General features: G+C 41.3%; 59 protein-coding genes (1 of these 59 only partly in view). 38 read left to right on the forward strand and 21 right to left on the reverse strand.

Going from position 1 to position 57,671, the window contains the following annotated elements:
* Together glnA and LC036_RS04875 are read left to right on the forward strand one after the other, a co-directional pair.
* Positions 1–318, forward strand: the 3' portion of a protein-coding gene (gene glnA / locus LC036_RS04870; protein ID WP_226578994.1) for a type I glutamate--ammonia ligase. It extends 1,014 nt beyond the left edge of the window; 318 of the gene's 1,332 nt are visible here — the last part of the coding sequence; its start codon lies beyond the left edge, outside the window; it ends in the stop codon at positions 316–318.
* Between the two features lie 558 nt (positions 319–876).
* Complete coding sequence (locus LC036_RS04875) at positions 877–1,101, forward strand: hypothetical protein (RefSeq protein WP_226578997.1); 225 nt, start codon at positions 877–879, stop codon at positions 1,099–1,101.
* A gap of 103 nt (positions 1,102–1,204) precedes the next feature.
* On the opposite strand, the gene lexA is transcribed toward LC036_RS04875, so the two are convergent.
* Complete coding sequence (gene lexA, locus LC036_RS04880; RefSeq protein WP_226578999.1) at positions 1,205–1,828, reverse strand: transcriptional repressor LexA; 624 nt, start codon at positions 1,826–1,828, stop codon at positions 1,205–1,207.
* Positions 1,829–2,136: 308 nt separating this feature from the next.
* Between lexA and LC036_RS04885 the strand changes: the two genes are divergently transcribed.
* The 7 genes from LC036_RS04885 (at position 2,137) to LC036_RS04915 (ending at position 8,035) form a co-directional block, all read left to right on the forward strand.
* Entirely contained in the window at positions 2,137–2,787 is a 651-nt protein-coding gene (locus tag LC036_RS04885; protein WP_226579002.1) for a recombinase family protein, read from the forward strand.
* A gap of 110 nt (positions 2,788–2,897) precedes the next feature.
* On the forward strand, positions 2,898–3,131 hold the full coding sequence (locus LC036_RS04890; RefSeq protein ID WP_226579005.1) for a DUF896 domain-containing protein: 234 nt from the start codon (positions 2,898–2,900) through the stop codon (positions 3,129–3,131).
* A gap of 189 nt (positions 3,132–3,320) precedes the next feature.
* Entirely contained in the window at positions 3,321–5,324 is a 2,004-nt protein-coding gene (gene tkt, locus LC036_RS04895) for a transketolase (protein WP_226579008.1), read from the forward strand.
* 565 nt (positions 5,325–5,889) lie between these two features.
* The gene (locus LC036_RS04900) at positions 5,890–6,114 is read left to right on the forward strand and encodes a YneF family protein (RefSeq protein ID WP_413229833.1); all 225 of its coding nucleotides are present in this window, start codon (positions 5,890–5,892) and stop codon (positions 6,112–6,114) included.
* 137 nt (positions 6,115–6,251) lie between these two features.
* Complete coding sequence (locus LC036_RS04905) at positions 6,252–6,956, forward strand: cytochrome c biogenesis CcdA family protein (protein WP_226579012.1); 705 nt, start codon at positions 6,252–6,254, stop codon at positions 6,954–6,956.
* A 67-nt stretch (positions 6,957–7,023) separates the two neighbouring features.
* Positions 7,024–7,452 carry a Na(+)/H(+) antiporter subunit B gene (locus tag LC036_RS04910; protein ID WP_226579015.1) on the forward strand — a complete coding sequence of 143 codons (429 nt, stop codon included), beginning with the start codon at positions 7,024–7,026 and terminating at the stop codon, positions 7,450–7,452.
* A gap of 100 nt (positions 7,453–7,552) precedes the next feature.
* Positions 7,553–8,035, forward strand: a complete 483-nt coding sequence (locus LC036_RS04915; protein ID WP_226579018.1) for a CcdC family protein — start codon at positions 7,553–7,555, stop codon at positions 8,033–8,035.
* An 11-nt stretch (positions 8,036–8,046) separates the two neighbouring features.
* Here the strand turns inward: LC036_RS04915 and LC036_RS04920 are convergent, their stop codons facing one another.
* Positions 8,047–8,475, reverse strand: a complete 429-nt coding sequence (locus LC036_RS04920) for a DUF2621 family protein (RefSeq protein WP_226580001.1) — start codon at positions 8,473–8,475, stop codon at positions 8,047–8,049.
* Between the two features lie 278 nt (positions 8,476–8,753).
* Between LC036_RS04920 and acnA the strand changes: the two genes are divergently transcribed.
* The 7 genes from acnA (at position 8,754) to LC036_RS04955 (ending at position 16,122) form a co-directional block, all read left to right on the forward strand.
* Positions 8,754–11,459 carry an aconitate hydratase AcnA gene (gene acnA, locus LC036_RS04925; RefSeq protein WP_226579020.1) on the forward strand — a complete coding sequence of 902 codons (2,706 nt, stop codon included), beginning with the start codon at positions 8,754–8,756 and terminating at the stop codon, positions 11,457–11,459.
* Positions 11,460–11,862: 403 nt separating this feature from the next.
* On the forward strand, positions 11,863–12,453 hold the full coding sequence (locus LC036_RS04930) for a TlpA family protein disulfide reductase (protein ID WP_226579023.1): 591 nt from the start codon (positions 11,863–11,865) through the stop codon (positions 12,451–12,453).
* Positions 12,454–12,504: 51 nt separating this feature from the next.
* Positions 12,505–12,648, forward strand: coding sequence for an FbpB family small basic protein (locus LC036_RS04935; RefSeq protein ID WP_226579026.1), 144 nt, complete (start codon positions 12,505–12,507; stop codon positions 12,646–12,648).
* Between the two features lie 110 nt (positions 12,649–12,758).
* A complete protein-coding gene (gene tlp / locus LC036_RS04940; RefSeq protein WP_413229834.1) occupies positions 12,759–13,013 on the forward strand; it encodes a small acid-soluble spore protein Tlp in 255 nt (84 codons plus the stop codon).
* Positions 13,014–13,126: 113 nt separating this feature from the next.
* Positions 13,127–15,385: an AAA family ATPase gene (locus tag LC036_RS04945; RefSeq protein ID WP_413229835.1), complete on the forward strand. Its 2,259-nt coding sequence runs from the start codon at positions 13,127–13,129 to the stop codon at positions 15,383–15,385.
* 3 nt (positions 15,386–15,388) lie between these two features.
* Positions 15,389–15,814 (forward strand): acyl-CoA thioesterase, encoded by a 426-nt coding sequence (locus LC036_RS04950; protein WP_226579032.1) that lies wholly within the window; start codon positions 15,389–15,391, stop codon positions 15,812–15,814.
* Positions 15,814–16,122 (forward strand): hypothetical protein, encoded by a 309-nt coding sequence (locus LC036_RS04955; protein ID WP_226579035.1) that lies wholly within the window; start codon positions 15,814–15,816, stop codon positions 16,120–16,122. The genes LC036_RS04950 and LC036_RS04955 overlap by 1 nt, the downstream gene beginning before the upstream one ends.
* A 17-nt stretch (positions 16,123–16,139) precedes the next feature.
* Here the strand turns inward: LC036_RS04955 and LC036_RS04960 are convergent, their stop codons facing one another.
* The 4 genes from LC036_RS04960 to plsY form a co-directional block, all read right to left on the reverse strand.
* Complete coding sequence (locus LC036_RS04960) at positions 16,140–16,430, reverse strand: HesB/YadR/YfhF family protein (RefSeq protein ID WP_226579038.1); 291 nt, start codon at positions 16,428–16,430, stop codon at positions 16,140–16,142.
* Between the two features lie 88 nt (positions 16,431–16,518).
* On the reverse strand, positions 16,519–16,755 hold the full coding sequence (gene yidD / locus LC036_RS04965; protein ID WP_226579041.1) for a membrane protein insertion efficiency factor YidD: 237 nt from the start codon (positions 16,753–16,755) through the stop codon (positions 16,519–16,521).
* Position 16,756: 1 nt separating this feature from the next.
* Complete coding sequence (gene folE2, locus LC036_RS04970; RefSeq protein WP_226579044.1) at positions 16,757–17,695, reverse strand: GTP cyclohydrolase FolE2; 939 nt, start codon at positions 17,693–17,695, stop codon at positions 16,757–16,759.
* Between the two features lie 174 nt (positions 17,696–17,869).
* Positions 17,870–18,451: a glycerol-3-phosphate 1-O-acyltransferase PlsY gene (gene plsY, locus LC036_RS04975; protein WP_226580007.1), complete on the reverse strand. Its 582-nt coding sequence runs from the start codon at positions 18,449–18,451 to the stop codon at positions 17,870–17,872.
* A gap of 375 nt (positions 18,452–18,826) precedes the next feature.
* Here plsY and LC036_RS04980 point away from each other — a divergent pair, with 375 nt between their 5' ends.
* The 14 genes from LC036_RS04980 to LC036_RS05045 all read left to right on the forward strand — a co-directional run bounded on the left by LC036_RS04980 (position 18,827) and on the right by LC036_RS05045 (position 36,049).
* A complete protein-coding gene (locus LC036_RS04980) occupies positions 18,827–19,885 on the forward strand; it encodes an ABC transporter ATP-binding protein (protein WP_226579046.1) in 1,059 nt (352 codons plus the stop codon).
* A complete protein-coding gene (locus LC036_RS04985; RefSeq protein ID WP_226580010.1) occupies positions 19,885–21,411 on the forward strand; it encodes an ABC transporter permease/substrate-binding protein in 1,527 nt (508 codons plus the stop codon). Before LC036_RS04980 ends, LC036_RS04985 begins: the two co-directional genes overlap by 1 nt.
* 10 nt (positions 21,412–21,421) lie before the next feature.
* Positions 21,422–21,832, forward strand: coding sequence for a CoA-binding protein (locus LC036_RS04990; RefSeq protein ID WP_226579048.1), 411 nt, complete (start codon positions 21,422–21,424; stop codon positions 21,830–21,832).
* Between the two features lie 360 nt (positions 21,833–22,192).
* Positions 22,193–24,148, forward strand: a complete 1,956-nt coding sequence (gene parE / locus LC036_RS04995) for a DNA topoisomerase IV subunit B (protein WP_226579051.1) — start codon at positions 22,193–22,195, stop codon at positions 24,146–24,148.
* 15 nt (positions 24,149–24,163) lie between these two features.
* Positions 24,164–26,623 (forward strand): DNA topoisomerase IV subunit A, encoded by a 2,460-nt coding sequence (gene parC / locus LC036_RS05000; RefSeq protein ID WP_226579053.1) that lies wholly within the window; start codon positions 24,164–24,166, stop codon positions 26,621–26,623.
* Positions 26,624–26,813: 190 nt separating this feature from the next.
* Positions 26,814–27,536, forward strand: coding sequence for a hypothetical protein (locus tag LC036_RS05005; protein WP_226579057.1), 723 nt, complete (start codon positions 26,814–26,816; stop codon positions 27,534–27,536).
* Between the two features lie 154 nt (positions 27,537–27,690).
* Positions 27,691–28,323 carry a TetR/AcrR family transcriptional regulator gene (locus LC036_RS05010; protein ID WP_226579058.1) on the forward strand — a complete coding sequence of 211 codons (633 nt, stop codon included), beginning with the start codon at positions 27,691–27,693 and terminating at the stop codon, positions 28,321–28,323.
* A 69-nt stretch (positions 28,324–28,392) separates the two neighbouring features.
* A complete protein-coding gene (locus tag LC036_RS05015) occupies positions 28,393–29,535 on the forward strand; it encodes an acyl-CoA dehydrogenase (protein ID WP_226579061.1) in 1,143 nt (380 codons plus the stop codon).
* A 20-nt stretch (positions 29,536–29,555) separates the two neighbouring features.
* A complete protein-coding gene (locus LC036_RS05020; RefSeq protein WP_226579064.1) occupies positions 29,556–31,199 on the forward strand; it encodes an AMP-binding protein in 1,644 nt (547 codons plus the stop codon).
* A gap of 13 nt (positions 31,200–31,212) precedes the next feature.
* Positions 31,213–32,568 (forward strand): acetyl/propionyl/methylcrotonyl-CoA carboxylase subunit alpha, encoded by a 1,356-nt coding sequence (locus tag LC036_RS05025; RefSeq protein WP_226579067.1) that lies wholly within the window; start codon positions 31,213–31,215, stop codon positions 32,566–32,568.
* Between the two features lie 13 nt (positions 32,569–32,581).
* On the forward strand, positions 32,582–32,794 hold the full coding sequence (locus LC036_RS05030) for an acetyl-CoA carboxylase biotin carboxyl carrier protein subunit (RefSeq protein WP_226579070.1): 213 nt from the start codon (positions 32,582–32,584) through the stop codon (positions 32,792–32,794).
* A gap of 15 nt (positions 32,795–32,809) precedes the next feature.
* Positions 32,810–33,718 (forward strand): hydroxymethylglutaryl-CoA lyase, encoded by a 909-nt coding sequence (locus LC036_RS05035; protein WP_226579072.1) that lies wholly within the window; start codon positions 32,810–32,812, stop codon positions 33,716–33,718.
* Positions 33,719–33,721: 3 nt separating this feature from the next.
* Positions 33,722–34,504 carry an enoyl-CoA hydratase gene (locus LC036_RS05040; protein WP_226579074.1) on the forward strand — a complete coding sequence of 261 codons (783 nt, stop codon included), beginning with the start codon at positions 33,722–33,724 and terminating at the stop codon, positions 34,502–34,504.
* Between the two features lie 15 nt (positions 34,505–34,519).
* A complete protein-coding gene (locus LC036_RS05045; RefSeq protein ID WP_226580012.1) occupies positions 34,520–36,049 on the forward strand; it encodes an acyl-CoA carboxylase subunit beta in 1,530 nt (509 codons plus the stop codon).
* 44 nt (positions 36,050–36,093) lie between these two features.
* On the opposite strand, the gene LC036_RS05050 is transcribed toward LC036_RS05045, so the two are convergent.
* A complete protein-coding gene (locus LC036_RS05050; protein WP_226579076.1) occupies positions 36,094–38,055 on the reverse strand; it encodes an AMP-binding protein in 1,962 nt (653 codons plus the stop codon).
* A 197-nt stretch (positions 38,056–38,252) separates the two neighbouring features.
* Here LC036_RS05050 and LC036_RS05055 point away from each other — a divergent pair, with 197 nt between their 5' ends.
* From LC036_RS05055 to LC036_RS05075, 5 genes are all read left to right on the forward strand, one after another.
* On the forward strand, positions 38,253–39,737 hold the full coding sequence (locus LC036_RS05055) for a flotillin family protein (RefSeq protein ID WP_226579078.1): 1,485 nt from the start codon (positions 38,253–38,255) through the stop codon (positions 39,735–39,737).
* 315 nt (positions 39,738–40,052) lie between these two features.
* Positions 40,053–41,201, forward strand: a complete 1,149-nt coding sequence (locus tag LC036_RS05060; protein ID WP_226579080.1) for an NAD-dependent epimerase/dehydratase family protein — start codon at positions 40,053–40,055, stop codon at positions 41,199–41,201.
* A gap of 13 nt (positions 41,202–41,214) precedes the next feature.
* Positions 41,215–42,378 (forward strand): glycosyltransferase family 4 protein, encoded by a 1,164-nt coding sequence (locus LC036_RS05065; RefSeq protein WP_226579082.1) that lies wholly within the window; start codon positions 41,215–41,217, stop codon positions 42,376–42,378.
* Between the two features lie 336 nt (positions 42,379–42,714).
* Positions 42,715–42,978, forward strand: coding sequence for a hypothetical protein (locus LC036_RS05070; protein WP_226579084.1), 264 nt, complete (start codon positions 42,715–42,717; stop codon positions 42,976–42,978).
* A 770-nt stretch (positions 42,979–43,748) separates the two neighbouring features.
* The gene (locus tag LC036_RS05075; RefSeq protein ID WP_226579087.1) at positions 43,749–44,291 is read left to right on the forward strand and encodes a hypothetical protein; all 543 of its coding nucleotides are present in this window, start codon (positions 43,749–43,751) and stop codon (positions 44,289–44,291) included.
* Between the two features lie 15 nt (positions 44,292–44,306).
* Here the strand turns inward: LC036_RS05075 and LC036_RS05080 are convergent, their stop codons facing one another.
* Positions 44,307–45,239, reverse strand: a complete 933-nt coding sequence (locus LC036_RS05080) for an exonuclease domain-containing protein (RefSeq protein WP_226579090.1) — start codon at positions 45,237–45,239, stop codon at positions 44,307–44,309.
* 87 nt (positions 45,240–45,326) lie between these two features.
* On the opposite strand from LC036_RS05080, the gene LC036_RS05085 reads away from it, so the two are divergent.
* Together LC036_RS05085 and LC036_RS05090 are read left to right on the forward strand one after the other, a co-directional pair.
* A complete protein-coding gene (locus LC036_RS05085; protein ID WP_226579093.1) occupies positions 45,327–45,476 on the forward strand; it encodes a hypothetical protein in 150 nt (49 codons plus the stop codon).
* 202 nt (positions 45,477–45,678) lie between these two features.
* Positions 45,679–46,011: a DUF3889 domain-containing protein gene (locus LC036_RS05090; protein WP_226579096.1), complete on the forward strand. Its 333-nt coding sequence runs from the start codon at positions 45,679–45,681 to the stop codon at positions 46,009–46,011.
* Positions 46,012–46,045: 34 nt separating this feature from the next.
* On the opposite strand, the gene LC036_RS05095 is transcribed toward LC036_RS05090, so the two are convergent.
* Together LC036_RS05095 and msrB are read right to left on the reverse strand one after the other, a co-directional pair.
* The gene (locus LC036_RS05095; RefSeq protein WP_226579099.1) at positions 46,046–46,603 is read right to left on the reverse strand and encodes a nitroreductase; all 558 of its coding nucleotides are present in this window, start codon (positions 46,601–46,603) and stop codon (positions 46,046–46,048) included.
* A gap of 179 nt (positions 46,604–46,782) precedes the next feature.
* Complete coding sequence (msrB, locus tag LC036_RS05100; RefSeq protein WP_319004439.1) at positions 46,783–47,358, reverse strand: peptide-methionine (R)-S-oxide reductase MsrB; 576 nt, start codon at positions 47,356–47,358, stop codon at positions 46,783–46,785.
* 166 nt (positions 47,359–47,524) lie between these two features.
* Between msrB and LC036_RS18545 the strand changes: the two genes are divergently transcribed.
* A complete protein-coding gene (locus LC036_RS18545) occupies positions 47,525–47,983 on the forward strand; it encodes a YusW family protein (RefSeq protein ID WP_226579102.1) in 459 nt (152 codons plus the stop codon).
* A gap of 84 nt (positions 47,984–48,067) precedes the next feature.
* Here LC036_RS18545 and LC036_RS05110 read toward each other — a convergent pair whose 3' ends face one another.
* From LC036_RS05110 to LC036_RS05160, 11 genes are all read right to left on the reverse strand, one after another.
* A complete protein-coding gene (locus LC036_RS05110) occupies positions 48,068–48,916 on the reverse strand; it encodes a S1 RNA-binding domain-containing protein (protein ID WP_226579105.1) in 849 nt (282 codons plus the stop codon).
* A gap of 136 nt (positions 48,917–49,052) precedes the next feature.
* Positions 49,053–49,139, reverse strand: coding sequence for a YjcZ family sporulation protein (locus tag LC036_RS05115; protein WP_036820520.1), 87 nt, complete (start codon positions 49,137–49,139; stop codon positions 49,053–49,055).
* 89 nt (positions 49,140–49,228) lie between these two features.
* Positions 49,229–50,230: an LLM class flavin-dependent oxidoreductase gene (locus LC036_RS05120; protein ID WP_226579108.1), complete on the reverse strand. Its 1,002-nt coding sequence runs from the start codon at positions 50,228–50,230 to the stop codon at positions 49,229–49,231.
* A 12-nt stretch (positions 50,231–50,242) separates the two neighbouring features.
* Entirely contained in the window at positions 50,243–50,623 is a 381-nt protein-coding gene (locus tag LC036_RS05125; protein ID WP_226579112.1) for a PadR family transcriptional regulator, read from the reverse strand.
* A gap of 149 nt (positions 50,624–50,772) precedes the next feature.
* Positions 50,773–51,765, reverse strand: coding sequence for a zinc-binding dehydrogenase (locus LC036_RS05130; RefSeq protein WP_226579115.1), 993 nt, complete (start codon positions 51,763–51,765; stop codon positions 50,773–50,775).
* Positions 51,766–51,900: 135 nt separating this feature from the next.
* Positions 51,901–52,743 (reverse strand): LysM peptidoglycan-binding and 3D domain-containing protein, encoded by an 843-nt coding sequence (locus LC036_RS05135; protein ID WP_226579118.1) that lies wholly within the window; start codon positions 52,741–52,743, stop codon positions 51,901–51,903.
* A 340-nt stretch (positions 52,744–53,083) separates the two neighbouring features.
* Positions 53,084–54,700, reverse strand: coding sequence for an ABC-F family ATP-binding cassette domain-containing protein (locus LC036_RS05140; protein ID WP_226579121.1), 1,617 nt, complete (start codon positions 54,698–54,700; stop codon positions 53,084–53,086).
* Positions 54,701–54,783: 83 nt separating this feature from the next.
* Positions 54,784–56,121, reverse strand: a complete 1,338-nt coding sequence (locus LC036_RS05145; RefSeq protein WP_226579124.1) for a DUF2252 domain-containing protein — start codon at positions 56,119–56,121, stop codon at positions 54,784–54,786.
* Positions 56,122–56,184: 63 nt separating this feature from the next.
* Positions 56,185–56,397, reverse strand: coding sequence for a cold-shock protein (locus LC036_RS05150; RefSeq protein ID WP_226579127.1), 213 nt, complete (start codon positions 56,395–56,397; stop codon positions 56,185–56,187).
* A gap of 76 nt (positions 56,398–56,473) precedes the next feature.
* Positions 56,474–56,674: a cold-shock protein gene (locus LC036_RS05155; RefSeq protein ID WP_008640023.1), complete on the reverse strand. Its 201-nt coding sequence runs from the start codon at positions 56,672–56,674 to the stop codon at positions 56,474–56,476.
* 251 nt (positions 56,675–56,925) lie between these two features.
* Positions 56,926–57,429 carry a superoxide dismutase family protein gene (locus LC036_RS05160; RefSeq protein ID WP_226579130.1) on the reverse strand — a complete coding sequence of 168 codons (504 nt, stop codon included), beginning with the start codon at positions 57,427–57,429 and terminating at the stop codon, positions 56,926–56,928.
* Positions 57,430–57,671: the final 242 nt, after the last annotated feature.

Raw genomic sequence — 57,671 nt, forward strand, 5'->3', positions numbered from 1 at the left:
TCCGCTAATCCATATATGGCAATGGCTGTCCTTTTGGCGGCAGGCCTTGATGGAGTCGAAAATAAATTGGAAGCTCCAGCTCCAGTTGACCGTAATATCTATGTTATGGATAAAAAAGAACGGGAAGCTCATGGAGTTAAGGATCTTCCGGCTACTTTATATGATGCGCTGGAAGAACTTCAGAAAGATCAAATCATGGTCGAAGCCTTAGGTGAGCACCTTTATGAACACTTCCTTGAAGCGAAGGAAATTGAGTGGGATATGTTCCGTACTCAAGTTCACCCTTGGGAGCGCGAACAGTATTTACAAACGTATTAATACTAAAACCCTGTCACAAAGCTGTGGCAGGGTTTTTTTATGTCTAAAGAAATGACTTTATTAAATATTTTAGGTTTGTTCAAGAAAAGGACAGGCCGGTGATGTATCAATGTTTTCGAGGGAGTCTCGTAGATTACAGGTCCATCTTTTCCACATTAGGGGAAACGGAAACAAATGATATGTGAAATTCAAGAGCAGCCGGTTATTCCTCTCCGCGCATAAGAAGCGGGTCTGGTCGCAAGCTTGTAGCCAAGTGGACTTTTACGTGAGAAAGAGGTCGCTGAGCGGAAAGAACAAAGTAAGTGAGAAGGTTCGACACTTCGCCCGTGGAAAGCGGGTCGTTGTCCAGTCACCCCTTTGTTCAATAAACGTAACGGCCTCACGCAAATGAACATGGCTCAGCATCTAGTCATCCATAAAATCCACAATAAACTTTAACAGGGGCAAAGAAGTAAGAAGGTTCCAGTTCTTAAATGCAAGACTTTCCTGTATACAAAAGGGGTAGAAGAGCATATAATACTCTTTAAGAACATACGTTCGTAATCGGGAGGGGATAAGATGGAAGCTTTCTTTAAAAGAGCATCAGAGAATCAAAAGCCTGTGGAATTGATTTACTTGTCAAAAGAGAAAGAGTGGTCTCAACGAGCCGTAAAGATTTTGCAGAATGCAGAAGGATTTATCTTAGCTTATTGTTTAGAAAGGCGTCAGGTTCGCAAATTTCTTAAGCAGAACATTTATTCTGCCTTATATCTCAAGAGCAGGAAAAGAAGAATAGGTGCGTGAGTCCTTCGGAAATTTCTGCGGGAAGCAGATTGCTTTCTATTAAAAAGACACAAAAAGAGAGGTTCGCCTCCCTTTTTGTGTCTTTTTAAGTGGTATTTATTATTTAGTGCACGGTGCGGTATAATCCTACAACTTTTCCGAGTATGGAAACATCATTTAATATAATCGGTTCCATCGTGGCGTTTTCCGGTTGTAAGCGAATGTGGTTTCTTTCTTTAAAGAAGCGTTTTACTGTAGCTTCTTCTTCTTCTGTCATTGCAACAACAATATCCCCGTTTTGAGCTGTCTGCTGTTGTCTGACAATGACCATATCCCCATCTAGAATACCTGCTTCGATCATACTTTCTCCTTGTACGATAAGAACGAACGTATTGTCTTCTGAACCAGCCAGCGTGTCAGGAAGCGGAACATACTCTTCAATGTTTTCAACAGCAGTAATCGGGGAACCGGCCGTAACTTTACCGATTACCGGAGCATAAGAGGCTTCTGTTCTTGGAATGCTGTGGTCTTCTTCCAGTTCAATAACTTCGATGGCTCTTGGCTTTGTCGGGTCCCGGCGGATATATCCTTTTTTCTCGAGTCGGGATAGATGGCCGTGAACGGTCGAACTGGAGGCAAGACCAACGGATTGGCCAATCTCTCGAACGGAAGGGGGGTAGCCTTTTAATAGAACTTGTTCTTTTATGAAATCTAATATTTCCTGTTGCCGCTTTGAAAGTTTACTCATAGATTAGCACCTCGTACATAGGATTATAGTAACCACATTGTACCATGCTTATATTAGAAATACAAACAAGCGTTCGAAAAAAGGGCGTTGACAAGAACGTACATTCGTATATAATGGGAATTAACAAACGCGAACACAGGTTCTTAGGAACGTTCGTTCTTATTGGAGGGATATCAATGTTTAATAAACTATCAAAGCTCGATTATACCTATTTGATTCTGTTTATTGTTAGTTTTGCTATTCTCTATTATTCTATGGTAACGAGTGGATAAAATAAAAAGGAATAGTAGAAAAGAGGACAGGACATCATGAGAGTTATCCTATATTGTCGCGTTAGTACGGAGAAAGAAGCTCAGGTCACGTCATTAAAAAGGCAGAAGACAGAACTATCGGCCATGGCAGAAAATCATGGGATGGAAGTTGTGGAATGTATTGAAGAGCAGGCAAGTGGTTATGAAATAGAACGGACAGGAATTTTTAAAGTGCTTGATTACTTTTCAGCTAATAAGGCTGAAGCACTTCTCATACAGGACGAAACGAGACTTGGACGTGGAAATACTAAGATCGCCTTGTTTCATCAACTGAACCGTATGGGAATAAAAGTTTTTTCTCTTTCGCATGAAGGGGAACTGCAATTATCTGAATCGGATTCCATGGTCCTTCAGATTGTAGGGATTGTGGAGGAGTATCAAAGGAAAATCCATAATATGAAGATACGGCGGGGAATGAGAAAAGCAGTCGAACAGGGATTTGATCCTTCAAGTAATCTTTCCAACCAGCATATGGCTCCTGGGCGTGAGAGAATCGATTTCCCAATAGAAGAGGTGGTCCGCCTGAGAGGCAATGACCTTACCTTTAAAGACATAGCTGCTACTTTAAAGGGGCTGGGTTATGATGTCTCTAAGGCCACCGTCCATCGTCGCTACAAGGAATACGTTTCACTTGAAAAAGAAGAGTAGGCACGTTACTATATACATATATGACAAGAGTCCTTTGACTTCTTGTCTTTTTCACGTCTAGGACTCTCTACTTTTTTGATCCAGACTATATATAAAGGAGAAGGATCTATATGCTATCGAAAGAAAAAATCACGCGCATTAATGAATTAGCTAATAAATCGAAACAGCAGGAACTAACGGACGCAGAAAAGAAAGAACAAAAAAATCTTCGTCAGGAATATTTGAAGAATGCACGCCAGTCGTTTAAAAACCAGTTGAAAGGCGTAACAGTTATGGATCCAGCTGGAAATGACGTTACACCTAGAAAATTAAGACAAATGCAAAAAAATGAAAAAAAGAACTAATTTTTTAATTGAAAATACCTATTCCGCACTTCAGCATTTGAGTGCGGATTTTTTGTTTAAATCTTCAACAACAGGGGAAATTAGGTGGGAGGCAAACGATAAAAGTTTGCACACTACTTGTTTCATAACCAATTTCATTATAGGATAAGACATGGTACATATACCTGAACAGAAAGGGGAACATTGGACATGGCAAACAGCCTTGAACAAACATCAATCAATACAATTAGAACTCTAACTATCGACGCAGTAGAAAAAGCAAACTCAGGTCACCCGGGAATGCCTATGGGGGCAGCACCTATGGCTTACAAGTTATGGACGGATTTTATGGACCACAATCCGAAAAATTCAAATTGGTTCGACCGCGACCGTTTCGTACTATCTGCGGGGCATGGATCAATGCTTCTATACAGCCTCCTGCATTTATCTGGATATAATGTAGAAATGGATGATTTGAAATCTTTCCGTCAGTGGGATTCTAAAACTCCAGGTCACCCTGAGTTTGGACACACAGACGGGGTAGAAGCCACTACTGGTCCTCTTGGACAGGGGATTGCAATGGCTACAGGAATGGCGATGGCAGAAGCTCATTTGGCCGGTAAATATAACCGTGAGGGTTATAATGTTATCGATCACTACACGTTCAGCATTTGTGGTGATGGAGACTTAATGGAAGGCGTTTCCCAGGAGTCTGCTTCTTTAGCCGGGCACTTAGGACTTGGAAAGTTAATCGTGCTTTATGATTCCAACGATATTTCATTGGATGGCGATCTTGATCGCTCCTTCAGTGAAAGCGTAGAGAAGCGCTATGAAGCTTATGGCTGGGAAGTCATCCGTGTGGAAGATGGCACGGATACAGACGAAATCGGAAAAGCGATTGAAAAAGCAAAAGCTAACACTGATCAGCCGACAATGATTGAAGTGAAAACCGTTATCGGTTATGGTTCTCCAAACAAATCCGGAAAATCCGCTTCTCACGGTGCTCCATTAGGAGAAGAGGAAGGAACCGCTGCAAAGCAGTTCTACGGTTGGGAGCATGAACCATTCCACGTTCCTGAAGAGGTTTACCAGGACTTCAAAGAAAAGGTGCAACAGAACGGTCAGGATAAAGAACAGTCCTGGAATGATCTTATGGTCCAGTATAAAGAAGCTTACCCTGAACTTGCAGAAGAACTTGAAGCAGCCATTCGCGGCGACCTTCCGGAAGGCTGGGAAAAAGAACTACCTACTTATACCGTAGGAGAAGACAGCCCAGCTACACGTGCAGCGTCTGGAGATGCGATCAATGCAATCTCCAAAGCAGTACCTTCCCTGTTCGGTGGAAGTGCCGACCTTGCTGGTTCTAATAAGACAGCAGTGAAAGGCGAAGAAGACTTCTCCCGCGAAAATTATGCAGGACGCAATATTTGGTTTGGTGTTCGTGAATTTGCTATGGCAGCAGCATTAAATGGTATGGGGCTTCACGGTGGTTTGAAAGTATATGCAGGCACATTCTTCGTATTCAGTGATTACCTTCGCCCGGCAGTACGTCTTTCTGCCCTTATGAACCTGCCGGTGAATTATGTCTTTACACATGATTCGGTAGCTGTAGGAGAAGACGGTCCGACACACGAACCTGTAGAACAACTGGCTTCCCTGCGTGCTATGCCGAATCTTTCTGTTCTTCGTCCGGCGGATGGGAACGAAACCAATGCAGCATGGAGACTTGCTTTAGAGTCAGAAACTACACCGACAGCATTGGTGTTGACTCGTCAGGGTCTTCCTACCCTTGAGGGAACAAAAGAACATGCCTATGAAGGTATGAAGCGCGGAGCTTATGTTCTGCGTGACTCTGAAAAAGAAGTTCCAGATGCGATTCTTCTTGCTTCCGGATCTGAAGTCCAGCTGATTGTACAGGCACAGGCTGAGCTTAAGAAAAAAGGATACGATGTCCGCGTCGTAAGTGTTCCTTCTTTCGATCGTTTCAATGCACAAACAGAGGATTATAAACAGCAGGTGCTACCTTCTGACGTTCGTAAGCGTGTGGCTGTTGAGATGGGATCTTCATTCGGATGGGAGCGTTACGTTGGTCTTGATGGCTCCATTATCGGAATAGATACCTTTGGTGCTTCTGCTCCAGGAGATACAGTCATTGAGAATTATGGCTTTACTGTTCAGAATGTCGTTAAACATGCTGAAAATCTTATGAGATAACAGGTAAAAGCTGTCTCTTCTTGAGACAGCTTTTCAATTCTGAAAAGCCTTAATTGAATGGGTGAAGAGTAGATAAAATATAGAGATCTTCTCTTATCACCTGATATAAACCTCCCCTTATTTTTTCACGAATAAAGGTGAGAATTGTTACGCGGTTTCCATAAAAGTGGCTGCAAAGTAAAATGTCACTTTTTTATAAGAAGCTGATGGATAAGACAGAACCTTTTGAAGCATACGCGGCCATGTTGAGTAGCCGAACATAGGACAGGAGGAGCGTGTCAAAAGTTACCCTCCTTTTTTTCAAAAAGTCAGCGTCCTATGATATAATAGAGAATAAGAAACATTGTTGTCTCTTCAGTACGTGAGTCTATATAAAGCTGTACCTTTGATATATAGTCTACTCAAAAAGTTTTCAAAACCGTTTTATATTAATAGAACGAATAGAAACATTTCCGCTGGGTCACTACAGCAGAGAGCCGTTTATCATCGTGAAACGCCTATTGTATTCTCACGAACGTTTTACTATACTGTTATGGGAGACAACACGAAGGAGGAAGACGAAGACATGACATTGGGGATCGTTTGGGTTATCATCATAGCTCTATTGACTCTTGTCGGTGGTGTAGCGCTAGGCTTTTTCATCGCAAGAAAGTATATGATGAACTATTTGAAAAAGAACCCGCCTATTAATGAACAAATGTTACGCACACTGATGATGCAGATGGGGCAGAAGCCGTCTCAGAAGAAGATCAATCAGATGATGCGTTCAATGAACAATCAAATGAAATAATGAAACTAAGCCTTCTTTCCAATAGGGAAGAGGGCTTTATCTATGTGAAGTTCAACAGATGTTCACAAGGAGTTAATCGTTTTTTTAAGAACCCTTTGGTACAATAGAAGTCGACAATCAAATGGGAGGGTTGAACGATGATGGATGTAAATGTGTTCCTTGCCTTTGGTGCAGGGTTTTTATCTTTCATTTCTCCATGTGTCTTTCCTTTATATCCAGCATTCCTCTCCTACATCACAGGAATGAGTGTGAATGAGTTAAAAGAAGACAATGGAATGTTGAAAAGGACGAGTTTAATACATACCATTTTATTTCTATTAGGATTTACCACAATTTTTTTGATTTTAGGGTTTTCAGGCTCGTTTTTTTCACAGTTTTTAATTCAAAACGAAACGATTATCCGCCGGTTGGGCGCCATTCTGATCTTATTTTTTGGATTCGTCATAATCGGGGTGTTCAATTTTGAATTCCTTATGAAAGATCGGAAAATTACCTTTAAAAACAGGCCTGCAGGCTACATAGGCACATTTATTATAGGTCTTACATTTTCACTTGGATGGACGCCTTGTACTGGGCCGATTTTAGCTGCTGTATTATCTCTTGCAGCGGATTCTCCAGAGCTTTTTCTAGTGATGATGATTTCTTATTCTTTAGGCTTCTCGGTTCCTTTTCTGGCTTTATCCTTCTTTGTTGGGAAATTAAACTGGATTAAACGGCACAGTGCGGGAATCGTAAAGACAGGCGGATACATTATGATCCTTGTCGGCGTGTCGCTGTATTTTAATTGGATGTATAAGCTTACATCCTTCTTAGCTGGTTTATTTGAATTTCAAGGGTTTTAAAACATGGATTTTGCGGATTGTTTATATTATGATTAAGACGTTGATTCTTATATAAAGGAGTATTTGTATGACCCGGACCAATGACATCATTTTACGAACCACCACCACACTGATCGCTTTTATCCTATTAGGGTTTTCCATTTACTTATTTTTTGCCGGCCATAATTCCCCCGGTGGAGGATTTATTGGAGGTCTTATGACATCTGCAGCCATCATACTTATGTATATGGCGTATGGCAGCCAGGCAATGGAGAAAATTCTTCCGATAAATTTTCGTTATGTAATTCCAGCGGGGCTTTTAATTGCTGCTTTAACAGGAGTAGGGGGACTATTCTTTGGAGAAGCGTTTTTAACACAGGCTTTTGGTTACTTCCAGCTTCCGGTTTTAGGAAAAACAGAGCTTGCTACTGCACTTTTGTTTGACCTTGGCGTATATTTAGCTGTTGTAGGTGTGACCATGACGATCATATTGACGATTGCAGATGATCGCAGCTAGGAATTTAATATGAACACTTGTTGGTGAAACTTGTGTCTTAAATGCGGTCGAACGTGTGTTAAACTAGTCCTAAAAGGACAAGAAGAAAGAGTGAATCACTATGTTTTGGTTGATTGTAAGTACAATTGCGGCCGCCTTTATGGCTACGGGCATGATTTTTGTTCGATTACGTGCCTCCAGGCAGCCTGCTAGTGTGAAGAAGATCATTCTGCCTCCTTTGTTTATGAGTACAGGGGCTTTAATGTTTGTTTTTCCCATATTTAGAGTTCAATGGAGTCAAGTTTTAGAAGCTGTACTGATAGGGGTTCTCTTTTCCATTTTTCTCATACGTACATCGAAATTAGAAGTGCGTGGTGGGGATATATACTTAAAACCATCGAAATCATTTATTGTTATTCTGTTCGGTTTATTGCTCGTGAGAATTATTTTTAAGTTAATCATTGGACAGCATGTACCGTTTGGGGAGACAAGCGGCATGTTTTTCCTGCTTGCCTTTGGAATGATTGTTACGTGGCGGCTTGCGATGCTGAAACAGTACTTAGCCCTGGAAAAACAAATCGAAGCAAAAAAGGACCTGGCATAAGCCGGGTCCTTTTAATTTTCAAGCAATGGTTGATAGGGGGACATATCAATCTTTTTCTCCTCAAGCTTCTTAATTAGGAATTTATGATCCCGCTTGGGAGTAGCGCGGATATATCCTTCAATAAGAATGTCCTGGGTGATTTTCTTCTTCTTTTTTGTGAGAGCAATTTCTCCAATACGGCCGGCAATTTTCTGCCTGGCTACATCCCGGAAGATTTCAGGTACAGGAGAAATCAATTCTTCCAATAATTCTTTTTGTTCAAGCGTCCACATATGGCGCGTCTGGTCAACATAATACTCTTCCCAGTCAATGATTGATTTTCCATCTTCTTTCGGCAGACGTTTCAGGAATTTTCGGAACATGAAAAAACCACCAATGGCCATTAAACCAACCATAATCACAATCCAACCGACGATAAAAAGAGCGAATCCGCCTGTCATACGATCACCTGTTTCATTTTCTAATCTTGATATTTTAATTATAAAAGGTTGCCATTGTAAATACAAGTGAATCTATTACGGTGCTTTTTGTATAAAATTAGCTGAATTCAGAAAAATTTGTACGCATTCATTTTACTTATAAATCGTTTTCATTTACAATAAAGATTGCAGATTTGTGATCTTGTTAATAAATAAGGGAACAAATGTACAATTTGGGGAATGGAGAAGCCGATTGATTGGCATCTTCATTGAATTATTGATGAGGGGGTAAAAGGAATATGGCTAGCAATGCATTTAATGCTCGCAAACAATTTGACCTAAATGGCCAAACGTACAACTATTATGATCTGAAAGCCTTAGAAGATGCGGGACATGGTAAGATTTCGCGTCTGCCTTTCTCCATCCGTATTCTACTAGAATCTCTATTACGTCAACACGACGGTCGTGTGATTAACGATGATCATGTAGAGAGCCTAGCAAACTGGGGAACTGAAAAATCCAAAGGGGAAGACGTTCCATTCAAACCTTCCCGTGTTATTTTGCAAGATTTCACCGGCGTTCCAGCTGTTGTTGATTTAGCTTCCTTGAGAAAAGCAATGGTGGACATGGGTGGAAGCCCGGACAAAATCAACCCAGAAGTACCTGTTGATCTTGTTATCGATCACTCAGTGCAGGTAGACAAATATGGTACTCCAGATTCGCTTAACGTGAATATGGAATTAGAATTTGAGCGTAATGAAGAGCGTTATGAATTCTTACACTGGGCACAAAAAGCATTCGATAATTATCGTGCGGTTCCACCTGCAACAGGTATTGTGCACCAAGTAAACCTTGAATACATCGCAAACGTCGTTCATGCAAAAGAAAATGAGAACGGCTCTTATGATACTTATCCAGATACACTTGTCGGTACCGACTCACATACGACGATGATCAACGGCCTTGGTGTACTTGGCTGGGGTGTAGGCGGAATTGAAGCAGAAGCAGGTATGCTTGGACAGCCTTCTTATTTCCCTGCTCCTGAAGTTATCGGTGTTAAACTGAACGGAAGTTTCCCACAGGGAACGACTGCTACAGACCTTGCATTGAAAGTTACACAAAAACTTCGTGAACAAAATGTTGTAGGGAAATTCGTTGAATTTTTCGGCCCTGGTCTTCAGGAAATGCCGCTGGCTGATCGTGCTACGATCTCCAACATGGCTCCTGAATACGGCGCAACATGCGGTTTCTTCCCAGTGGATGGTGAATCTCTTGAATATCTTCGTCTTACTGGCCGTAGTGAAGATCAGATTAAGCTGGTTGAAGAATACTGCAAGAAGAACAGTCTGTGGTATGATCCATCCTTCGAGGATCCTGAATTTACATCTCTAGTTGAAATCGATCTCGGAGAGCTTGAGCCAAACTTGTCCGGACCAAAACGTCCTCAAGATTTGATTCCACTTTCTCAAATGAAGGATTCTTTTGAAAAAGCGATCACTGGACCAGCTGGGAACCACGGATTTGGTTTAGATCGTTCTGAATTCGATAAAGAAGCGGAAGTGCAGTTCGAAAATGGAGATAAATCTGTCATGAAGACAGGAGCTCTTGCAATTGCTGCGATTACATCTTGTACAAATACATCAAATCCTCACGTTATGTTAGGTGCGGGACTTGTTGCTAAGAAGGCGGTAGAGAAAGGCCTTCAAGTACCTGATTATGTGAAAACTTCCCTTGCGCCAGGATCAAAAGTTGTAACTCGCTATCTTGAAGATTCCGGCTTAATGCAATTCTTGAATCAGCTTGGCTTTAACCTTGTAGGTTATGGATGTACGACATGTATCGGTAACTCGGGACCGCTTCTTCCTGAAATTGAAAAAGCAATTGCAGACAGTGACCTGACGGTTTCTTCTGTATTGTCTGGTAACCGAAACTTTGAAGGTCGGATCCATCCACTTGTGAAAGCCAACTATTTGGCTTCACCGCCTCTTGTTGTGGCTTATGCCCTTGCTGGAACTGTAGATGTCGATCTTAAGAATGATGCTATTGGGAAAGATAAAGATGGTAATGATGTGTTCTTTGATGATATCTGGCCGTCTAAAGAGGAAATTAAGTCTGAAATTTCCCGTGTTGTTACGCCTGAAATCTTCCGTAAAGAATATGAGAATGTTTTCAACAGCAACGAGAAGTGGAATGAAATCAACACAACAGATGAGCCGTTGTATGATTGGAATGATCAATCCACTTATATTCAGAATCCGCCATTCTTCGAAGGTCTCTCAACGGAGCCTGAAAAAGTTAAACCTCTTGAAGGTATGCGAGTTGTGGGTAAATTTGGGGATTCAGTTACAACAGACCACATTTCTCCAGCTGGAGCAATTCCTAAAGATATGCCGGCAGGAGAATACCTGCAGGAGAACGGGGTAAGCCCTCGTAACTTTAACTCTTACGGTTCACGTCGTGGTAACCACGAAGTAATGATGCGCGGTACGTTCGCAAATATTCGTATCCGCAATGAGTTAGCTCCGGGCACAGAAGGTGGATTCACTACTTACTGGCCGACAGAAGAGGTCATGCCTATCTATACAGCAGCTATGAAGTATCAGCAGGATGAAACACCTCTGATGGTCATTGCAGGGAACGACTACGGTATGGGAAGCTCCCGTGACTGGGCGGCTAAAGGTACAGACTTACTTGGTATTAAGACGGTTATTGCAGAGAGCTTTGAACGTATTCACCGTTCAAACCTTGTTATGATGGGTGTCCTGCCATTGCAGTTCAAACCGGAAGATTCCATTGAGTCTCTTGGACTAACCGGCCGTGAAACATTTGATGTAGAAGTCGGGGAAAATGTAAAACCTCGCGATCATGTCAAAGTTACAGCAACGGATGCTGAAGGAAACAAAAAAGAATTTGATGTCATCGCTCGTTTCGACAGTGATGTCGAAGTAGACTACTACCGCCACGGTGGTATTCTGCAAATGGTATTGCGTAACAAACTTAATTAATATTAAGCAGCCAAATGCCAATCTGAAAGTAAAGAAGCAAAAGCCGCAGAGGAAAACTCTGCGGCTTTTCTTTGTGTTTCCATAAATACTAAGTAGCAACTCAAAATGAATCATGTTATCCTACAATAGGTGCACCTAAGAACAAATGTTCGAAAAGTCTAAATTGAACAGCATTATTTTTATCATTTCCACATAAAACTTAGTAGCAACTCCGAATTAAATAAAAAAACATAATCACTAAATAAAAAGAAGGTCCATAAAGAAAAACCGGATTATCATAAGATTTCCATGATGTTAAAGAAGCTCTATTTTAGATAGAAGCAATCTTGTGCTTTACAGGCATAAATACTTTTTTTATTCTTATATATAGGAATAGCAATGAACAATGGACGGGGGACGCAAAATGAAGAAATGGCTGGCCTTTCTTTTTCTGGGAGCGCTTTTGGTTTTCAGCCTGACCTCTGCGTGGAGCGATAAAAAGGAAGAAAAGGTTGAAGGTCAACAGACGCCGGAAGCACAAGCTGAACAGGATGGAGCCGGTATGAAAGCTCCGAATGCTCCTGAGGGTTTAAAAGTGGGACAAGAAGCTCCTGATTTTACACTGGAAACTTTACAAGGGGAAACCGTTAAACTGTCTGATTTTAAAGGAAAAAAAGTGTTCTTGAATTATTGGGCGAGCTGGTGTCCTCCATGTCGGGATGAAATGCCGGAAATGCAGAGGTTTCATGAGGAGTTTGAAGATGAAGTCGTCATACTTGCTGTAAATGGGACAGGTTCAGAAGATAATTTGAACGATGTAAAGGATTTTGTAATAGAAGGCGGATTCAGTTTTACTGTCTTATTAGATCAGGAACTCGAAATCAACCAGCTCTATCAGATCATTTCAATTCCCACGACTTATTTCATCGGGACAGATGGAGTCATTCAGGAGCAGCGAATCGTCGGCCCAATGACTTATGATTATATGGTGAAAATGAAAAATGCACTAAATTAGGAATATTTACATTAAGAAATGGAAATCATACCTTTTAAAGGAGAGATTTCCATGAGAAAGCATAAAACGGTATCGTTTGAAGAACGAGTGAAGGAAAATATCCGCAGTATTAAAGAAGATCAGAAATTGATGGATCAAATTGATGAGCGCATCGAAAAACGTCATAAAGATCGAATGAAACAAATCCCGTCATAAAACGGGATTTGTTTTTTTATGACCTCCCCAGTCACCTCATAAATCTACAGGAAAAGGGAACAGTAAGAATGACTCTTAAGGGTCCAGTTTAAACACAGGAGAGTGACAGCATGTCTCATAAACAACAACATATGTCCAACCAAAAACCAAACCCTGATAACCGGGCTGATAATGTGGATCGTCTGCAGGAGAAAGTAACCAATACGATTGAAAATATTGAAGCTTCTCACGATGCGATGCGGTTCTCAACTGAAGAGGAAAAGAGAAACATTGAGAAGAAAAATAAGCGTAGAAATCAATCTCTTGAAGCTATGCGGCAGGAAATCAAAGAAGAAGCACATCACTCACGCCATCAACAATATTAAAAAGACAGCCGCTTCTCTTAAACGAGAAGCGGCTGTTTCGCTGTGCATCTTCATCTACATCAGACCTTGACTATGATAAAATGGTAACGGCGATAGAAAAGGAAGTGATGATGATGCTAGAGAATTTGAGGAAATGGAATAGTTTAGATCAGCAGCCTCCAATATCAGAAGTCGAGGCCTTAAGATATATGAACGAGAAGGACATAGAGGATAGGGAACTTCAGGCGCTTTTATATATTACCCTGGCTTACCACCGTATTAAAAGGCATCCAGGGAAAGATATGCTTGCCTATCAATTTATTGACGAAGCTAGAGTGTTACATGCCAACCACTCATTAGTAACGGAGTTATATGAATCACAGCAGTTAATGCAGGCATATACAATATTGAAAAATACATCTTTTGAGCAGTGGATTCTTCATGAAACAGATCATGATTCAGCCAAAGCCAAAAAAGCTAAATCTATACATGCTGACGTTCGTTATATCATAGAACAATGGGACCAGGAGCTGGCAGGTAAAGTCATTATTGATGCTTCAAGCCGACTAAAGCTTTATCAGGAAGTGTATGAAGAGCTGAAAGAGCTTGAAGTAATGCTGGATGAGGCCATTGCATCCATTGAGAACCGCCGCATCCGTATTCCTGTGAAAGAAATCAATGAACGAACAAGAGGTCTGTCAGATTATCAGGATGAAATTTATAAGCGGCTGCCCCGCTTCTTAACCGATCAATCCAATCAAAACCCGCTGGAAGCTTTTGATCAAATGGTGGGGTTAAAAGATGTTAAGACTTATATTCGCAGGTATTATCACTTCTTAAGGTACCAGCAGCAGCGCAAGAATTTTGGTTTCTCAATGGTCGATGAACCAGGGTTACATATGATTATTACTGGTAATCCAGGGACAGGGAAAACGACCATCGCAAGGCTGCTTGCGAACATCTACCACGAACTTGGTATTCTGGATACGAAGGAAGTGGTTGAAGTGAATCGTTCCCACCTTGTCGGCTCTTATGTGGGTCAGAGTGAAGAGAATACGATGAATTATGTTAAGCAGGCTATCGGCGGCGTTTTGTTCATTGATGAAGCCTACAGTCTAAAACGAGAAGGGCAGACAGGGAATGATTATGGTCAGGCGGTAATTGACACGCTTGTTTCAGCTATGACCAGTAAAGAATATGGAGGGAAATTTGCCGTTATTTTAGCCGGTTATCCGGAAGAAATGAGGCAGTTCCTCTGGTCCAATCCAGGTTTAAGAAGTCGTTTTCCTGAACAAAATCATATTGAACTCCCTGATTACCAAATGAATGAACTCATGACAATAGCTGAACAGACCGCTATAGAAAATGACTTCTTTTTTACCGAGGAAGCGTTAAATGAGTTTGTGACTCTTATTGATCGTGAGCGTGTGGATGATTCTTTTGGTAATGCACGTACAGTGAAAAACTTAGTACTCAAGACGGTCTTCCAGAAAGGTGCTCATGAAGCAGAGCGGGATAAACATCACTGGCTTGACCACATGCGGATATCGAAAGAAGACCTCATCTGGGATGATGAATCAAATGAAGAAGAACAGTCACCGATGGAACGCCTCGATGAACTCATTGGGCTTCATAATGTAAAAGCAGAGGTCCGTAAATTATCTTCTTTTGTTCAGGCGCAGCAGAAACGAAAAGAAAAGGGCTATCCGGTTGTTCCGATAGAACTTCATTCTGTCTTTTCAGGTAATCCGGGGACAGGGAAGACAACCGTTGCTGAAATATACGCTGACGTCCTGAAGGAATGTGGATTGTTAAAGCGGGGACATATGGTTGTAGTTTCGAGAAGTGACCTTGTGGCTGGGTACGTTGGTCAGACAGCTATTAAAACGAAGCGAAAAATCAGGGAAGCTCTCGGAGGCGTGTTATTTATAGATGAAGCCTACTCGCTCTATAACGGCGGACGGGATGATTTCGGTAAAGAGGCGATAGAAACGATCGTAGATGAAATGACCAAACACAACGAAAATCTGGTTGTCATTCTTGCAGGATATAAACAGGAAATGGAGCAGTTGGTAGAAAGCAATCCCGGCCTGTCCTCAAGGTTTAAGAAGTACTTCCACTTCCCAGATTATCAGGAGCAGGAACTTATCGATATGACCCATTACCAGGCTGCTGAGTACGGATACTTCTTCAATGAGTGGGCGGAGTCTTTCTTATTAGAGAAGTATACCGATCATAAAGTGAGAGGTAATGGCCGCTTTGTGAACAACCTTGTCAATGAAGCGATTCAGTTTCAGGCTATTCGAGTGATGGAAGATGAGGCAGTAGATATAAACGAACTTGAACTTGTAGATCTGGAAAAAGCGTGGAACATGGTCAGAAGGGAGTCTTAACAAATGAAAGTCATCGAAACACCTATTCAAGTTAGATACCAGGAAACCGATATGATGGGCGTCGTCTATCACGCCAATTATTTAGTGTGGTTTGAGATTGGACGTACCGCCTTCATTGACGGACTCGGTTTTAAATATTCCGAAATTGAAAAAGAAGGCGTGGTTTCGCCAGTAATCGATGCCCAAGTAAGCTTTAAGAAACCAGTACGCTATGGGGACGATGTAAAGGTGCATACTTGGGTGGAGAGTTATGATGGTCTTCGTGTCTCTTATGGATATGCGGTCATGTTTGAAAACGGAGAAACAGCTGTTACCGGCGAGACCAAGCACGTGATCGTAAAAAAAGACAACTTCCGTCCAGTCTCAATAAGGAAAAAGTTCCCGGATTGGCATGAAGCCTACCTTGCAGCAATGGAGGAGGAAGGGTAATGGCTTTTGGTGTAAAGCGAGAAGAGCTGAAGAATTGGAAGTCTCGTGTGGCAGATGGAGAGATCGCCATTCTTACACATTTTTGGATAGATGAACGTTTTCCCGGCTGTGACACGGTGACAAAAGTGGGATGCAGTGATTTATCAAAATTAAAAGCATGGGGAGAACAGTATGGTTTACATCCGGGGTGGATCCACTTAGATTCCCATTACCCTCACTTTGACTTGTTCGGTGACCGGCAATATAACATTTTACTTAAGGAAGGCTGCAGAGATCATATTGAACGTTTCCGATTAGATAAAAAATAAGACGCCCTAAAGGCGTCTTATTTTTTATATTCAAAGGAAGGTTCTTTCCATTTTGAATCAAGTTGTACTTCAAGGGAATGGTCGTCAAAATACCAGGCATCATCTGCTTCAATGAAAAAATGAATGTTACCTGTTGTTGTTTCTGCTACGGGCTCAACAGGTGATTCAAGTTTAATAGCCAGGGAAAATCCGGGTTGTAGGCCGCCAACGCCGCCATAGCGGACATAAAAGCGTAAATTGGTTGTTCCTTCGATGTCCAGCTCTTCCTCATACCATTGTGCTGCTTCTTCTGTTACTGATAAATTCATATGCTCAACTCCTGTTTGTTCGAAATGGTCGTGTGTTATGTTGTATCCGCAATGGTCCATGAGTAAACCTTTTTCTCATAGCTTTACATCATTCCGATTCTTGGCTTTTCTGCTTCATAGGAACAGGGTCGAACCCACCTGGATGAAACGGATGGCACTTCAAAATCCGTTTCACTGTTAAAAAACAACCTTTGAAAAAACCGAAACGTTCAAATGCTTCTAACCCATAAGTTGAGCATGTCGGTTGAAATCTACAGCTCGGCGGGAAAAAGGGGCTGATCCCTTTCCTATAAAAATGGATTATAGCAATCATGATATGTTTCATATTACGCCTGATCTTTCTCCAGCTTTTTATCATAGCTTAAAGTAGCTACTGCATCATGTAAATGAATGGATTCTTCATTTCGACAGCTGACTGTGAAAGACTCAACAAAAGAGTATTCATAAAGATCAGCAGCGACAAGTCGTACGATATCCTCAACGAACCTAGGATTTTCATAAGCCTGCTCGGTCACCATCTTCTCATCCGGACGCTTAAGGACAGGGTGTATTCTGGCACTTGCATTGCTTTCTGCGGCTTCAAGAAGAGCGGCTTTCCAGTCAAGGCCTTCCTCATGGAAATCATCCGTCAATTTAACTGTCATCGTTACATTCCCGCGCTGATTGTGAGCGCTGTATTCACTGATCTCTTTCGAGCAAGGACAGAGCGTCGTAATTTTTCCTGTCAGCGAAACGGTAACATCATGTCCTGTCTCGGCATCATACTCCACACGAATCGTAGCATCAGCATGATTCATTCCCGTAAGATCTGAGTATGGACCTTTACGTTCGAAAAACCAAGGGAAAGTAACTTCCACCTCTGCATCGGTTTGTTTTAAACGACCGGCAAGTTCTTCTGTGAATTCTTTTAATGTAGCGATATCGACAGCAAATCCATCATTGTGATACTTATCCAGCTGTTCGGTGAACCGGCTCATGTTTGTACCTTTACTTCCTTGTGCAATGGAAGAACCAAACGAGAAGGTTCCGATGGTGGTCTGAATCTGTGGTGTTAAATCACTTGGGATACGAATGGGGTGTTTAACATTAGAAATCCCCACCATATCTATATCAAATAGGAAGTCTTTTTTAGAGTTCTGCAAGTCAGCCATCTGACCTTTTTCAACTGGTTTGGTTCTTGGACCTGGTTCGACTGATCCAAATAATTTATGACGCTCCTCTTTAGAAGGGAGTTGTTTATTTTGATTCAATTCTGTTTTATTCATAACAAGGACTCCTTTCAGGCCTTCTTTCTAAATCAAAGTATACCGTATGTATTTCCGTTTATACAATGGAATGCTTATGGAAATATGCTTTCTTATAGAGTATGTCATAAAAGAAAGCCTATCCTAAGATTCGGATAGACTTCACTCACGATACGTATCAGTATCTTCCAAAGGTTACATCCAGGTGATTTTTGGTTCGGTTTTGTTGATAATCCGCTTAATATTTGCTCTGTGCCGGTATATGACAAATACCGTAAACAGCGAAAGAACGATGGTCAACCCATATTCTTTAAGAATCAGTGACGCTGTAATTCCGACCAAACCACAAACCATCGAAGACAAGGAAACATATTTGGTCAAGTATAAGAGGATGAAAAAAGATAGAATTAATACGAGAAATATGATTGGGTTCACTCCAAGTACGACCCCTCCGGAAGTAGCCACGGCTTTTCCACCTTTGAAACCTGCAAATACAGGATACATATGACCGATTACTGCGAAAATACCAATCACAAGAGGGATGACTTCAGCTCCAAGAATAAATGGTAAAGCTGCAGCTAACGTCCCCTTTAAGATGTCCGAGATCGTTACAATAAGCCCCGCTTTTTTTCCCAGCACACGGAATGTGTTTGTCCCGCCTAAATTACCGCTGCCATGTTCTCTGATATCTGTTCCGTAACCGACTTTGCCGACAATTAATCCTGATGGAATGGAGCCAAGGAGATAGGCAAGTAGGGAGTATAATACATATTCCAATAAGTTCATCTCCTTCTTTTCTTTCTTTTATTTTATCATGATGATGATAGATAAAGAACCGGTTTTTCTACCTGCCATTGAATGTAAATAGGTTTAGACATGGAAGAAAAGATTCCAGTCTCTGTCTCATCGGCAAGTTCACAATTTTCTATTATACCAATTTAGGAGCAGGTGACAAGAACTTTCCATAAAGTGTTTACAGTATAAAAGGCTGATTCTTCTAATGCATTATGGAAGGAATAAATTTACAAAAGGCCCCACGTTTTATGATAATCCGCTTTATTGTCAGGAAGCATATCCATTGCAAAAAGTTTCGAATTATGAAAATGTGGGTATTTAGATATGGTCTTTAGTTTAATGCTTAGGGGGAAAATAATGATAACGTTCACTGATGTGACAAAAACATATCCGGATGGAACGACGGCTTTAAAGAATATTGACTTAGAAGTGAAGGAAGGCGAGCTTTTAACATTAATAGGTCCAAGTGGCTGTGGAAAGACAACAACCATGAAAATGATTAACCGTCTCATCCATCCGACAAAAGGAACAATAACGATACATAACAAGGATATTACCGAGTACAATATCCACGAACTTAGATGGAACATTGGTTATGTTCTGCAGGAAATTGCTCTGTTCCCACATATGACGATTGAAGAAAACATTTCGATTGTGCCTGAAATGAAAAAGTGGAAAAAGAAGGATTTGTCTAAACGAATTGATGAACTGATGAATATGGTGGGTCTTGACTCAAAAAAGCACCGCAAAAGAAAGCCGAGTGAACTATCCGGCGGGCAGCAACAGCGGGTAGGTGTCATTCGTGCCCTCGCTGCCGATCCAGATATCATATTAATGGATGAACCTTTCAGCGCGCTTGATCCGATTAGTCGAGAACAGCTGCAGAAAGACATCCGAAACCTCCAGCAGGAAATTCAAAAAACCATTGTATTTGTTACACATGATATGGATGAAGCGATGGCTTTAGGTGATCGGGTTTGTTTAATGAAAGAGGGGGAAATTGTTCAGCTGGACACGCCTCAAAACTTAATCTTAAATCCCGCTGACGAATTTGTTCAGGACTTTATCGGGAGCCGGAAAACTCCATGGCAGACAGCTGTGGATGTCATTATTGATCAAACGGCACAGGACATCTATTCAATTGAGGAATTGGATCAAGTACCTGATAAAGGCACGTATGTGCTAAAGGACACAGATGGTTCTTATACTTATGCTCTGAACAATGGAGAAAAAACAGAACTGCCTGCTATAGAAAATGGAACCGTGCTTCGAGAGGCTGTTCAACTTTTTGAAAAAGGAAACTATGAAGTCTTACCCGTAATAAGAAAGAATCAATTGATTGGTACTTTATCCTATAAAGACATTGTACTCTACCTCAAAGAACAATCGAAAGAAGAAATGGAGGTAGGACAATGATGGTTGGTTTTATAAATGTATTTATGGAAAGACAGGACGTTTTATGGGAAAAAGTATGGGAGCATTTGCAGATATCTATCATCTCCCTGGTCATTGCCACGCTTATTTCTGTTCCTCTGGGGCTTCTTCTAACCAGGAAGCAGAAAGTAGCTGAACCAGTCATAGGTTTAACGGCTGTGTTACAGACCATTCCCAGTTTAGCTGTACTCGCTTTTCTCATCCCGTTCTTTGGGATTGGGCAGACGCCGGCTATTATCGCTCTTGCTGCGTATGGACTCCTTCCTATTTTAAGGAATACGTATACAGGCATTAAAGAAGTGGATCCTGCTTTAAAAGAAGCGGCCACTGGTATGGGAATGAGTTCATTCAGGCGCCTATCAAGAGTGGAGCTGCCACTTGCTATGCCTGTCATTATGGCGGGTATACGAACGTCTATGGTCTTAATTGTCGGAACAACCACTATTGCAGCTTTAATAGGTGCCGGGGGTCTCGGTGATTTGATTTTACTGGGCCTGGATCGTGGTGGTGATGCCAATCTTATCTTGTTGGGAGCTATCCCGGCTGCGCTTTTAGCCATTATTCTCGATTTAATCTTACGTTTATTCGAACGGACATCAGCAAAATCGGGTTTTCGCTCACTTGTCAGTCTATTAGTCATAGCTGCATTAATTGCTGTTGGACCTTTAGCTTTCGGTGGTAAAGCAAAGAATGATATCACACTCGGTGCGAAATTAGGGTCAGAACCAGCTATTCTTATAAACATGTATAAGCTGTTGATTGAAGAGGAAACGGATATAAGTGTAGGGTTGAAGCCAAACTTAGGAAAGACAGATTTAGTCTTCAGCGCGCTCGAAGAAGGCAGTATTGATATTTATCCTGAATTTACGGGGACAGCCATTGTCTCATTGTTAGGGGAACAGGCCAATAGCAATGATCCCAAGGAAGTGTATCAGCAGGCGCAAGAAGGTATGGCTGACACATATGACATGGCTTTTCTTGAACCTATGCAGTTCAATAATACGTATGCCGTAGCGACGACTCAAAAGCTCGCTGAACAATACGGACTCGAAACGATCGGCGATTTGAAACAGGTGGAAGATCAAATCACCGCCGGCTTCACGTTAGAATTCAATGACCGCCAGGATGGATATCAGGGCATGAAAGAAGTATACAACCTTGATTTAGGGGAAGTTCGAACGATGGATCCAGGGTTAAGACAAGGAGCTATATCCAGTGGGGAAGTCGACATTATTGACGCCTATGCTACAGCTGGTTATATGGTAGATTTAAATCTAAAAGTGCTGGAAGATCCGAAGAACCTTTTTCCTCCTTATCAGGGAGCTCCTTTGATGAGACAGGAAACGCTGGACCGCTATCCTGAAATCCAGGAAGTACTAAATCAATTAGGTGGTAAGATTACAGGAGATCAAATGAGGGAAATGAACTATGCGGTTGATTTTGAAGACCGTTCACCAGAAGCAGTCGCCCGCGAATATCTCTTGAATCAAGGTTTGATTGAAGAATAGGAGGAATTCTGTGTCTTTTCAAAACCCATATAAAGATGAGATTAAACAGCTGTTAGAAGAGTCAAAAACCATTGCGGTTGTAGGTTTATCAGACAAACCTCACCGGACGTCCTATCAAGTCAGCCAGGCAATGCAGGAGGCAGGATACAAAATTATTCCTGTTAACCCGACAATTACGGAGGCTTTAGGCGAGAAAGCCGTTGCAGATTTAAGCGAGATTCAGGAACCTGTCGATATTATTAATGTGTTTCGAAGATCTGAATATCTGCCGGATGCAGCCCGGAAGGCAAAAGAAATTGATGCCAAAGCATTCTGGGCCCAGCAGGGAGTGTATAGTGAGGAGGCCTGGCATCTGTTAGAAGACGACTCAAAGCTTGTCATTATGGACCTCTGCATTAAAGTTGCGCATAGTATTTATTAACAAAAAAATAAACAGAAATTGAAAAAATCCCTGGTCATTCAGGGGTTTTTTCATGTTTTTTGGAAGAATTATGTTTGCGAAACCCTATAAAATCGCTACAATATAACAAGCAATGTTTTTTTCGGTGTAAGGTCGTGGAAAGAAAATGAAGCATACCGGACCATTCATAAGGAAGCATAAGACAGGCAATTTTATGGAAGAACACACCTCTATATCATTGCGTGTCTTATACTAGGCTGAAGAAGCATGAACTGTGTAGATCAAGGATAAACATTTACACGAACGAACGTTTGTTCTATTATTGATAGTAGGTACGTAGTTATCGTTGTTGTTGTTGAAGAGAAAGGAGCCGATGGCAAATTGTCGAATCAAAATCAAACGTATTCAGATGATTCAATACAAGTACTGGAAGGGTTGGAGGCCGTTCGGAAAAGGCCCGGGATGTATATCGGGTCGACCGATCATCGTGGTCTTCATCATCTTGTACATGAAATTGTAGATAACGCGATCGATGAAGCATTGTCTGGATTCGGTCAGAAGATGACTGTCACGCTCCACAAAGATGGCAGTGTTTCGGTTGAGGATGAAGCTAGAGGAATGCCTACGGGGATGCATAAAACAGGAAAACCAACACCTGAAGTAATCCTGACAGTCCTGCATGCCGGCGGGAAATTTGGACAGGGTGGCTATAAATCTTCCGGTGGGCTTCACGGCGTTGGCGCCTCCGTTGTGAATGCGCTGTCGGAGTGGCTCGAGGTGCACATCTGCAGAGACGGAGAGAAATTTTATCAAAGGTTTGAAAATGGCGGAGTACCTGTAACGTCCCTTGAGAATAAAGGGGCGACAAGAAAAACAGGAACGACCATCCGTTTTAAACCTGATCCAAAAATATTTTCCGTAACGAAGTTTAATTTTGAGACCCTTTCGGAAAGATTGAGAGAAGCGGCCTTTTTATTAAAAGGATTCCGTATCGTCTTAGTAGATGAACGAAAAGAGACTGTAAAAGAAGAGTACCAATATGATGATGGCCTTGTATCCTTCGTAAGTTACCTGAACGAAGAAAAAGATACCCTTCACCCTGTGGTCTCCTTTGAAGGAGAGCACGCGGGCATTGAAGTCGATTTCGCTTTTCAATTCAATGATGGGTTTGCTGAGAATATCCTCTCTTTTGTTAATAACGTTCGTACAAAAGATGGAGGTACCCATGAATCAGGAGCTAAAACGGCGATTACGAGAATCTTTAACGATTACGCACGAAGAGCCCAGCTTCTAAAGGAAAAAGATAAGAATTTAGAAGGAAACGATATCAGAGAGGGATTTACAGCTATTATCTCTGCAAGAATTCCTGAAGAACTCTTACAGTTTGAAGGACAAACGAAGAGTAAACTTGGGACATCCGAGGCAAGATCAGCTGTTGACGGGGTCGTGGCTGAGCAGTTGTCCTACTTTTTAGAAGAGAACCCTGATGTAGCTTCCATGCTTATTAAAAAAGCCATTAAGGCTAAAGAAGCGCGTGAAGCAGCAAGAAAAGCCCGTGAAGATGCCCGTTCAGGCAAAAAGAAAAAGCGGAAAGATACATTGCTTAGTGGGAAGTTAACACCAGCGCAGTCAAAAAACGCACAAAAGAATGAGTTATACTTAGTTGAGGGAGACTCAGCAGGTGGATCAGCGAAGCAGGGACGTGACCGAAAGTTTCAGGCCGTGCTTCCCCTGCGAGGAAAAGTTATTAATACAGAAAAAGCAAAGATTGCTGATATCTTTAAAAACGAAGAAATATCTACAATTATTCATACCATTGGTGCAGGTGTTGGAGGAGATTTCACCTTAGAAGACTGCAATTACGATAAAATCGTCATTATGACCGACGCCGACACGGATGGTGCTCATATCCAGGTTCTGCTGCTGACTTTCTTCTACCGTTACATGAGGCCATTGGTGGAAGCTGGGAAAGTGTTCATTGCTCTCCCGCCTCTATATAAAGTCTCTAAAGGAAAAGGCAAGAAAGAAAAAACAGAATATGCCTGGGATGAACAAGGCATGCAGAAGATACTGAAAGAATTTAAGAATGGTTATTCGATCCAACGTTACAAAGGTTTAGGGGAAATGAATGCTGATCAGCTCTGGGAAACAACGATGAATCCGGAGTCACGCACGTTAATACGGGTAACAATTGACGATATTGCACGTGTTGAACGCAGGGTGACAACCCTCATGGGAGACAAAGTGGAACCTCGCCGTAAATGGATTGAATCCCACGTCGCTTTTGGTCTTGAGGACGAAGCGAACATTCTAGAAAATGACAAAATTCAATCGTAAAAGGGGGACCCTCTGTTGGCTGAGGCAGAAAAGTTTTTAGATTTACCATTAGAAGAAGTTCTCGGAGACCGCTTCGGGAGGTATAGTAAGTATATTATTCAGGAACGTGCTCTTCCAGATGTACGGGACGGATTAAAACCTGTGCAGCGACGTATTCTCTATGCGATGCATCAGGAAAAGAACACTCATGAGAAAGCCTACCGGAAATCGGCAAAGACCGTGGGTACCGTTATCGGTAACTACCACCCGCACGGGGATACATCCGTGTATGATGCGATGGTTCGTTTAAGCCAGACATGGAAAGTAAGAAAACCGCTCGTTGAGATGCATGGAAATAACGGGAGCGTCGATGGTGATCCTCCCGCAGCCATGCGTTACACGGAAGCGCGTCTTTCGGCCATCTCATCTGAATTGTTAAGAGATATCGAAAAGCAGACCGTAGAGTTTATTCCAAACTTTGATGACACTATTGAAGAGCCGACTGTCCTGCCGGCTAAGTTTCCTAACCTGCTTGTGAACGGATCAACAGGAATTTCAGCAGGTTACGCAACGGAAATCCCTTCCCATAACTTAGGTGAAGTCATTGATGCTGTGATTATGAAAATTGATAAGCCAACAGCGACTGTTCCTGATCTAATGACTAAGCTTAAAGGACCTGATTTTCCAACCGGTGGAACTATTCAGGGAGTAGATGGCATTCGTAAAGCGTACGAAACCGGAAAAGGAAAGATCGTTGTCCGCGGCCGTGCTGAAATTCAGCAGCAGCGCGGAGGCCGGGAACAGATCGTCATTGACGAAATTCCTTTTGAAGTAAATAAAGCAAACATGGTCAAGCGTATGGATGAACTGCGGATCGATAAAAAAGTAGAAGGAATTGCGGAGGTTCGTGACGAAACGGACCGTACAGGCCTGCGTGTCGTGATTGATCTGAAGAAAGATGCTAATAGTGAAGGTGTCTTAAATTACCTGTATAAGCATACCGATCTTCAGATTTCCTATAACTTTAACATGGTGGCGATCCACGACCGGACGCCTAAACTGCTGAGCCTTCCAATGATGCTGGACTCTTATATCCACCATCAAAAAGAAGTCGTTACAAGGCAGTCGATTTTTGACTTAAATAAAGCCAAAAGCCGTGCTCATATTGTCGAAGGCTTAATTAAAGCGATTTCTATCCTGGATGAAGTAATTGCAACGATCCGGGCTTCTAAAGATAAAGCAGATGCGAAGGACCAGTTGATCTCGAAATACGGGTTTACGCAGGAACAGTCCGAAGCGATTGTAACCTTACAGCTTTATCGTTTAACAAATACAGATATTACAGCCCTGCAGGCAGAAGCAGAAGAATTGAACAAACAGATTGAATACTTGGAGAAGCTCCTGACGAGTGAGCATGAGATGATGAAGGTCATCAAGGCAGATCTCCGCTCTATGAAGAAGCAGTACAGCGATAATCGCCTGACGAACATTGAAGAGAAGGTCGAAGAATTAAAAGTGGATCTAGAAGTTACCGTAGCGAGTGAAGATGTATTGGTGTCAGTCACCAAAGACGGGTATGTAAAACGAACGAGCCTACGTTCCTACGCAGCTTCTAATGGCGCTGACTTTGCTCTTAAAGACGGTGATCATCTCCTCCGTTTATGTGAAATGAATACAACCGACACGATTCTATTATTTACAAATTTAGGGAAGTATCTATTCCTGCCCGTTCATAAGCTCCCGGATATCCGCTGGAAGGACCTTGGGCAGTACATTTCAAATATTGTACAGGTTGAAAAGGATGAATATCTTGTTGAAGCCATCCCGGTCCGGGAATTTAACGAAAACAAATTCCTCTTATTCTTCACTAAAAATGGGATGGTGAAGAAGAGTGAGCTGAGTCTCTATCAGGCCCAGCGTCATTCTAAAGCGTTAGTAGCCATTAATTTGAAGAATGATGATGAAGTCGTTGATGTTCATATGACAAATGGAGAGTCCGACCTCTTCCTTGCTTCTGATAAAGGGTATGCGCTCTGGTATCACGAAGAAGAAGTAAATACAGTCGGCCAAAGGGCATCAGGAGTAAAAGCGATCCAGCTGAAAGAAGATGAACACGTGGTTTCCGGCCAGGTATTTGACGCTAAAGACGATCCATCCATCTTACTAACGACACACCGTGCAGCCGTTAAGCGTATGAGGTTGAAAGAATTCGACCGGACAAGCAGAGCCAAACGCGGTGTTATTATGCTGCGTGAACTGAAAAAGAACCCTCATGAACTTGTCGATGTCCACCTTGTGCAGCGGGACGATCAAGTCGTCATCATGACAGAAAAAGATGAAATCATTTACGTAAATCCGATGGACTTCAAAGCAAACGATCGATACAGCAATGGTTCCTATGTATTGGATACAGAACAAAAAGGAACCGTGAAAGAAGCCTGGGTCAAGCCTGAATATGAAGTTCCGTTTGAATCAGATTCTGCAGAAAATAAATAACTGTAACGAAGAGCCTCTGAATAATCAGGGGCTCTTTTTTTATTACAGAAACCATAGTGATCTTTGGTTTTCTTTAGATTAATGTCTGAAAAGCCCTGAATTTATTCAGGTCATAATATTGATATTATCAAGCCTCTGTGTGCTAACGTCCACACTATATATCCCTTTGAAAATACAATAAGAATAGAAAGTGGAGGTGAAAAAGTTGAAAGATGAGAGAAATGATAATGAGAGTCATTCATCCAACTTAAGATGGGGGGATGATCATAAGCGGGATTGCTGTGAAAAGCAGTTTCCAATTTATTCTAAGCCCCGTAGATGCAATTGCCCGCCAGGCCCAACAGGTGCAACAGGAGAACCAGGTCCGCCAGGCCCAACAGGTGCAACAGGAGAACCAGGTCCGCCAGGGCCAACAGGTGCAACAGGAGAACCAGGTCCGCCAGGGCCAACAGGTGCAACAGGAGAACCAGGTCCGCCAGGCCCAACAGGTGCAACAGGGGAACCAGGTCCTAGTGTTATAGCGATTACCTTGGCGAATCCTAGAATACAAGGATCGCCTAATGGGCGTTTTGTAGGTGTAGGTTCTAAAGGTCCTTTTATAGAAAATAATGTAGTCGTACCTCAAAATGCATTAATCACCGGGTTTGTATTAAGTATTCGAGATGAGGCAGTTACGGGTGACGAAGAAATCAAGGGTACAATATGGGTTGATTCTAGTGGTTGTGGAACTGAACCTCAACCTCTAGATATTAGCGTGACATTTAAAGCTGACGATGACCCTTTTGAATGTTGTAAACATGCTGTGTTTGAGCCAGTACCGTTATCTCAATGTGATTTATTATCTGTGGAAATATTAGGGAAGGATGCATTGGAAAGTGGTGTAACAGCAACCATTTTATTAGAATTGATCTAACAGTAATGTTTTTCACAAGAAAGAACAGGATTTCCAACTGTTCTTTCTTGTAGATATAAATTATTCTTTATATTTTGTAAAGTTAAGATAATTTTGATTTGTAGTTGAAAACTATGATAAAATGAGTATATATTCAGCGGAAGGGAGTTGATGTATGAGTGATTTAAGAGAAACCATCATTCAGACATCCTTAGAACTCTTCGATCGCCACGGCTTTCATGGCGTCACGGTCAATCAGATTGTACAAGCGTCTAACACCTCTAAAGGCGGCTTCTATCACCACTTTCAATCAAAAGAAGAACTGCTCTTCGTCATTCACGATACCTTTATTACATATGTATTGAAAGAAGCTCAGGCTGCCCATGTCATTCATACTTCCCCGGTCCCTAAAGTTCAGGCCATCATTCAATCATTCGTTCAAGTTTTTGATTTATATAAGCCGCATATTTCTGTTTTTTATCAGGAGAGTATCTATCTTAAACCTGAATACGAAGAGAAAATTAAACGGAAAAGAGACGAATTTAAACGTATGATTTTTGAGGTCATAGAAGAAGGTCAGAATGTGGGCTGTTTTCGAAGAGAGCTGCCTCTTGAGATTACAGGGATGGCGATCCTTGGGATGGTCAATTGGATATACAAATGGTATCGACGTGATGGTGCGTATACCATCGATCAAATTGCCGAGGTATTTACAGACTTAATTCTGCATTTTTTACTGCCGGCAAAGGAAGAAGCTCAGTATTTTACCCATGTACTTAAAGTCCCTTTTTTTTATGAAAGTCAGTAAGCGCTTTCATATATTTTTATCACTTAGACAGACCAACCAGTCGGTCTTTATTCCTTGAGGAGGAATCCTATGAATTTTGAATTAACGAAAGAACAGGAAATGACAAGAAAAATGGTGCGTGACTTTGCTGAGGATGTCATTGCCCCTAGAGCTGTCGATATTGACATCAACAGCGATTTTCCAAAAGATATCTTTGATGAAATGGGAAAGCTCGGTTTACTTGGCATTCCGTTCCCTGAAGAGTATGGAGGATCCGGTGGAGATACGGTAAGTTATGCTTTAGCTGTCGAGGAGATCGGTCGTGTGTGCGGTTCAACAGGACTCAGCTATGCTGCTGCGGTTTCTCTTGGCGCCAGCCCTATTTACTATTTTGGAACCGAAGAGCAAAAAAAGGAGTATCTGACTCCTTTAGCAAAAGGAGAAGGTTTGGCCTCTTTTGGGTTAACGGAGCCAAATGCAGGATCGGATGCAGGAGGAACGAGAACCCGTGCCGAATTGAAGGGTGACCACTATGTGATTAATGGGGAAAAGTGCTGGATTACAAATGCTGAATATGCGAGATCCATCACTGTTACGGCTGTATCTGGAAAAAGAGAAGACGGAAAAAACATCATTTCTGCTTTTATTATTCCAAAAGATACTCCCGGAATGAAGATTTCCAGTCCTTACGACAAAATGGGTGTGAGAGGTTCCAACACATCTGAAATTATCCTGGAGGACGTAAAAGTTCCAAAAGAAAACATCCTTGGTGATCCGCAAAAAGGATTCAAGCAATTTCTGTATACGCTCGATGGCGGCCGGATTTCCATTGCCGCTCTTGCCGTAGGTATTGCACAGGCGTCGCTTGACCGGGCACTTGCTTATGCAAAAGAGAGAAAGCAGTTTGGTGAGCCGATTTCTAAATTCCAGGCGATTCAGTTCAAGCTTGCTGATATGGCAATGGAAGTAGAGTTAGCCCGGAACATGGTCCTTAAAGCAGCGTGGCTTAAGGATGAAGGAAAGAACTTCACAAAAGAATCCGCCTATGCGAAGCTGTTTGCTTCTGAAACGGCCTTTAGATCAGCGAATCAGGCAATACAGATCCATGGCGGATATGGCTATATGAGGGAGTATGAAGTGGAGCGTTTCCTGCGTGATGCAAAACTGCTTGAGATCGGTGAAGGCACTTCTGAAATTCAGCGGATGGTTATTGCCCGTCAACTTGGTTGTTAATAAGAAAAGGAGGAAAATTAATGTCACTTTTAGAACAGACCGTTGGTGAACTGTTAGAAAAACAGGCTGCAGCTTATCCGGATCATGAAGCGTTTGTATATCCGGATAAAGGCTTAAGGAAAAGCTATTCAGAGTTTAATGAAATGACGGATGAAGCAGCTAAAGGACTGATGGCGTTAGGAATTGAAAAAGGAGAACATGTAGCGATCTGGTCAGACAATAAGCCGGAGTGGCTGGTTTCACAGTTTGCATCAGGAAAAATGGGTGGTGTGCTGGTTACAGTCAATACGAATTACAGGGCCCAGGAGCTTGAATACCTTCTTAGACAGTCAGACGCCTCGACGCTGATTTTGTCGGAAGATTTTAAAGGCACCTCCTACATCGATATTTTAAAAGAAATTTGTCCTGAACTGGAAACGTCTGAAAAAGGAGACCTACAAAGTGCAAGACTGCCATTTCTTAAAAATGTTGTCGTACTCAGCGATAAACCGCATCGTGGCTGCTATACGTGGCAGGATGTTCTTGATATGGGTATGACGATAAGCGATGAAGAATTAAAAGAGCGGAAGGAAATGCTTTCTTACAGAGATGTTATCAATATGCAGTATACTTCCGGGACGACAGGATTCCCTAAAGGGGTCATGTTGAGTCATTACAATGTCGTCAATAACGGAAACCAAGTGGCGGATTGTATGAACCTTACAGAAGAGGACCGTCTCTGCATCCCCGTTCCATTCTTCCATTGCTTTGGCTGTGTTCTTGGAACGATGGCTGCGGTATCTAAAGCATCAACGATGGTCATCTTAGAGAATTTCGATCCGAAAAAGGTGTTGGAAGCGGTTAAAGAAGAACGCTGTACCGCCCTGCACGGGGTGCCGACGATGTTTATTGCAGAGTTGAACCACCCCGACTATGAAGAGCTTAAACCAACAACCTTACGAACGGGCATCATGGCAGGGTCGACCTGTCCAATGGAAGTGATGAAACGTGTTATCCATGATATGGGGGCAGAAGAAATTACGATTGCCTATGGGCAGACGGAATCTTCACCTGTGATCACACAAACCAAAGCGGATGACCCCATCGATCTTAGAGTCTCAAGTGTCGGCCGCGCGCTTCCAAATGTCGAAGTGAAGATTGTTGAGCCTGCAACGGGTGAAAAAGTCGAAGCAGGGATTCCTGGCGAATTGTGTACACGAGGTTATCTCGTGATGGAAGGTTATTATAAAAATGAAGAAGCAACGAGTTCGGCTATTGATCCAGATGGATGGCTTCATACTGGAGATCTTGCCGTTATGGATAAAAACGGGTATGTGGAAATTACCGGCCGGATGAAGGATATGATCATCCGCGGTGGCGAAAATGTCTACCCTCGGGAAATTGAGGAATTCCTGTATCAGCATCCTGATGTTTTAGATGTGCAAATCGTCGGGGTACCCGATGACAAGTATGGCGAAGAGATTATGGCATGGATTATTCCAAAGGAAAACAAGCAGTTAAATGAAAGCGATATCAAGGGATTTTGTGAAGGGAAAATCTCCCGGCATAAAATACCAAGATACATCTCGTTTGTCGATGAATATCCGATGACAGCAAGCGGAAAAATTCAGAAGTTCAGGCTTCGGGAAGATGCACTTGAAATGGTGAACATGAAATCTAAATGATGAGGTGATGGATGTGTTCAATAAAATATTGATAGCGAACCGTGGAGAAATTGCTGCAAGAATCATACGGACGTGTCAACAATTAGGCATTCGGACAGTCGCTGTTTATTCAGAAGCCGATCAATCTGCTCCTTATGTGAAAATGGCAGATGAAAGCTATTTAATCGGAAAGCCGCGTGTAAATGAATCGTATTTAAATAGTGAAAAGATCTTAAAAGTAGCGAAAGAATCCGGTGCAGAAGCCATTCACCCTGGTTACGGACTGCTGAGTGAAAATGGAGACTTTGCAAAGCAGACAGAAGCAGCAGGTCTGACATTTATCGGTCCAGACGCTGATGTCATATCGAAAATGGGCGATAAAATTGCAGCGCGGGCAGAAATGAAGAGGGCGGGAGTCCCTATTATTCCAGGCACCGACAACGCCGTAGCTTCTCCAGAGGAGGCCAAAGAAACAGCGAACGAATTTGGCTATCCCGTCATGTTGAAAGCAGCTGCTGGCGGTGGCGGCATCGGTATGCAGGCCGTCTATAACGATGAGGAGCTTGAGAAAGCTTTTGAAGGGAATTCCAAACGCGCAAAAGCTTTTTTCGGGGATGGGAAAATGTTCTTAGAGAAGCTTATTCAGGAGCCGAGACATATTGAAATTCAGGTGCTTGCTGACCGCTTCGGAAACGCAGTATACCTTTTCGAACGGGAATGTTCCATCCAGCGCCGCCATCAGAAGGTCGTTGAAGAAGCCCCTTCCCCGTTTCTATCGGAAGAAACACGAGTGAAGATGGGGCAGAGTGCTCTGAAAGCCGTCGAAACGCTTGGGTATTCCAATGCTGGAACGATAGAGTTTCTCGTCGATGAGGAGGAAAACTATTACTTTCTTGAAATGAACACACGTCTTCAGGTAGAGCATCCAGTAACCGAACAAATTACGGGTGTGGATCTTGTCGAGCAGCAGCTCAAAGTTGCCAATGGGGAGACATTAACCTTAAAACAGGAAGATCTGTTCATTGATGGTCATGCGATTGAAGTGCGCATCTATGCAGAAGATCCAAACACGTTTTACCCTTCTCCAGGAAAATTAACCAAGATGGCACTTCCTCAAGGGCCTGGTGTGCGTCATGAGCTCGCTGTAGATGAGAATTCAGAGGTTACACCTTTTTATGATCCCATGATTGCCAAACTTGTTGTTCATGGAGAAGATCGGGAAGATGCCATCAAGCGGATGACAAAAGCCCTTCATGAATATGAAATTGAAGGAATTAAATGTAACCTTACGATGCTGAAACGCATTATCACTCATGAAAAATTCAAACAAGGCGATACCAAAACAACCTTTATTCAAAATTACTATCTACCAACGTTAACGAATCATTAAGGAGGAAATAAATATGACAGAAATTAAAGCATCTATGGCAGGAAGTGTGTGGAAATTAGTAGCGAGCGAAGGGGATGAGATCAGCGATGGACAAGACATTGCAATCTTGGAATCTATGAAAATGGAAATCCCTATCCCGGCTGAATCTTCAGGAACGGTCAAAGAAATTAAAGTCAATGAAGGAGATTTTGTTAATGAAGGCGATGTAATTGCGATCATTGAGTAAATAGGAGCGGATTAGATGCTGAAATGGCCTGAAAAAGTAACCATTAAGGAAGTCGGCCCCCGTGATGGACTACAGAATGAAGCAAAAGAAGTTCCATTTGAGGATAAAGTGGCCTGGATCGATTTGTTATCAGAAACAGGACTTTCTTATATTGAGTTTAGTTCGTTTGTTCACCCCAAATGGATTCCTCAATTAAAAGATGCTGGAAAAGTTGCTTCCTCGATTAAACGAAAACAGGGAGTGACTTATGCTGCACTTGTTCCTAACCGAAAGGGCCTTGAAGCAGCTATCAATACGCATGTGGATGAAGTATCGGTGTTTATGTCTGCGAGTGAAACCCATAACAGAAAAAACATCAATAAATCGATTCAAGAAACCTACCCGGTTCTTGAAGAAGTTGTCAAAGAGGCAAAACTGGAAGGAAAAACGGTTCGCGGATATGTGTCGACTGTTTTCGGCTGTCCGTATGAAGGGGATATTTCTCCTGATCATGTCGTGCATGTAAGTGAACGATTGCTGGATATGGGCATTGATGAGCTTTCTTTAGGAGACACCATTGGGGTTGCTAACCCGGGCCAGGTGGATCAAGCCTTAACGGATTGGAAACACCAGCTCCCTTTCGACAAAATTGCGATGCATTTTCATAATACGAGAGGAATGGCTTTAGCTAATGTGCTCGTATCTTTGCAGCATAACATCACTACTTTTGATGCATCTCTCGGCGGCTTAGGCGGCTGTCCTTATGCAAAGGGGGCCTCTGGTAACCTTTCAACCGATGACCTCGTTCATATGCTTCATCAGATGGGTATTGAAACCGGTATTGATGAAGAGAAGTTGAAAGAAGCGGCCCGGTATATCCAGCGGGTATTAGATAAACCTCTGCCTAGTCACCAAATGCAGATGATGAATAAGGAAAGGGTGTGAATGATGGCTGAACTCATCACCTTGGAAGAAGTAGAGCCCCATGTATATCTATTAAAGCTGAATCGACCGGAAGCGGCGAATGCTTTATCAGATGCGTTGTTGGATGAACTGGCTGCAAAAATAAAAGAAATCAAACAGCGCCCTGATATTCGAGTGGTGCTCCTTACAGGAGAAGGAAATAAAGCCTTCTGTGCAGGAGCTGATTTAAAAGAGCGTGCGGGGATGTCTGAACAGGAAGTTATTCAAGCTGTATCCAAAATTGGTGATACGATTCGGATGATCGAGCAGATTCCTGTACCTACGATCGCTTTATTAAATGGTGTCGCTTTTGGTGGCGGATTAGAGCTTGCGCTGGCCTGTGACTTGCGTATGATGAGTACATCAACAAAAGTGGGACTGACAGAAACCTCTCTCGCTATTATTCCAGGCGCCGGCGGCACACAGCGTTTATCGAGGCTGATCGGCCTCGGGCAGGCAAAAGCGATGATCTACTCAGGAAAACCCGTCGAAGCGGCACGGGCTCACACGATTGGTCTCGTTGAATTCGTTTATGAACCCCAATTTCTTTTTGAAGAAGCGAAAGACTACGCTGCATGCATTGCCAGAAACGGTCCAATTGCTGTTAAACAGGCGAAGAAAGCTATAAATGAAGGGTACGATACAGGTTTAGAAAGAGGACTGGAAATAGAACGGTCCTGTTACGAGATAACTATTCCAACTTCAGACCGCAGAGAGGGACTCCAAGCTTTTAAAGAGAAGCGGAAGCCGGATTATAAAGGAGAATAAAAGGTGGATAAAACGATGTCTACGAATCAAACGTTTGAAGATCGTGCAAAGAAAATCGCCGCTGGAGGCGCAGAAAAATATCATAATAAGAACTCCGAAAAAGGAAAAATGTTTGTCAGGGAAAGACTACAGCTTTTATTTGATGACAACATCGATATCGAAGATGCTTTTTTTGCAAATTGTCAGGCAGAAGGACTGCCGGCAGATGGCGTAGTCACAGGAATTGGGAAAATTAATGGTGAGAAAGTATGTGTAATGGCAAACGATTCGACGGTAAAAGCAGGTTCCTGGGGAGCGCGTACGGTCGAAAAGATCATTCGGATACAGGAGACGGCTTTGAAATTAAATGTGCCGATGTTGTATCTTGTTGATTCAGCGGGAGCTCGGATTACCGATCAAATTGAGATGTTTCCGAATCGACGTGGAGCGGGCCGCATCTTTCATAATCAAATCAAACTATCAGGTCGTGTACCTCAAGTTTGTCTGCTCTTTGGTCCATCAGCAGCTGGTGGTGCCTACATACCTGCCTTCTGTGATATCGTCGTGATGGTGGACGGCAATGCTTCTATGTACTTGGGATCACCACGAATGGCTGAAAAGGTCATCGGAGAAAAGGTGACCTTGGAAGAAATGGGCGGAGCCAATATGCACTGTTCTGTGTCAGGCTGTGGAGACGTTCTGGCAAAAGACGAAAGTGAAGCCATTACCTTTGCAAGGAAATACTTGAGTTACTTCCCACAAAGCTACCGTGAGCTTCCTAAAAAAGCAGAATCCCTTCAGCCGGCACCTTTCGAGAAAACGATAGAAGAATTAATACCAGAAAATCAGAATGCGCCTTTTGATATGTATCACTTGATTCAACGACTAGTAGATGAAGAGTCTTTCTGTGAGATTAAGAAAAAATTCGCTCCTGAATTAATTACGGGACTATCGAGAATTGAAGGGCGTCCAGTAGGGATTCTTGCCAATCAACCGAGGGCAAAAGGCGGGGTTTTATTTCCTGATTCTGCTGATAAAGCAGCGAAATTCATACAACTTTGTGACGCCTTTAATATTCCATTGTTGTTCCTTGCAGATATTCCTGGGTTTATGATTGGAACAAAAGTCGAGCGTGCCGGCATTATCCGTCACGGTGCGAAGATGTTGTCAGCCATGAGCGAGGCGACCGTACCGAAAATTTCTGTCATCGTTCGAAAAGCGTATGGCGCTGGTCTTTATGCCATGGCAGGCCCTGCCTTTGAACCGGATGCCTGTCTCGCACTGCCGTCAGCTCAAATAGCCGTCATGGGTCCGGAAGCTGCAGTTAATGCAGTTTATGCAAACAAAATTGAAGCACTTCCAGAAGAAGAACGCCCTGCCTTTATTAAAGAAAAGCAGGAAGAGTATAAAGAAAACATCGACATTTACAGGCTTGCTTCTGAAATGGTCATTGATGATATCGTTCAGCCCAACCGCCTGCGTGAGGAATTGGCTGTCAGGTACGAGGCATATGAGAGTAAGGACGTGACCTTTACGGAAAGAAAACATGGCGTGTACCCGGTTTAATAGTAAAGACCCTGAATCTTAAAAGATCCAGGGTCTTTTTTAAATTAAGGTCGTGATGAAAGATGCTGGCCGATACTGCGGATTTCATTGACAGTCTCAGGATTTTCGAGGGCGCTTAAGTCTCCTGATGGTCTATTAAGAAATGCGGATTTAATGGCGCGTCTCATGACTTTTGCATTACGCGTTTTAGGCAGATCATTCACAACATAGATTTCTTTTGGAGCTAATGCTTTTCCGAGCTTATGATGAAGAAGCCTGTGAAGCTCTTCCATTAACTCTTCAGACTTATGGCTGGATGGATTAAGAACGACAAAAGCCACAGGTTCTTCTCCTTTTAAGTTATGGGGAACTCCAATGACACCTGCTTCAATGACAGCTTCGTGCTCGACAAGGATAGACTCAACCTCTGCAGGTCCCAGCCGTTTACCAGCCACGTTTAGTACATCATCAGACCGGCCGGTAATTGTATAAAAGCCTTCTTTATCTCTTTTCACCCAGTCTCCATGCACCCACGTATCCTTAAAACGTCTCCAGTACGTTTCTTCATACCTTTCATCATCCTTATAAAAGCTCTGCGTCATACCTACCCATGGTTGTCTAAGGACAAGTTCGCCGACTTTATCTTGAAGCGGCTGTCCCGTTTCATCATAGACGCTTGCGTCCATTCCTGGAAGGGCCGCGTTAAAGGTAACCGGCTGAATAGGCTTTACGAGAACATTTCCAAGGATACCCCCTGATATTTCTGTACCACCAGAATAATTAAAAATAGGAACCTTTGAATTCCCTGCATGCTCAAATAACCAGCGCCAAGGTTCAGGGTTCCAAGGTTCACCGGTCGACCCGATAACTTTTAATGAACCTAGATCATGTTTGTGAATCCATTCTTCCCCGTGTTTCATCATTAGACGAACGAGTGTAGGCGAAATGCCTAAATGGCTGACTTCATATCGTTCCACTAGTTCCCATAAACGGTCAGGGTTTGGATAGTCAGGCGTACCTTCAAACATAACAATAGAAGCACCATTCACTAAACCTCCATATACGAGAAAGGGGCCCATCATCCAGCCCATATCTGTGTACCAGAATAAGGTATCTTCCTTCGTTACATCCATACAGATTCCTGCATCAAACGCCGCTTTTATAGGAAAACCGGCATGTGTATGGACGGCACCTTTAGGTGTGCCTGTCGTTCCAGACGTATAAATTAACATAAAAGGATCGTCTGGATTCTTCGTCACAGAATTGTAAACGGTTTCATTTTTCCGTAAATAAGACCAGGGAAGATCGCGATAATCGTTCCAATCCACTTCAATCCCTGAACGTTCGACCACAAAGACATGCTCAAGTGAAGGGCACTGATCGGCAGCTAAATCTGCTTCATCTTTCATATGGATGGTTTTTCCTCTACGATAGAAACCGTCCGCAGTTATGAGAGCTTTAGCTTTAGAAGCTTCTATCCTGGCTGCCAGGGCGTCTGCTTTATATCCTGAAAAGGCGGGGGAGAAAACAGCGCCGATTTTAGAAATGGCGAGCATCGCTATCAGTGTCTCAGGAATCATCGGCATATAAATTGTTACGATATCACCGTTTGTTATGCCATAACTTTCAAGGCCGTGGGCAACTGTGTCTACTTCTCTACGTAATTCTGCATAGGTATACTGCGCCTGATCCCCATTATCTCCTTCCCAAAAAAGAGCAGTCGCGTCTTTTTTCTGTACATCCTCCGACCATTTGTCGAGTGCATTATGGCAGGCATTTAGTTCACCACCGACAAACCACTTTGGATAAGCCTTTCCTTTAGATAGATCTAACGTTTTTTTATAGGGGGTATACCATTCTATTTCTAATTCCTTTACCGCCTCATCCCACATCCATTCAATGTCCTGTACGGATTTCTCATGAAACGTTTCATAATTTGTAATCCTGTGTTTCTTCATCCACTGATACAGGCGGGTCGATTCTTTATGTTGATTTGTAGGTGTCCAGGCGTTTGTATATGTACTCACATTTGTTTCCTCCTTTTTCTGAAAAGTCTTATATTTATTATAACTTATAGCAAGGGTTCAATGAACGTTTGTACATTTTTCACATAGAAATTATTAGAAGAAGATTGAAAATTACTTGAAACTTCTACAGGGTGTTATTCGGTATGTAATAAAACGCTGATTATTTAGATCAGGGAAATGAAAAAGGAGTGGATGGTATGTTTGAAGGAGCTTTATTCTTCTTAATTTTAGGAGTGATCGGAGTCGTCGCTCTTATTGCTGGTATCGCAACCTTTATTATTTTTCGTCTGCGCTACAAGACAGCAAGTTCAAATGAAGCCTTAATTGTGACAGGACCAAAACTTGGGGACCCTGAACAGGAAAAAAATGTGTTTGAGGATGACAATGGGCGTTCTGTGAAAATCATTCGGGGCGGGGGTTACCGGTTACGGATGTTCCAAACAGCAACCCCGATTGATTTGACTTCTTTTCAATTGCAGGTAAACTCTGAAAAAGCTTATACCAAAGAAGGGATTCCTGTACGTGTTGCGAGTACAGCTGTCATCAGCATCGGAAGTGAACTGGAGATTATGGCAAACTTTGCTGAGAAGTTTCTCGGCAAAAAACAAAAAGAGCGGGAATCTGAGTTGAAAGACGTATTAAATGGACATTTACGATCCATCATTGCTTCACTGCCTATTGAAAAAATTTATAACGACTTTAAGGAAGTTAATACACAAGTGAAGAAAATTGCTGAATCGGACCTAAAAGGAATGGGGTTTGAAATTACCTCTTTTGCACTTAATGATGTAGAAGACGTGGATGTTGAAAATGGATACATAGACGCGCTTGGCCGTCCCCATATCGCTGAGGTTCAGAAAAAAGCAAACATGGCGGAATCAGATGCCACGAAAGAGACAAGAATCTACCAGGCAAAAAATGATCAGGAAGCCCAGGATGAAGAAAACCGCCGTTTAACAGCGGTTGCAGCTTCTACAAAAGAAAAGGATATTAAAGAAGCGGAGTTCCAGACAGAAACCAACCGTGCAAGAGCGAATGCAGATCAGGCCGGAGAGCTTGAAAGGCAGAAACTAGCACAGCAGATCAAAGAAGAAGAATTGAAGGTGCAGTACATCGAGAAGCAAAGGGCAGTAGAACTGGAAGAAGAGGAAAACAAACGGAGACGCTCCATTGCAGATGCTGAAGCTTATGAAGTGACCAAGCGTGCACAGGCAGAAGCGGATAATGAGAGAATTAAAGGGGAATCAGAGGCAGAAGTCATCCGACAACGAGGAATTGCTGAAGCGGAATCTAAGGAACGTATGGCTAAAGCTATGGAACAATACGGAGAAGCAGCGATCATGGAAATGCTCATTAATGTCTTGCCGGACTATGCAGAGAAAGTTTCTGCTCCGATTAGTCAAATTAAAGACATGAAAGTCATTGATATGGGTGGATCAGCCTCACAAGGTGGTTCAGCTAAAGTAGCTAATAGTGTGACGTCTACCATGTTAGGCATCCAGGAATCTCTTAAGGAAACAACAGGGATGGATTTAAAGGCGATGCTTGAAAGTTATGTCTCACGTGGAGCGGTTCATAACTTCACAGGAGCAGCAACAGATTCTAATAAAGAAGTGGCTGCTGCTAAGGAAGAAGACCAGGAAAAGCTGAACCAGACAGAAACAAACAAAACTTCCGAATAACAAAATCACCTGTAGAGACCAAAACTCTACAGGTGATTTTTAAAATTTCACGTTTAACAGTCAATAGTATTGGGGAATAAAGGAGTCAGGTCTCAAAAAAGCGAGAATGCTGTCGATTTCCTTACATAATAAATGGAGTTTAACAAAGAAATAATTGTTTCAAAATTGAATTAATGGTAAAGTCAAAAACGTAGAGACCATGACTATGAGTGCGTATACATAAAGAAGCTCATTTGCATTTGTATCCAGCTGATAGTTAAACGTGTTGCTCTATAAAGGGAAACGGGTATGCAAGACGTAACTAGGAGGTAGATTATGAGAATTATTGTAGCAGGGGGAGATGGTTTTTGCGGTTGGCCGACTGCACTATACCTATCCAAGCAAGGTCATGATGTAACCATTGTTGATAATTTAGTACGCAGAAAGTATGATGATGAACTGCGTTCAAACTCCGTAACACCGATTGCTTCACTTGAAGACCGTGTAGCTAAGTGGAAAGAGGTATCTGGAAAAGAAATAAAAACGTTCATTGGCGATTTGAATCACTATGACTTTTTAAGTGAAGTGTTCCGCCAGGTTCAGCCGGAAGCCTTTGTCCACTTTGCAGAACAACGTTCGGCTCCATATTCAATGATTGATCGGGAGCACGCGGTTTATACTCAAACAAATAACGTAATGGGGAACTTAAATGTGCTTTATGCCATTAAGGAATTTGCACCGGAATGCCATTTGATAAAACTTGGTACAATGGGCGAATACGGTACCCCTAACATTGATATTGAAGAAGGATACATTGAAATTGAACATAAAGGACGTAAAGACACCCTTCCATATCCAAAACAGCCAGGTTCTTTCTATCACCTGTCTAAAGTGCATGACAGTCACAATATCATGTTTGCATGTAAGATCTGGGGTATTCGTGCCACTGACTTAAACCAGGGGATTGTATACGGTCTACATACCGAGGAAACACGTATGGATCCAATGCTTGTAAACCGTGTCGATTATGATGGGGTTTTTGGAACGGCTCTAAACCGTTTTATCAATCAAGCTGCTATTGGACATGATATAACTGTATACGGATCTGGTGGACAGACACGTGCATTTTTAAATATTGAAGATACCGTCCGCTGTGTGGAAATTGCAGCAGAAAATCCTGCAGATCAAGGAGAATTCAGAGTCTTCAACCAGTTTACAGAATGGTTCTCTGTTCAGGAGCTGGCTGAGCGGGTTCATAAAATCGCTCAAGAAGAAGGCTTAACAACAGAAGTGAAGAAGATTGAAAATCCTCGAATTGAAAACGAAGATCATTATTATAATGCTGTGAACACGAAGCTTCGCGATCTTGGTTTAGAACCTCATCTGCTTACAGACGATGTCATTCGAGACATTCTCCGCACAGCTGTTGAAAATAAAGATCGAATTATTCAAGAGAACGTATTGCCGTCAATCACTTGGAAGTAAGGAGTTTTCCGCTTTGAAAATCGCCATAATCACAGAAACTTTCCTACCATCTACAGATGGAGTAGTTACACGACTAAAGGAATCAATTAAATACCTTAGAAGTCAAGAGCACGAAGTTGTCGTCATTGCTCCAGATCTTGGTGTGACGGAATACGAAGGGGCGATTGTTGAAGGGGTTAAAACCACAAAAATGCCTTTCTACCGTTCTCGTGAGTTCAGTATGCCACAGCGTAAAGTAAGGGACCTGCTGATCAAGCACGACCCTGACCTCGTTCATGTGGTCAATCCAGCTTTAGTGGGTGTGTCAGGAGTATATTACGCTGACAAGCTGAATTACCCGCTCATAGCATCTTACCATACGCATGTGCCGAAATATTTGGACTACTATCGATTGTATCCATTCAAGCCGCTGGTTTGGTGGTATTTCCGCAAACTGCACAATTATGCCCATGTAAACTTGTGTACATCCAGAGCGATAAAAAAAGAACTGGATGCCAAGAACTTTCATAATGTAAGTGTGTGGGACAGAGGGGTAGCCGTTGATCATTACCATCCTCGTCATAAAAATGAAGAGATGCGTGAAAGGTTATCTGGTGGAAAACCAGAGAATAAGCTGCTCGTATTTGTTGGACGACTGGCTCCTGAAAAGGAAATCCATAAAATCAGACCATTGTTGGAACAAAGAGAGGATATTTCGTTAGCTATTGTGGGAGATGGGCCGGTAAAAGATGAACTGGTCCGTACTTTTGAAGGTACCAATACGGTATTTACTGGACTATTACATGGTGATGAACTTGCACAGGCTTTTTCCTCTTCCGATGCTTTGATTTTCCCATCAGTTACAGAGACGTTAGGACTTGTTATATTAGAGTCCATGGCTTCAGGTCTGCCCGTTATTGCTGCCAAAAGCGGTCCAACGATGGAGCAGGTAGAAGACGGGAAAACGGGCTTGTTGTTTGAAAATGAGAATACAGCCAGCATGATTGAGGCGATCAAACGACTTGAAGACGGAGACCTTTACGAAACTTTATGTAAAAACGCAAGGATAGAAGCAGAAAAGCACAGCTGGCAGAAACCATCTGAGCAGATCCTTGATTATTATTATCAAACCTTAAAGGTCTATGAAGAAAGTCGCGCCGGATCATCAAAAAAAACTAAAATAAAAGCCACAGAGTAAAATCTCTGTGGCTTTTATTTTGTAGAACTTTATATAAAAACTTAGTAGCAACTCAGATAAATAAGAAAGAAATAAGAGAACATACGTTCTTAATGGGCGAATCGGGCACTTTTTACACTTTTTCTGAATATTCTCACTTTGAACTTAGTAGCAACTCCGAAAACTAAAGAAAAAAACAATCAATAACAGGATCAACATGAATTCAGAAACGAAGCAGCTATCATACTAGTATCAATGCTTAACTTATCTTAAAGGAAACACATTTGTTTTACAATGGTCTCATAAAGTTCTTCGTTCATGCCACACTAATGGTAACAAAGGAAGAGGTGGGATCTTATGGAATGGAAAGGCAAAATTATCTCAGGTGAGTTTGAAGATCAAGGTGAAGATTTTATTCTTCATCAAGTGAAACATTTTTCTACAACATCGACATTAAATGAAAGCCAGGTAAACTCAATCTACAATTACTTAAGTAAAGCTGAGAGTGATCGTGATGGTCAGATTTTAACATTGAATGATCAAATGTTAATTCGCTTAAGTCAAGAAGAAATTCGTCTGGTGATGGATGATTTGGAATATATTCGTTCTCAATATGAGTAATGAAGAGATAACTGTCCAGAACAGCAGCTCGTAAATAACGATTTATATGTACAAAACAAGAGACATTTCAAGGGATTTTTTGCAGCAGATTCACATGAATGTCAAAGTGTTTAAATGTAATAAATAACCGTAATAGAAACCTGTGAATTTTTATTCCGTCTCAATATCATAAGTATACTTAGTTTTTGAGATACAACTTATCATTTTATGATTACTCAGTATAATATATATTATGTAAACTAAGATAAAAAACACAAGAAAGGCAATATGATAAACCTTACTCTACCTTTTCTTTCTAATATATTCTTACGTTAAATTGTCAGTCGTATCTTCTTCTTAACTCTTCACTTTATGCTGCTTTTCATTTCCATGATGATCATGAATTCACATGATAATTACAAGGTTATTTATACGCTGCCTCTATATCATTATTTTATTACTTGTATTACGGACTGATTATGGTCTAACTGGATAAAATCTTTTAATATTGCTGGTTTACTTTGTACTTAATCGTTTTTTAATTGAACGTTTTAAATTATACGAACATTTGTTCTGGGGTCCGTATTTTCAGCACTTATATGGATTTTCATGGATTTAAATAAATCCAATGGTTAAAATACAACAATTACTGCCGTATTGTTCGATATATAAGACCTAAAATGATGTAAGGAGCGTAGTTTACCATACTCCTTCCCTCTTCAGTAAAATTAGTTGAGTTTTGACCTCTTTTCTTCTACGATATAGAAAAGAATTGTAAAGGAACGGTGGTTGTGAAAAACATTTTTTTAGCAGTGCTCTCTCTTATTGCCTTTCTATTTCTGCGTCCAAAAAAAGTAAAAGCACCTACAATAAAGACTTCGAATGATTTATATCCTGGCACCGATTGTGCAATTATGGCTGGGGACTTACTGTTTTCCCCTATTGGAAAAAGCGAATCTAAATATGTCGGCCATGTTGGATTTGTTATGGATACAAATGAAGTTGTCCATTCAATCCCTTCTGGTTTAGCCAGAGATTCCATTTCAACCTATTTTAAGAAGTTCAGGGGTATCACCCTGTATCGGCCGAAAAGTACTCAGTCCGGCTCTATAGCCGCATTATATATGGAGGATTTGTTCGCCACGTATCCTAAGGCTCTTTACAGAGTCTGGACCCCCTTAGGGACATCGGACTATGAGCAATATTGTACAAAACTGGTCTGGCAGGCTTATTATTTTGGATCCAATATAAACCTTGGACACTTACCTCTTTCAGCTAAAGCTGTACATCCAGTAAGAATTAAGGATCGTAAATACTTAAAGCGAAAATGGTAAAGAAACGCTCATCGATTAGTTTGATGAGCGTTTCAAATGTTGTAAAAATTCGTTTTCTGGCAGAATTTCTATAGGGTAGCCCTGGCTTAGCAAGGTTTCAGCCCTCTCTAATTTAGTTGTTTTTTTGCCGGCTTTGTACTGCTCGTAGGTTCGCTTGCCTACCACAATAAAATTAGTTGTCGATTCAACTTCCGGCTGCCATTTAGCCCCGGCGTCCACGACCTTCTGGACAGCTTCATCTCTTTTCATATCATCAAGCCTGCCTGTAAAGACGATAGATGCATTGTAATATGGATGTGTCTGATCAAACTCTGTTGTAGCTGCTACATAGGCTTGAGGCACAGGTTTACGCGCTTTTTTCCTTTTATTTATCCGAGCTGCTTCATAGCCCCCTTCGTACATCATCCCATTGGTAGTGCCGGTCTTTTCAATAAGTTCTTTACTGTTAGAGGCCCCTAGTTCGTCCTTTGCACATAAAAAGATATGAGCGCATGCTTTCGCATCTTCCAGAGCATGGTGGTGATTAAACGTAAAACCAAGATGCTTGGAAACAATATTTAAGTTGTACTTGGGAAGCTGCCAAGTCTTTTTGGAAATGTTTACTGTGCAGTTATAAGCGAGCATTGGATAAGATAAGTTATACTCATCAAGAACAGCCCTTAAAACACCCATATCAAATTGTGCATTATGAGCAATGACAAGCTTGCCTTCTATGATTGGCTTAATTTCATTTTCCCATAAAACATCAAACGTATGGGCATCTGCTACATCGTCTTTGGTTATGCCATGAACCCTCACATTGATGGGGGCAAAGAAATTCTTTTTTGGTTTAACAAGTCTGTAATATTCCCTCTTCAGGTCACCATTTTCATATTCCACTAACCCGATAGAACAAACGGATGACCGGGAGGCGTTTGCTGTTTCAAAATCAAGAGCTACAAAGTTCATATGATACTCCTTTTTATTCTTGGTTATACCCATCATAAAATGATTAGCTTCATTCGTCTAACAATAAACAACAGGTGGATAAAGAAAATGCATCTGCCGATGATAAAAGGAAAGGAGTTTATTGAGATGCCTTTTGATTATGCAGAGCTTCCAAAAGATCAATTGAAACGAATTACAGAATTGGAAGAGCAATTAAATGTTGTTTTAATCGCTTATGATTCAAAGTATATAGATTAAAAAAAGGCCTCATTTTTATGGGGCTTTTTTTAATCAACCCGATTGTATGAAGAATGCCCTCTCTCTTATGATTTCAAGCTCCTGAAGAAATCGCCTGCTTAATCAGGTATTCAAATACAGTTTTAGGTTTAAACTTCCTATCACGTCTTTAGAATATTTTTTTCCAACGGTTGAAGGATAACAATAGGAAAGGAGGGATCACATGAAAGCAAAACCATTTAAAGGGGTCGTTTTTTTGTTGGTACTTGTTTTTCTATCGTTATCTTTCAACCATGTATTCGCCCAGCCGGAATACGCTAAATGGGGAAAGACTGCAGTAGAAGAAACAGCGAAAGAATACCCGGAGTGGAAATTAATCAATTACGATTATAATGGCAAAGTGGTTATTTCAGAGGAAAGAACTCAGTACAATTTCAAATTGACTTTAGAAAGTGATGAGGAACAGAAAAAACAGGTGTTAGTCTATGTGCTTGTGAATCCGAAAACCGATCAGCTTTCTGAAGTTCAATTTGATGAGATATCTGGGTCATCTTAAAAAAAGCACACCGTATTGCAGGTGTGCTTTTTTGTTATTGTTTTTTGTATATAGAAAACTTTTCTTGAATGGGCGTTCTTTTTTTAGGTTTTGGCTGCTGATCAAAAAAGCCTAAATGGATAAAGCCTACAATTTTTTCACCGGCTTCGACACCCAATAAGTCACGGACTTTTGGCTCATGAATCTGAGCGTCTGTTTTCCAAACAACGCCGAGCTGCCTTTCCCAGGCAAGCAGCTGAAAGTTCTGCAGTAAACAGCTGATTGCACCAAAATTTTCTTCCCATTGCTTTTGTCTTGGATCCACTGTCATGACTGGAATAAGAAAAGCTGCCGGTTTACTGAAATACTCCCGCCTGTTCTCCCGCATTTCAAGAGGGAATGTTTGAACGAGTGATTCAACAAAGGATTCCTTTTCTTCTGAAGGTATATAAATAAATCTCCAAGGTTCGCGCAAACCGTGTGTTGGAGCCCAGCGGGCATCATCCAAAAGTTCTTTAACTAATTCAGTTGGTACTGGCTTTTCTGAATAGCCATTTTTCACGGAGCGACGCTCTCTTATTATGTTTGCTAAATTTGATTTTGTTTGTTCCATGCGTATCACCTACATTATCTAAGTATTTTATTAAGGGTAAAGCTAAGGTTCCCTTAAATTCTGTCAAGGTTATCTTCTTTACTTACCCCCTTCTTCTATTCTATATGAAAGAATCACTATAGAACAGTACTGAAATCCACAAAATAAAAAGAGACAGGCGATGCGCCCGTCTCTTCATTCTATTTTTTGAATGTGTCTAAAAAATCTCCATATCCCTTTTCTTCCATTTGATCCTTCGGGATAAATTCCATAGCTGCACTATTCATGCAGTACCGCAGACCTGTTGGTTCAGGACCGTCATTAAATACGTGACCGAGGTGACTGTCCGCGCCTTTACTGCGGACCTCTGTACGCGTGCCGAAAATTCCTGGATCATCTTTTGTTACAATATTCTCATCTACGAGAGGCTTCGTGAAACTAGGCCATCCCGTTCCGGAATCATATTTATCTCGGGAACTAAATAAAGGCTCCCCCGATACGATATCCACATATATTCCTTCTTCTTTATTGTCATAATACGGATTATTAAAAGCTTTTTCCGTACCATCTTTTTGAGTAACTTCATATTGAATATCACTAAGTTCTTCTTTCAGCTCGATTTTGGTATACTCGACTTGTTTTCCTTTATACATTTGAATAACTTTTTTCGTTTGATCTTTTTCATCCTTTTCTGATGACTCTCCAGAACTCTTGTTATAGGAAAAGATACCAATTCCGCCAATAAAAAGCAGTAAAATAAGTGTCCACCCAATCATTTTTTTCACATCGCTCCCCTCCTGAGAGAAAGCTTTACTATCCTTATTTTAACATGCCTTTGATAGTTAAAGGAATTCTTGTGCATCCTTGAAATGACCTAAATGTGTTATGAAATCTTTCCATTAAGGTCATGATAGGAAGAGAATGCCATTGGAGGGATAGGAAGTGTTTAAATACTTTTATGGAAGTTTAGTCATCTTATTTCTAATTGTCTTATCTGCCTGCGGAGGGAAAGCTCAGGATGAAGCAATAAATCAGCCTCAACCTGCCAATTTTGAAAATGTTACTTATGATACTGCTAAAAAAACGTCTAAAGCATTTAATTTTACTACATTTGAGTTGGAAGTCGATTATGCAGATACGCTCTCTTATAAAGTAGATTATGTTTACAATAAGGAACAAACAAAAGCTGTTATCCACGAGATTGGAGAAGAAAGCATATCTGGAGAGAAAGCAATGAATCAGCTGACTCCCCTGCTCAGAGAATTGAGTTTTGATGAAAGCTCAACAGAGAACGAAGTGATTCATGATGTATTTAACGTATTCGGTCTTGATGAGACATTTAAGGAGTTTAATCTGCGAGTCGTATTTCAGAGCGGCGAACAAAAAGAGTACAGAAGGTAGAAAAACAAGCCAGAGGTCATTTAACGACTTAATGGCTTGTTTTTTTTATTTTTATTCGGAGTTGCTACTAAGTTTGAAGTCAGATTAGTTATGCTTAATAGTGGTTTTCCCGTCTTTTTGTTCAATTTTATCTTGTTTCATTAATTGACCTAGCGCACGTTTAAAAGCAGCTTTACTAATTTTAAATGTATCCCTTATTTCTTCTGGAGAACTCTTATCATGAAGGTACATGACACCATCATTTTCAAGCAGATAGTCATAGATGGCTTCTGCATCCTCCGTTATCCCCTCTTGTTTTAACGGACGTAAAGAAAGATTAATGGTGCCATCTTCTTTCACATCAATCACCCGTGCGGTGATGGTTTCTCCTAATCTTGGTTCTTCTTTTCTCTCCGTTGGATGAATAAATCCTCTATATCCTTCACCGGTTAATACAGCGGATCCAGCTTTAGTGGAACGATAGACACGTGCGGTTACCTCTTGGTTTAAAAGACTTTTTGGAGCTTCTTCTAAGTCGTCCAATACTTCCTGTTCACTGATTGGTTCAGCTAAAAGTCTTCCTTTTTTATCAAGTTCCAGGCTTAGGAAGAGGTTGTCCCCTTCTTTTGGCCAGACAGACTTGAAGAGTGGAAGATGGTCTGATGATACAAGAATATCTTTATCAGGCAGGCCGATGTCCACAAAGACACCCATATTTGGGATGACCTCAACGACTTCCGCCCAGCCATATGACTCCCGTGTAGCTTCTGGAATCTCTAGGGTTGCTTGGTTGTCACCCTTTTTATTTGTATATAGGAAACATTGTACATTTTGATTTAACTCCATGTTTTCAGATATTTCCTCTTCCGGAATGAAAAATTCTTTATCATTTACATTTAAAATAAATCCATTCGTTACTTTCTTTTTTAGGGTTGCTGATTGAACAGTTCCCAATAGGTTCTCATTATTCAATACTTTTCATCCTTTTTTGACACGTAATGTTACTTATTATAGCTCATTTCAATTCCTTTTAAAATGGATGATATCTATGTACATGAAAAAAGCGTGGCATCAGCCACGCTTTTGAAGCTTAATACAACCAAGAAGCTCCTACAATAATTAGGAGAATAAACAATACTACGATTAGCGCAAAGCCTCCACCATAACCTTTACTCATTCCAATTCCCCCCTTCTCTTTTTATATATGAGGGTTGTTGAGAAATGGTATGGGTAAAAGGAGGAGTTCCTTTAGGTTTCTATATAAAATCAGTTAAATCGGCTGGAAATAAGCTTATAAGAGTTCTTTTTGGCCTCGAAATCGAAGATGTTGGTAATAATCATAAATTCATCCGTCTGATATAACTTAGAAAGACTTTTCAACTTCTGTTCTATATGCTCCGGTGTACCAATTAGACACCGCCTGCGATTATGATGTACTTTTTTTAGTTCTTTTTCTGTGTAAGGATAATTTTCTGCTTCTTCAATGGAAGGTATCCTTGTATCTAATCCTTTCTCAACCTGTATAAGCCACAGATCCTGACTTAAGGCCAATTTCTCTGCTTCCTCCTTTGTTTCTGCGCAGACCACAAAGATACACACATTGACTTTAGGGGTATTTAAGCGGGTGGAAGGCTTGAATTTATCCCGATATGTTTGTAAGGTATCTTCTGCATGATCAGGATTTATAAAATATCCATAGGTAAACCCGGTCCCGTTTACAGCTGCATGCCTTGCCCCTCGAGCTGTTAACCCCAGAATCCAAGTTTCAGGCTGGCAGGAAGTATCCGGCCTGGCTGTAACACCAAAATATGCACTTCCTTTTGGAATTTCACCATATAAAAACTGTTGAAGTTCTTTTACCTGCCTTGAGAAAGAACTCAATGGTTTCTCAAGGCCATCTGTTAGAGCAAGTCTTGTTTTTGGTCCTCCTCCGGGCGAGCGTCCTAAACCAAGGTCGATTCTTCCTGGATAGAAAGCCTCAAGCATTCTAAAGTTTTCCGCTACCTTTAAAGGACTATATTGAGGAAGAAGGACTCCACCAGAACCAACTCTTATATGATTTGTAGCTCCTGCAATCTGTCCAATAAGTATTTCAGGTGAAGAACCTGCTAAACCATTCGTGCTATGATGCTCAGCTACCCAATAGCGATAATAACCCAGCTTTTCTGTATACTGCGCTAACTCAATTGTCTGTTGTAAGGATTCTTCTGCTGTGTTTCCTTTTGAAATCGGGCTTTGATCTAATACACTGAGCTTCAATTCAAACATCCTTCCCCGCCATTAACGGTAAACATCGTCCATAATTTTCTTTAGTATCTGCATTTGCTCTTCAAATAAAAGTTTGTACCGCTTCTTTAATACATCAAACTCTTCTTTTCCTTGATCTGTGAGGGAATACCAATATACTTTTTGTCTTTTTTTATCATGTGATTTATAATCTTCTTTTCGGTATAATAATCCTTGCTCTGTCATTTCGTGCAGGGTGTCCAGCAAGGTCGAAGGTGCAGGAATCCAGTTTGTTGTCAGTTTTTTAAACTCTGTTTTGAAATGTTCGCTGATCATTGGCTGATGAATCTGCAGCAGATGCATAATATAAAACTTCGTAAATTGAGCCGCACTCATATTCAATGCAAAACGTTTCGGATTATTTTTGTGTGACAAGTTGATCCTTCCCTTCTTTTAAAGTAGCTCTTTCTATTATTCTACTATAAAAGATGGTAGATTTGTCCAACCATACGCACATTCGTTCGGTTTATTGATTTTTTATTTCTTTGTTTTCGGAGTTGCTACTAAGTTTTAAGTAAGAACTATTAAAGTACAAAACCTATCTTCCCAAAGTTCTTGGTTTCTTCAATATATTCGAACGCTTGTTTGTATTCATCAATCGTAAACAAGCGATCGATTTTAGGATGGATTTTATGTCTTCTCACAAAAGAAAGCATTTCTCTAAATTCTTCTGCACTTCCCATGGTCGATCCTAGTAAATTATACTGTCCATAAAAGAACTGCCGAATGTTAATAGTTACTTCATCCTCTGTTGTGGACCCGAAGGTAACAATGGTTCCTCCTTTTTTTACAGTGGCTATTGACTTATTAAAAGTGGCTTGACCAATACTTTCAATTAATAGATCTACGCTTTCTGATGAAAGTGCAGTTGTCCAGTCATCGTTCGTTGATATAGCTACATCTGCACCAAGCTTAAGAGCCTCTATTTGTTTTTCTTTCGATCTGGAAGTAACAATGACACGTGCTCCGGCCGCTTTAGCGAATTTCAGAATGTAGGTAAGAACACCACTGCCGATTCCAGGCAGCATCACCGTTTGACCCGCTTCAAGCTTTCCTCTGGTAAACAGAGCACGGTAAGCAGTTAACGCTGCTAAAGGAAGAACGCCTGCTTCTTCATATGATAAGTGCTCCGGTTTTTTCTCTACATGGTCTTCCGTACACACGTAATACTCAGCAAATGTTCCGTGGTCAGGCAGACCTACGATTTCAAACCCTTCAGGTGGCGCTTCACTGTTCTTCTCCCATCCTAAACCAGGGTTCACAACAACTTCATCCCCCACATGAAACCTTGTTACCTTATCTCCCACCGCTTCTATTACACCAGATGCATCTGAACCCGGAATAAGCGCTGGATCTTCAGGTTGATGCCTCTTTGTAATAACAGCTAAATCTCTTCGGTTCATTCCGGCCGTATGTATTTTAACCCGGATATTGTTTCCCTGCACCTCTGGTTTATTCATCTCTCTTATGCTCAATCCTTCGACACCTGTGTTACCTTCATGGACGATTGCTTTCATTAAAAAGAACCCCTCTCTGCCTTCGTTTGTATTTAGTCTATCAATAAGTTTTTTTAGTTCAAAGTCAAAACCCTTCCGTTCACAGAAAAAAAGTCCTTCCTGTAGATAGGAAGGACTTTTAATAATTCAATGTTATTATTGAGCCAGAACTTGAACTTTGACAGATTTTCTACCGAAGTCTAAAGCGTCATTACGGTCAGCCATAAATACATCAATACGGTTTCCATTGATTGCGCCGCCTGTGTCCCCGGCAATGGCTACACCATAACCTTCAACATAAACTTTTGAGCCTAGAGGAATGACATTAGGATCGACAGCGATCACTTTTTGATTAGGATTTGCTTTCAAGTCAATACCTGTTGCCGTTACTCCGCTGCAGCCCGTGCAATAAGCTGTATAAGCAGTAGCTTCCGCTGTAAACTCTTTAATTACATCGTTGCTTGTACCTTGTTTAGTACTTGCGTGCTCCGCTGAAGACGTATTAGAGCTCGCCTCACTAGCGCTGGACTGAGACTGGCTTGAACTGCTGGTAGTACTTGTGCTTGGAGCCGGTGCTTTAGCTTTTACAGCTTGTCCGTCTACTTTAAATTGATCGCCTGGATAAATGAGGGTAGAAGATAAGTTATTCCACGCCATCAACTGATCAACAGAAATATTGAATTTTTGACTGATAGCAAACAACGTATCTCCAGATTTAACGGTATAAGTGGATGCATTTGAAGATTGATTAGCTGAAGAATTAGATGAATTTGAATGATTGCTTGAAATAGATAGTGTTTGGTTTGGATAGATAAGATTAGAGTTTAGATTGTTGATAGATTTTAAAGTATCTACAGAAACGTTATATTGTTGTGAGATGCTCCAAAGAGTATCTCCTTTATTAATAGTATATTGTTCACTTTCGTGGGCACTTACGGATGTGGCAAATGCTCCAGTTAAAGCTACGGTCGCTGCAACAGAAAATACAGTTTTTTTCATGAAATTCTGCCTCCCCTTGAGTGTTCGTATTCGATCTTTTTTTGTTGTGATCGACTTACAATTACTAGAATAACAGAATACTGGTAAATTTTAAGAACAAACAAGCAACAGTTTGGTTTCAAACATAACAGCTATATTTCACAGGGATTACAGCACTAGACTATTGTATGTATCAGTACCATAAAAACCGGTTTTAACCACTAATACGACATATTTCAACAAAATTAACAGAAACGAATGCCCTTATACCTGTTTTTCCTTTTAATAGAATCCTATCTATTATTGCAGAATTTCCTCAATAAAATAAAAAACCTGTCACATGGGTGACAGGTTTTTAACATTATGCGTATTTAGCAGCTACTTGTTTTTGAACTTCCGGATCGTTTAAAAATTCATCATAGCTCATTTCTTTATCAATGATACCATTTGGTGTAATTTCAATAATCCGGTTGGCAATCGTTTGAATAAACTCATGGTCATGTGATGCGAAGATGACAGACCCTTTGAAGTTAATCAATCCTTTGTTCAAGGAAGTAATGGACTCCAGATCCAAGTGGTTGGTAGGCTCATCCAATAGAAGAACGTTTGCGCCGGAAAGCATCATTTTGGACAGCATACAGCGTACTTTTTCTCCACCTGAAAGTACATTTGCTTTCTTCAATGCTTCTTCACCAGAAAACAGCATGCGTCCGAGGAAACCGCGAAGGAACGTTTCTGTTTCATCTTCTGGTGAATACTGACGAAGCCACTCAACAAGGTTCAAATTTGAATCGAAGAACTCGGAGTTGTCTTTAGGGAAGTAGCTTTGAGATGTGGTAATCCCCCATTTAAATGTTCCTTCATCTGGCTCAATTTCTCCCATTAGAATTTGGAACAACGTTGTCTTCGCAGTTTCATGTGCTCCGACTAAAGCTACTTTATCGTCTTTATTTAACGTAAAGCTCACTCGATCCAGCACTTTAACGCCGTCGATCGTCTTGGACAGATTTTCAACGGTTAATAGATCATTTCCGATTTCACGGTCCGCGTTAAAGGCAATATACGGATACTTACGAGATGAAGGCTGAATATCATCCAGAGTTATCTTATCAAGGAGCTTTTTACGTGACGTTGCCTGTTTAGATTTCGAAGCGTTGGCACTAAACCTGGCAATAAACTCTTTCAGGTCATTGATCTTCTCTTCTTTTTTCTTATTTTGTTCTTGAGCCATCTTCATCGCCAGCTGACTGGACTCATACCAGAAGTCGTAGTTACCTACATAAATTTGAATTTTACCAAAGTCGAGGTCTGCGATGTGAGTACACACATTGTTTAAGAAGTGACGGTCGTGAGAAACCACGATTACCGTATTCTCAAAGTCGATTAAGAAGTCTTCCAGCCACTGAATGGCTTTAATATCCAAGTGGTTGGTAGGCTCATCAAGAAGAAGGACATCAGGATTACCGAATAGTGCTTGAGCAAGAAGAACTTTTACTTTTTCAGATCCTGCAAGTTCACTCATCTGCTTATCATGAAGGGCTTCTCCAATACCTAAACCTTTCAATAAGCGAGCAGCATCCGAATCCGCTTCCCATCCGTTCATCTCAGCAAATTCACCTTCTAGTTCTGCCGCACGCATACCATCTTCTTCTGTGAAGTCGCCTTTCATATAGATGGCGTCTTTCTCTTTCATTACTTCATAAAGACGAGTATGACCCATAATGACTGTTTCTAATACTTGATATTCGTCATATTCAAAATGGTTTTGTTTAAGAACAGCCAGACGCTGATCATTTTTAAGGCTGACATCTCCCGTTTGCGGTTCGATTTCACCACTTAGAATTTTTAGGAATGTTGACTTACCTGCTCCGTTGGCTCCGATTAGACCATAGCAGTTTCCCGGTGTGAATTTTATATTGACGTCTTCGAATAATTTCTGGTCACCAAAACGAAGACCTACATTATTAACAGTTAACATATCTTTAATCCTCCATTACTTACGTTTGTATAACATGAAAATTATATCATTCCTATGCTTTAGATAACAGTCGTTGTTGTGAATTAGAAATAACCATTTTCATTACCCCACTCAATAAAGAGTTCATAATCCTGTATGACTTTTTGTTTATAATGACTGGACCACAAGCTTAATTGGCGGCGGAAACCTTTTTGGTTTGAACCAATCGCTTCTATAATTGCATCTTCGCTATGATAAGGAAGAATCCCCTCATCAATATCTGCATCTGCCCTGGCGTGAATCTTAGCACTTATCTGAGCCATTGTTTTGATGGTTTGTTTCATGGATTTGTAATCCATAAGGTGTTTTTCTTTAAGGTCTTTAGAAAAAGGGGAACGCTCCCTCACATAATAGTCATGATTGTCTATAGAAAAATAACCAAGATATGGATCTGATAAATGGTGCATGGCCTGTTGTGTGTGCATAACCCTTCTGCCTTGATGACGGTGCTCCAGCCAGAATTGTTCATCATAAGGAAAGAAATAAGCAGGGATAGGCGTCCGCGCTTCCTTCGCTTCTAAGATAATATCATCCTTATGGTCTTCCTCACTACCTTCAATAAGAATATAATACCTATTCAACCCTGTTGATCCTATTCCTGATCCGACTTTTTTCACTACATCCTTAATCCGGTAAAAGGAGCGCGGTTGTCTTGTGGAGACATCCAAGGAGTCGTAATAGGATTCCCATGCCTTTTTCAGCTTCTCATACTCTTGTTTCGGTACAGAGGAAAGCTTGTCTTTTCCTATATCAAATGAGCGGATGGAGTTACTATTGACGACCGTCTGTTTTTCCAATTCATGTGAATGCTTTCTTTGCTCCACTTTTTTGATCGCCTTTTTAACAGCACTTTTACTTTCGTCTTTTGTGACATGCATCGTTTGAGGGTCAACTTCTCTATCTTGAAAAGACTTCATCTGTTTGGTGTAGGATTTCAAGTACTTATCTACCAGTTTATCCTGCTCATCTTCTGAATAACCCAGGTTTTCCATCGTCAGACGAATACTTACGGCCATACGCATCACGTCATACAGATAAGACCCCAGATATCCTTCATCAAAGTCATCTACATCAAAGACAATATCTCTTTTTTCATTTTGAAACACACTAAAATTATCAAAATGTAAATCTCCCATAATCCATGTGGGACGGTCTTTGGGTGTGTGGTAGCTGAAGGGAAGCTCAGTTACATCGTGAAAAAAGAGGTATGCACTGCCTCTAAAAAAACTGTATGGATCGTTTTTCATCTTTCCATACTTACGTTTCCTATCTTTATAGGATAACCCCATGAGTTCCCCGTCGAAACGGTCTAGAATTACTTCCAGTGCACGCTTTCGTATATGTTTTTTTGTTTCCAGCATTTGAACAACTTTTGTATCCACGGTTTCCCCTCCCTTGGTATGAGAAAAGCGATTGCCCGGGAGCAATCGCTTTTTTTCTGTATCTTATGATTGTGATTTATAGTATAAGCTGTTGTTTTCCACAACCTGAAGGACTTTATTTTCTTCCTCCATATCACTGCCGCACATCGGACATTTCTTATCGTTATTTGTTCTAAAGTTGTCTCTCATCCAACAGTTGCAATCTTCGGATGAACAAACCCAGATCTTAGTATCTTCCTCTTTCACTTCAGCTTGGTTCTTTTTTCCGAATGCCATTGTTGTAGCCCCCCTTTAGACTTTAAATGATATAAAAGAGACTGACCTTCAGAAGCCAGTCTCTTTTTATTTTTGATTATATTTTGGTTACGTTTGCAGCTTGTGGTCCGCGATTTCCTTCAGTTACTTCAAATTCTACAGCTTGACCTTCTTCTAGAGATTTGAAGCCTTCTTCGTTGATAGCGCTGAAATGAACAAACACATCATCTTCGCCTTCAACTTCGATAAAACCAAAACCTTTTTCCGCGTTAAACCACTTCACTGTACCTGTTTTCATAGGAATGGATCCTCCAATATTTCTTAAATTAATATGCGTTTTGCAGTAATGAAAAAATCACATATTATAAAAAGTACCAATAATAATTGATCACTCTTTATAATAGGTGATTGGAAGTTAAAACTTCTTGATATTGGTAAAATATATTGTTTTTATAACTATACTATGACTCACCGGTGAAGTCAAGTACAGCCGCTTCAAAACGCTGCATTATCAGTATATACAGAACGAGGGGTTTTTATTCCAAAGATTCATGATTTTTCTATAATCCCGCAGGCAATTCTCTTACCAGAGTCGCCGCTTGGCTGGCTTTGGTAATCATCTGGACCTTGATGGATGATGACACTCCTGCCAATGATATCTTTCACTTTGAAACGATCAGTAAAGAAGATCATCCGCGCTCTTCCTTGATTCGAAAACAAAACAGGAAAGTCTCCTGCATGGTTACCATGTGGCTGATTATCTGGATTCCAATGTCCCCCCGCTGAAGTGAACGGTTCACTCCCATTGCCTATTTCACAGGCGCCGGTTTCATGGATATGAAATCCATGCGGTCCAATTTGTCTGCCATTTTTCAATTTTTTAAACGGCGGCAGTCCTTCAACCTGAACATACACTTCCACTCCGTATGGCATCTGATAAAACTGAATGGTTCCTTTCAACTGAGGAGCAAGTGGACTGCTCAGAAAAGATGCTTGAGCTGTTTCTGATGCATAAGTCTGCCTGTAAGCTCCATTTTGGACATATGAGTACATGTGTATCTTCCCCCCTTTTTTTTAAATGTATGTCCCTAAATTTAATCTCATGACTCTGGCTTTATTTCAAAATTCACCAACGGAGCACATGAAAAGTGAGCGGAATGTCTTTCTCTAAAAGAATACCGTTCTTTAACCCAGATACTTTTCAAAAGACAAGAAAGGCCCCCAGTCTAAGGAGGAGGAAGAAGTCCTTAGCACAGGGGGCTTTTCTGATAGTTTATTTTATGAATAGACATTAC

The organism is Halobacillus litoralis, assembly GCF_020524025.1.
Classification (GTDB): domain Bacteria; phylum Bacillota; class Bacilli; order Bacillales; family Halobacillaceae; genus Halobacillus; species Halobacillus litoralis_D.

Excerpts from the sequence above, each read along its gene's own strand:
- LC036_RS04875 (WP_226578997.1), top strand. The coding sequence starts at position 877 with ATGGAAGCTTTCTTTAAAAGAGCATCAGAGAATCAAAAGCCTGTGGAA.
- lexA (WP_226578999.1), bottom strand. The coding sequence starts at position 1,828 with ATGAGTAAACTTTCAAAGCGGCAACAGGAAATATTAGATTTCATAAAA.
- LC036_RS04885 (WP_226579002.1), top strand. The coding sequence starts at position 2,137 with ATGAGAGTTATCCTATATTGTCGCGTTAGTACGGAGAAAGAAGCTCAG.
- LC036_RS04890 (WP_226579005.1), top strand. The coding sequence starts at position 2,898 with ATGCTATCGAAAGAAAAAATCACGCGCATTAATGAATTAGCTAATAAA.
- tkt (WP_226579008.1), top strand. The coding sequence starts at position 3,321 with ATGGCAAACAGCCTTGAACAAACATCAATCAATACAATTAGAACTCTA.
- LC036_RS04900 (WP_413229833.1), top strand. The coding sequence starts at position 5,890 with ATGACATTGGGGATCGTTTGGGTTATCATCATAGCTCTATTGACTCTT.
- LC036_RS04905 (WP_226579012.1), top strand. The coding sequence starts at position 6,252 with ATGATGGATGTAAATGTGTTCCTTGCCTTTGGTGCAGGGTTTTTATCT.
- LC036_RS04910 (WP_226579015.1), top strand. The coding sequence starts at position 7,024 with ATGACCCGGACCAATGACATCATTTTACGAACCACCACCACACTGATC.
- LC036_RS04915 (WP_226579018.1), top strand. The coding sequence starts at position 7,553 with ATGTTTTGGTTGATTGTAAGTACAATTGCGGCCGCCTTTATGGCTACG.
- LC036_RS04920 (WP_226580001.1), bottom strand. The coding sequence starts at position 8,475 with ATGACAGGCGGATTCGCTCTTTTTATCGTCGGTTGGATTGTGATTATG.
- acnA (WP_226579020.1), top strand. The coding sequence starts at position 8,754 with ATGGCTAGCAATGCATTTAATGCTCGCAAACAATTTGACCTAAATGGC.
- LC036_RS04930 (WP_226579023.1), top strand. The coding sequence starts at position 11,863 with ATGAAGAAATGGCTGGCCTTTCTTTTTCTGGGAGCGCTTTTGGTTTTC.
- LC036_RS04935 (WP_226579026.1), top strand. The coding sequence starts at position 12,505 with ATGAGAAAGCATAAAACGGTATCGTTTGAAGAACGAGTGAAGGAAAAT.
- tlp (WP_413229834.1), top strand. The coding sequence starts at position 12,759 with ATGTCTCATAAACAACAACATATGTCCAACCAAAAACCAAACCCTGAT.
- LC036_RS04945 (WP_413229835.1), top strand. The coding sequence starts at position 13,127 with ATGCTAGAGAATTTGAGGAAATGGAATAGTTTAGATCAGCAGCCTCCA.
- LC036_RS04950 (WP_226579032.1), top strand. The coding sequence starts at position 15,389 with ATGAAAGTCATCGAAACACCTATTCAAGTTAGATACCAGGAAACCGAT.
- LC036_RS04955 (WP_226579035.1), top strand. The coding sequence starts at position 15,814 with ATGGCTTTTGGTGTAAAGCGAGAAGAGCTGAAGAATTGGAAGTCTCGT.
- LC036_RS04960 (WP_226579038.1), bottom strand. The coding sequence starts at position 16,430 with ATGAATTTATCAGTAACAGAAGAAGCAGCACAATGGTATGAGGAAGAG.
- yidD (WP_226579041.1), bottom strand. The coding sequence starts at position 16,755 with ATGAAACATATCATGATTGCTATAATCCATTTTTATAGGAAAGGGATC.
- folE2 (WP_226579044.1), bottom strand. The coding sequence starts at position 17,695 with ATGAATAAAACAGAATTGAATCAAAATAAACAACTCCCTTCTAAAGAG.
- LC036_RS04980 (WP_226579046.1), top strand. The coding sequence starts at position 18,827 with ATGATAACGTTCACTGATGTGACAAAAACATATCCGGATGGAACGACG.
- LC036_RS04985 (WP_226580010.1), top strand. The coding sequence starts at position 19,885 with ATGGTTGGTTTTATAAATGTATTTATGGAAAGACAGGACGTTTTATGG.
- LC036_RS05010 (WP_226579058.1), top strand. The coding sequence starts at position 27,691 with ATGAGTGATTTAAGAGAAACCATCATTCAGACATCCTTAGAACTCTTC.
- LC036_RS05015 (WP_226579061.1), top strand. The coding sequence starts at position 28,393 with ATGAATTTTGAATTAACGAAAGAACAGGAAATGACAAGAAAAATGGTG.
- LC036_RS05020 (WP_226579064.1), top strand. The coding sequence starts at position 29,556 with ATGTCACTTTTAGAACAGACCGTTGGTGAACTGTTAGAAAAACAGGCT.
- LC036_RS05030 (WP_226579070.1), top strand. The coding sequence starts at position 32,582 with ATGACAGAAATTAAAGCATCTATGGCAGGAAGTGTGTGGAAATTAGTA.
- LC036_RS05035 (WP_226579072.1), top strand. The coding sequence starts at position 32,810 with ATGCTGAAATGGCCTGAAAAAGTAACCATTAAGGAAGTCGGCCCCCGT.
- LC036_RS05040 (WP_226579074.1), top strand. The coding sequence starts at position 33,722 with ATGGCTGAACTCATCACCTTGGAAGAAGTAGAGCCCCATGTATATCTA.
- LC036_RS05045 (WP_226580012.1), top strand. The coding sequence starts at position 34,520 with ATGTCTACGAATCAAACGTTTGAAGATCGTGCAAAGAAAATCGCCGCT.
- LC036_RS05055 (WP_226579078.1), top strand. The coding sequence starts at position 38,253 with ATGTTTGAAGGAGCTTTATTCTTCTTAATTTTAGGAGTGATCGGAGTC.
- LC036_RS05060 (WP_226579080.1), top strand. The coding sequence starts at position 40,053 with ATGAGAATTATTGTAGCAGGGGGAGATGGTTTTTGCGGTTGGCCGACT.
- LC036_RS05070 (WP_226579084.1), top strand. The coding sequence starts at position 42,715 with ATGGAATGGAAAGGCAAAATTATCTCAGGTGAGTTTGAAGATCAAGGT.
- LC036_RS05080 (WP_226579090.1), bottom strand. The coding sequence starts at position 45,239 with ATGAACTTTGTAGCTCTTGATTTTGAAACAGCAAACGCCTCCCGGTCA.
- LC036_RS05085 (WP_226579093.1), top strand. The coding sequence starts at position 45,327 with ATGCATCTGCCGATGATAAAAGGAAAGGAGTTTATTGAGATGCCTTTT.
- LC036_RS05090 (WP_226579096.1), top strand. The coding sequence starts at position 45,679 with ATGAAAGCAAAACCATTTAAAGGGGTCGTTTTTTTGTTGGTACTTGTT.
- LC036_RS05095 (WP_226579099.1), bottom strand. The coding sequence starts at position 46,603 with ATGGAACAAACAAAATCAAATTTAGCAAACATAATAAGAGAGCGTCGC.
- msrB (WP_319004439.1), bottom strand. The coding sequence starts at position 47,358 with ATGATTGGGTGGACACTTATTTTACTGCTTTTTATTGGCGGAATTGGT.
- LC036_RS05115 (WP_036820520.1), bottom strand. The coding sequence starts at position 49,139 with ATGAGTAAAGGTTATGGTGGAGGCTTTGCGCTAATCGTAGTATTGTTT.
- LC036_RS05120 (WP_226579108.1), bottom strand. The coding sequence starts at position 50,230 with ATGTTTGAATTGAAGCTCAGTGTATTAGATCAAAGCCCGATTTCAAAA.
- LC036_RS05130 (WP_226579115.1), bottom strand. The coding sequence starts at position 51,765 with ATGAAAGCAATCGTCCATGAAGGTAACACAGGTGTCGAAGGATTGAGC.
- LC036_RS05135 (WP_226579118.1), bottom strand. The coding sequence starts at position 52,743 with ATGAAAAAAACTGTATTTTCTGTTGCAGCGACCGTAGCTTTAACTGGA.
- LC036_RS05140 (WP_226579121.1), bottom strand. The coding sequence starts at position 54,700 with ATGTTAACTGTTAATAATGTAGGTCTTCGTTTTGGTGACCAGAAATTA.
- LC036_RS05150 (WP_226579127.1), bottom strand. The coding sequence starts at position 56,397 with ATGGCATTCGGAAAAAAGAACCAAGCTGAAGTGAAAGAGGAAGATACT.
- LC036_RS05155 (WP_008640023.1), bottom strand. The coding sequence starts at position 56,674 with ATGAAAACAGGTACAGTGAAGTGGTTTAACGCGGAAAAAGGTTTTGGT.
- LC036_RS05160 (WP_226579130.1), bottom strand. The coding sequence starts at position 57,429 with ATGTACTCATATGTCCAAAATGGAGCTTACAGGCAGACTTATGCATCA.